Annotated in this window: 36 protein-coding genes and 2 pseudogenes; 2 read left to right on the top strand and 36 right to left on the bottom strand. The window is 39.9% G+C overall.

From position 1 onward, the window contains the following. Positions 1-140 precede the first annotated feature (140 nt). From pyk to PCY14_RS08415, 10 genes are all read right to left on the bottom strand, one after another. Positions 141-1,643, bottom strand: coding sequence for a pyruvate kinase (pyk, locus tag PCY14_RS08460; RefSeq protein ID WP_021145523.1), 1,503 nt, complete (start codon positions 1,641-1,643; stop codon positions 141-143). Positions 1,644-1,713: 70 nt separating this feature from the next. Next, positions 1,714-2,733 carry a 6-phosphofructokinase gene (gene pfkA / locus PCY14_RS08455; RefSeq protein ID WP_021145524.1) on the bottom strand — a complete coding sequence of 340 codons (1,020 nt, stop codon included), beginning with the start codon at positions 2,731-2,733 and terminating at the stop codon, positions 1,714-1,716. A 91-nt stretch (positions 2,734-2,824) separates the two neighbouring features. Further along, positions 2,825-5,935: a DNA polymerase III subunit alpha gene (locus tag PCY14_RS08450; protein WP_021151978.1), complete on the bottom strand. Its 3,111-nt coding sequence runs from the start codon at positions 5,933-5,935 to the stop codon at positions 2,825-2,827. A 151-nt stretch (positions 5,936-6,086) separates the two neighbouring features. Then, entirely contained in the window at positions 6,087-6,872 is a 786-nt protein-coding gene (locus PCY14_RS08445; RefSeq protein WP_021145527.1) for an L-threonylcarbamoyladenylate synthase, read from the bottom strand. Positions 6,873-6,968: 96 nt separating this feature from the next. Next, positions 6,969-7,559: a 3-isopropylmalate dehydratase small subunit gene (leuD, locus tag PCY14_RS08440; protein WP_021145528.1), complete on the bottom strand. Its 591-nt coding sequence runs from the start codon at positions 7,557-7,559 to the stop codon at positions 6,969-6,971. 9 nt (positions 7,560-7,568) lie between these two features. Then, entirely contained in the window at positions 7,569-8,951 is a 1,383-nt protein-coding gene (leuC, locus tag PCY14_RS08435; protein WP_021151979.1) for a 3-isopropylmalate dehydratase large subunit, read from the bottom strand. A 30-nt stretch (positions 8,952-8,981) separates the two neighbouring features. Further along, the gene (locus PCY14_RS08430; protein ID WP_301363415.1) at positions 8,982-9,263 is read right to left on the bottom strand and encodes a DUF1294 domain-containing protein; all 282 of its coding nucleotides are present in this window, start codon (positions 9,261-9,263) and stop codon (positions 8,982-8,984) included. A 4-nt stretch (positions 9,264-9,267) separates the two neighbouring features. Beyond that, entirely contained in the window at positions 9,268-10,305 is a 1,038-nt protein-coding gene (leuB, locus tag PCY14_RS08425; protein ID WP_021151981.1) for a 3-isopropylmalate dehydrogenase, read from the bottom strand. Between the two features lie 12 nt (positions 10,306-10,317). Beyond that, on the bottom strand, positions 10,318-11,880 hold the full coding sequence (locus PCY14_RS08420; protein ID WP_301363414.1) for a 2-isopropylmalate synthase: 1,563 nt from the start codon (positions 11,878-11,880) through the stop codon (positions 10,318-10,320). A 348-nt stretch (positions 11,881-12,228) separates the two neighbouring features. After that, positions 12,229-12,921 carry a phosphoglycerate mutase gene (locus PCY14_RS08415; protein ID WP_002884137.1) on the bottom strand — a complete coding sequence of 231 codons (693 nt, stop codon included), beginning with the start codon at positions 12,919-12,921 and terminating at the stop codon, positions 12,229-12,231. A 255-nt stretch (positions 12,922-13,176) separates the two neighbouring features. On the opposite strand from PCY14_RS08415, the gene PCY14_RS08410 reads away from it, so the two are divergent. After that, positions 13,177-14,112, top strand: coding sequence for a dihydroorotate oxidase (locus PCY14_RS08410; RefSeq protein WP_021145533.1), 936 nt, complete (start codon positions 13,177-13,179; stop codon positions 14,110-14,112). Between the two features lie 66 nt (positions 14,113-14,178). Here PCY14_RS08410 and PCY14_RS08405 read toward each other — a convergent pair whose 3' ends face one another. The 26 genes and pseudogenes from PCY14_RS08405 to PCY14_RS08280 form a co-directional block, all read right to left on the bottom strand. Next, a complete protein-coding gene (locus tag PCY14_RS08405; RefSeq protein ID WP_008534427.1) occupies positions 14,179-14,379 on the bottom strand; it encodes a hypothetical protein in 201 nt (66 codons plus the stop codon). Between the two features lie 58 nt (positions 14,380-14,437). Beyond that, positions 14,438-14,713 carry an HU family DNA-binding protein gene (locus tag PCY14_RS08400; RefSeq protein WP_002884048.1) on the bottom strand — a complete coding sequence of 92 codons (276 nt, stop codon included), beginning with the start codon at positions 14,711-14,713 and terminating at the stop codon, positions 14,438-14,440. A gap of 136 nt (positions 14,714-14,849) precedes the next feature. Further along, positions 14,850-15,419, bottom strand: coding sequence for a YpmS family protein (locus PCY14_RS08395; protein ID WP_004184064.1), 570 nt, complete (start codon positions 15,417-15,419; stop codon positions 14,850-14,852). Next, a complete protein-coding gene (locus tag PCY14_RS08390; protein ID WP_021151984.1) occupies positions 15,412-16,287 on the bottom strand; it encodes an SGNH/GDSL hydrolase family protein in 876 nt (291 codons plus the stop codon). The genes PCY14_RS08395 and PCY14_RS08390 overlap by 8 nt, the downstream gene beginning before the upstream one ends. Then, positions 16,280-17,116 (bottom strand): DegV family protein, encoded by an 837-nt coding sequence (locus tag PCY14_RS08385; RefSeq protein WP_301363412.1) that lies wholly within the window; start codon positions 17,114-17,116, stop codon positions 16,280-16,282. The genes PCY14_RS08390 and PCY14_RS08385 overlap by 8 nt, the downstream gene beginning before the upstream one ends. Positions 17,117-17,185: 69 nt before the next feature. After that, the gene (gene recN, locus PCY14_RS08380) at positions 17,186-18,856 is read right to left on the bottom strand and encodes a DNA repair protein RecN (protein ID WP_038675832.1); all 1,671 of its coding nucleotides are present in this window, start codon (positions 18,854-18,856) and stop codon (positions 17,186-17,188) included. A gap of 8 nt (positions 18,857-18,864) precedes the next feature. Continuing rightward, positions 18,865-19,311: an arginine repressor gene (locus PCY14_RS08375; protein WP_002884132.1), complete on the bottom strand. Its 447-nt coding sequence runs from the start codon at positions 19,309-19,311 to the stop codon at positions 18,865-18,867. Beyond that, on the bottom strand, positions 19,298-20,125 hold the full coding sequence (locus PCY14_RS08370; RefSeq protein ID WP_301363410.1) for a TlyA family RNA methyltransferase: 828 nt from the start codon (positions 20,123-20,125) through the stop codon (positions 19,298-19,300). Before PCY14_RS08370 ends, PCY14_RS08375 begins: the two co-directional genes overlap by 14 nt. Then, a complete protein-coding gene (locus PCY14_RS08365; protein WP_301363408.1) occupies positions 20,118-20,990 on the bottom strand; it encodes a polyprenyl synthetase family protein in 873 nt (290 codons plus the stop codon). The genes PCY14_RS08370 and PCY14_RS08365 overlap by 8 nt, the downstream gene beginning before the upstream one ends. Further along, a complete protein-coding gene (locus PCY14_RS08360; protein ID WP_060934310.1) occupies positions 20,990-21,205 on the bottom strand; it encodes an exodeoxyribonuclease VII small subunit in 216 nt (71 codons plus the stop codon). Before PCY14_RS08360 ends, PCY14_RS08365 begins: the two co-directional genes overlap by 1 nt. Then, positions 21,183-22,523 carry an exodeoxyribonuclease VII large subunit gene (gene xseA / locus PCY14_RS08355; protein WP_021151989.1) on the bottom strand — a complete coding sequence of 447 codons (1,341 nt, stop codon included), beginning with the start codon at positions 22,521-22,523 and terminating at the stop codon, positions 21,183-21,185. Before xseA ends, PCY14_RS08360 begins: the two co-directional genes overlap by 23 nt. A gap of 188 nt (positions 22,524-22,711) precedes the next feature. Beyond that, positions 22,712-23,473 carry a hypothetical protein gene (locus PCY14_RS08350; protein ID WP_021145541.1) on the bottom strand — a complete coding sequence of 254 codons (762 nt, stop codon included), beginning with the start codon at positions 23,471-23,473 and terminating at the stop codon, positions 22,712-22,714. 126 nt (positions 23,474-23,599) lie between these two features. Further along, complete coding sequence (gene nth, locus PCY14_RS08345; RefSeq protein WP_021145542.1) at positions 23,600-24,244, bottom strand: endonuclease III; 645 nt, start codon at positions 24,242-24,244, stop codon at positions 23,600-23,602. Further along, positions 24,244-24,942 carry a DnaD domain-containing protein gene (locus PCY14_RS08340; RefSeq protein ID WP_164376565.1) on the bottom strand — a complete coding sequence of 233 codons (699 nt, stop codon included), beginning with the start codon at positions 24,940-24,942 and terminating at the stop codon, positions 24,244-24,246. The genes nth and PCY14_RS08340 overlap by 1 nt, the downstream gene beginning before the upstream one ends. A 73-nt stretch (positions 24,943-25,015) precedes the next feature. Next, entirely contained in the window at positions 25,016-25,960 is a 945-nt protein-coding gene (gene metA, locus PCY14_RS08335; RefSeq protein WP_021145545.1) for a homoserine O-succinyltransferase, read from the bottom strand. A 170-nt stretch (positions 25,961-26,130) separates the two neighbouring features. Beyond that, positions 26,131-26,649, bottom strand: a complete 519-nt coding sequence (locus PCY14_RS08330; RefSeq protein ID WP_021145546.1) for an adenine phosphoribosyltransferase — start codon at positions 26,647-26,649, stop codon at positions 26,131-26,133. Between the two features lie 114 nt (positions 26,650-26,763). After that, entirely contained in the window at positions 26,764-28,974 is a 2,211-nt protein-coding gene (gene recJ, locus PCY14_RS08325) for a single-stranded-DNA-specific exonuclease RecJ (RefSeq protein WP_060934306.1), read from the bottom strand. Between the two features lie 299 nt (positions 28,975-29,273). Next, the gene (locus PCY14_RS08320) at positions 29,274-29,678 is read right to left on the bottom strand and encodes a GNAT family N-acetyltransferase (RefSeq protein ID WP_008534410.1); all 405 of its coding nucleotides are present in this window, start codon (positions 29,676-29,678) and stop codon (positions 29,274-29,276) included. Between the two features lie 76 nt (positions 29,679-29,754). After that, on the bottom strand, positions 29,755-30,522 hold the full coding sequence (locus tag PCY14_RS08315; protein WP_301363405.1) for an SDR family oxidoreductase: 768 nt from the start codon (positions 30,520-30,522) through the stop codon (positions 29,755-29,757). Then, the gene (gene rnz / locus PCY14_RS08310) at positions 30,522-31,451 is read right to left on the bottom strand and encodes a ribonuclease Z (RefSeq protein ID WP_301363404.1); all 930 of its coding nucleotides are present in this window, start codon (positions 31,449-31,451) and stop codon (positions 30,522-30,524) included. The genes PCY14_RS08315 and rnz overlap by 1 nt, the downstream gene beginning before the upstream one ends. Before the next feature lie 31 nt (positions 31,452-31,482). Beyond that, positions 31,483-32,124: a hypothetical protein gene (locus PCY14_RS08305; RefSeq protein ID WP_021151997.1), complete on the bottom strand. Its 642-nt coding sequence runs from the start codon at positions 32,122-32,124 to the stop codon at positions 31,483-31,485. Then, positions 32,117-33,355: a GTPase HflX gene (hflX, locus tag PCY14_RS08300; RefSeq protein ID WP_008534405.1), complete on the bottom strand. Its 1,239-nt coding sequence runs from the start codon at positions 33,353-33,355 to the stop codon at positions 32,117-32,119. The genes PCY14_RS08305 and hflX overlap by 8 nt, the downstream gene beginning before the upstream one ends. Before the next feature lie 119 nt (positions 33,356-33,474). Continuing rightward, positions 33,475-34,902 carry an FtsW/RodA/SpoVE family cell cycle protein gene (locus PCY14_RS08295; RefSeq protein ID WP_021145553.1) on the bottom strand — a complete coding sequence of 476 codons (1,428 nt, stop codon included), beginning with the start codon at positions 34,900-34,902 and terminating at the stop codon, positions 33,475-33,477. Positions 34,903-35,041: 139 nt separating this feature from the next. Then, entirely contained in the window at positions 35,042-39,841 is a 4,800-nt protein-coding gene (locus PCY14_RS08290) for a glycoside hydrolase family 70 protein (protein WP_301363402.1), read from the bottom strand. Between the two features lie 208 nt (positions 39,842-40,049). Beyond that, a pseudogene (locus PCY14_RS08285) lies at positions 40,050-40,175 on the bottom strand (IS256 family transposase); the annotation flags it as partial. Between the two features lie 170 nt (positions 40,176-40,345). Further along, a pseudogene (locus tag PCY14_RS08280) lies at positions 40,346-41,311 on the bottom strand (IS256 family transposase); the annotation flags it as partial. Between the two features lie 204 nt (positions 41,312-41,515). On the opposite strand from PCY14_RS08280, the gene PCY14_RS08275 reads away from it, so the two are divergent. Beyond that, entirely contained in the window at positions 41,516-41,779 is a 264-nt protein-coding gene (locus PCY14_RS08275; RefSeq protein ID WP_301363400.1) for a SemiSWEET family transporter, read from the top strand. Positions 41,780-41,941 lie beyond the last annotated feature (162 nt).

Genomic DNA, 41,941 nt, shown 5'->3' with positions numbered 1-41,941 from the left:
CGGTTTTAGAAACTTTATTAACTTTAGGAAGCGTGTTTTCATCACTCTGAACATACAAAAAGAGAAAACCTATCAGGTTCTCTCTAGATGTTAGCTTTTCGTCACCCACTACAGTTGACAAAGAGCCGTAGAAACTCAAATTATTTGACTGTGCGGATACGCATAGTGTTTGTTCCACCTGTACCTACTGGAACACCAGCAACGATAACAATGTTATCACCAGATTCTACAAGACCTGAATGCAATGCTACTTTTTCAGCAACATCAAACATGTCATCAGTTGAAGCAGGTTTTTCAGTAACTACTGGAATAACACCCCAGTTAAGCATCAATGATTTTTGAGTAATTTCATCGAATGTTACTGCCAAGATGTCAGCTTCTGGACGGTATTTAGAAATCAAACGAGCTGTGTTACCAGATTCAGTAAGTGCAACGACAAGTTTGATATCAATTGAGTTAGTAGCATCTTTAACTGCAGATGCAACAACTTCAGTCTTGCTTGAACGACCAAATGTTGATGAATCAAGACGACCATACTCTTTAAGAAGAGTTTGTGCATTTTTATCAATTGTAGCCATTGTACGAACTGATTCTACAGGATATTTACCATTAGCAGATTCACCTGAAAGCATTGTAGCATCAGTACCATCAATAACTGCGTTAAATACGTCAGATACTTCTGAACGAGTTGCACGAGGTTTGTCAGTCATTGTTTCAAGCATGTTAGTTGCTGTAACAGCAATCTTACCTGCAGCATTGACTTTTGTGATAATCATTTTTTGGTAAACTGGAACCATTTCAAATGGAACTTCGATACCCATGTCACCACGTGCAATCATGATACCATCAGCAGCTTCGATGATTGAATCAATGTTTTCAATACCTTGTTGGTTTTCGATTTTAGCCAACAATTTAACATGTCCATTACCAGTTTCTTCACAGATAGCACGAACTTCTTGTACGTCTTTTGCAGTACGTACGAATGAGATAGCGATGAAGTTAAGACCTTGTTCAAGACCGAAACGGATATCGTCATTATCTCTTTCAGCAAGTGCTGGGAATGGGATTTTAGTGTTAGGAATGTTAACACCTTTTTGTTTAGCGATGATTCCATCGTTTTCAACATCAACGACGAATTCACGTTTTTCAGCATCTTTTTCTACAACACGAAGACCAAGTTTACCATCGTCAACAAGAACTTGTTTACCAACTTCAACATCATCGAAAATGTCAAGTCCACCGGCAACGTTCAAAGCGATAACGTCGCGAGTTGATTTGATACCTTGTTTAGTAGCAACACGAATTTGTTCACCAGTTTTGTATGCATACTCTTTAGCATCACCTTCGAACAATTCAGTACGGATTTCAGGTCCTTTTGTATCAAGAAGGAAACCTACTTTTTGACCAGCAAGTTCTTCGGCCATACGTACGACTTCCATACGTTCACCTTGCTCAGCGTGGTCACCATGTGAGAAGTTGAAACGGAAAACGTTGGCACCTTCCTTGATCAATTGAGCAATGTTTTTAGCAGATGCTTCACGGTCAAGTTTTTCACCCCAGTAACCATCTTCACCAAATTTTTTACCGCCACGGATTTCAACCGCAGGACCAAGTGTTGCAACGATTTTTACACGTTTATTCATGATAAATAAAAACTCCCTTATATTTTTTGTCACATTAGCGACGGATTAACAATAATTAATAGAACCGCTATTATTTCAAGTTAGCTAAAGAACGATTGAGGTCTGCAAAGTCAAGACGTGCTTTGTGAGGATTGTTGACGATAATTTTACCGTCTTCAGTAAGACTGAACAAAGCTCCTTCTTCTGCTGTACCAAGGATTGGGCTTTCAACAAGCTCTTCATTGTGGATACCAACAGCTACACCACCAATACCTTGTTTAAGGAGGTCAACCGCATGTGCACCCATCCATGAAGCAAGAACACGGTCACGCGCAGTTGGTGAACCACCACGAACCACGTGTCCAATGTTTGTTGCACGAAGATCTGAAGTATCTCCAGCTTCTTTCATTTTAGCTGCAAATTCTTCAGCACCCATGACACCTTCAGCAAGTACGATAACGTGGTGAGTTTTAGCACCTGATTCGTAACCTTCTTTAACTTTACGTACCACTTCGTTGATATCATACTCTTCTTCAGGTACGATAATTTGGTCTGCACCTGCAGCAATACCAGCCCAAAGAGCGATATCACCAGCGTTACGTCCCATAACTTCAACGACAAAAGTACGTCCGTGACTGAAAGCAGTGTCTTGAATCTTATCGATAGCTTCTGTTGCTGTTGCAACAGCAGTATCAAAACCAATTGTGTAGTCTGTACCAACGATATCGTTATCGATAGTTCCTGGAAGACCAACAGCTGGGAAACCATGTTCAGTCAAGCGCATAGCACCATGGTAAGAACCATCTCCACCAATAACTACTACACCTTCGATTCCATGTTTTTTAAGTTGCTCAATACCTTTAAGTTGACCCTCAAGTTGGGCAAACTCAGGATAGCGAGCAGACTGAAGGAAAGTTCCACCACGGCTGAGGATGTTGTCTACGCCTTTGGCATCAAGTTGGAAGATATCTCCTTCAACCATACCAGCGTATCCACGGTTAATGCCGAAGACTTCAATTCCTTCAGAAATTGCTTTGAGAACAACTGCACGAGCGGCAGCGTTCATACCAGGGGCATCTCCACCACTAGTCAAAACAGCAATACGTTTCATTATTCCTGATACTCCTTTTATATATTTAACATTATCATTATAACACAAACAATTCTAAATAGCTTGAAATTTGAAAAGTTTTACCAGTTTTTTATCTTATAACTGTTTTTAGAGTATATTGGGCCAATTCTTTTTGCAATTCTACCTCATCAGACACCCTAAAACGTTGACTGGCTATTGTTTCCTTACTTTCCTGATAACGGATGATAACAGGAATGTTACCCGGATACTTGGCTAGAATTTTGGAAATCTCTAAGTCCTTTTCATGATTTTCAAGTAAAATCCAGAAACGTTCCGTACTAGCTTCTTCCATATTCGCCAAAACTAATTGGATTCTCCCATCACGCTCCTGAGTTCGTCCCTCAAGATAAAAGAGACCTCCTTCTTTTAACTTATCCTTATGATAAAAATAGGTTTCCGGAAAAAGCGTCACATCTAGCTTGTTTATACCATCAGAGACACTCAGAAAAGCCATTTGATCACCTTTTTTTGTTCTGATGATTCTAATTGATTCTAGTTGAACCAATACTGTGGCTTTACTATTTACTGTCAAATCTGAAATGGGCTGGTAAGGGTGCGTAGCCATTTTCTGAGCCAAATGTAAGGGATGAGGACTAAGACCAACACCCAGTAACTCCTGTTCCATATTATAACGGTCTATCTGACTATAATCGTCATAATCCACCCAGGAATAGGACGACTCTGCAAACAAGCTGCCTAACTCATTGACAAAAGTAAAGAGGTTACTTAAATTTCCAATGATTTTCTGACGATTCGTTTCAAAGATATCAAACAAGCCTATGTTGACTAAAGGTGTCAATACCTCTACTTTCTGATATTTCTTGGGAATACGTGTCAAAAAGTCTTCGATAGAGACGTATTTGCCATTTTCCTTTCGATCTTCAATAATCCAAAGAGCAAAATCTCTAGGAAAACCTTTAATGGTCTTTAGACCTAAAACAATTTTGCCATCTGAAATTTTGTCATGAAATGGAATTCTATTGATATCCAGTCTAGCCAAAGAAAAGCCATTTCCAATAGCATCCTTAATGTAATCACTAGACGAGTAATTCAGCATAACGTCATAGAAAACTTGAGGATAGTGGCTTTTGAAATAAGCCAATTGAAAAGCTAAAGCTGAATAAGCATAGGCATGACTCCTATTAAAACCATATCCGGCAAACTTAGCCATCATACTAAAGAGGCGCTCAGCAATTTGTGGGTTACGTCCTAATTGTTGACTGCCAGACATAAATGCCTCAGACATCTTAGACATTTCATTGGCATCTTTCTTAGACATGGCACGACGAAGCAGATCCGCTTTTCCTAGTGTAAAGCCAGCGAACACCTGAGCAATCTGCATAACCTGCTCCTGATAGAGCATAATACCATAAGTTGGCTCAAGGATAGGAGCAACAACAGGATCAATCAGATCTACTTTCTCCTTTCCATATTTACGAGCGATGAAATTGTCTATATAATCACTGGCTCCTGGACGGTTAAGAGAGGTTGTGGCAACCACTTCTTCAAATTGAGAGGGTTTTATACGTTTTAAGAGGTTTATGGCACCCGCTTGCTCAAACTGAAAAATCCCCTTGGTCTTACCACTGGCAAAAAGGGCGAGTGTCTGCGAATCTTCTAAATCAATCGACTTGATATCAATGACGACTCCTTGCTCTTCTTCCAACTTTTCCTTCATTTTTTGAACAAAGGTCAAATTGCGAAGCCCCAGGAAGTCCATCTTAAGAAGACCATTGGCTTCTACGGCAGAGGCATCGTATTGGGTAACCATCATGTCTTCACCGGCTTTTAGAGGGATGTGTTCTGTTAAGTCATCATCACTCATTACAATACCAGCAGCATGGATGGAAGTCTGTCTAGGCTGTCCTTCAATTGCCTTGGCAATTTCAAAAGCCCTCTGGAATTCCGGTCTCTGATTAATCAATTGCCTAAATGACATATTTTTCTTATAGACAGAGGTTAGATTATCACGAAAAGAAATCTTTTTGCTGAGTTGGGACAGTTCAAATTCCTTAGCTCCAAAACGTTTAAAAACATCTCGAATTGCCTGCTTGGCTCCAAAGGTAGAAAAAGTGACAATCTGAGCAGAGTGCATACTGCCATAACGGTCTCTCACATAATGTAGGAACTCACTTCGATAGATATCAGGCAAGTCAATATCAATATCTGGCATAGTATACCGTTCTTCATTTAGGAAACGCTCAAATAGCAAGTCATTTTTAACAGGATCAATACCTGTTATATCCAAAGCGTAGGCAACTAGGCTACCAGCTGCGGACCCACGCCCCATTCCCATATAGTAACCACGACTACGTCCAAAACGAAGGAGATCCCAAACGATTAAGAAATAGTCATCAAAGCCCATTTGATGGATGACTGCTAATTCTTTGTCTAAACGTTCCTGATAAACTGAGGCCGTTAACTCTTTAGTTTCCAAGCCATCTTGGGCTAATTGACGTAATTGATCAACTGCCAGCATGTCACGATTAAAACGGGGAAGCTTCAGTTCTGTGTCAAATTGATAAGTGATGTCTGAAACCAGTTGGTCCAAATTGTTTAAAGCATCTGGAATATCACTAAATGCACTTTCCATTTCTTGAGGCGAGAAAAGAAGCTGATTCATAGGACAAATAGAGGCCTCTGACAAGGAAACATTTTGTGAGATGGCATGCAACATCTGAATCGTCGAGCGATCTACATTATCAAAGTAACGTACTGTATGTAAAGGTAGGACAGGATAATCAAACTCTTTACCCGCATCTTCTGGTCTTACTCCAATAAAGACATCTGATTCAAACGCCATTCCTGGTTCCCACTCTTCACTGGGGAGGATAAGCGCAATCTCATTCAAATAGTTGGATAAAGCCGTAAACTCACCTTGTCCCGAGGAGAGCTCTGTTGCCAACTTCATCAAATTTTTATAGCCCTGATTATTTTTAGCTAAGAGACGAAATGCAATCATTCTTCCCTCGTAGACTAAATTTGCTTCCATACCAATCAAGGGACGTAATCCATTTTTAGTAGCCAGTTGCGCAAAATGATAGGCAGCATAGAGATTATCACGGTCCATCAAACCAAGGGCCTGGTATCCAAGCTCTTTGGCACGTTTGACATAGCTTGGTAAATCTACAACACTATCCATGAAACTATACACTGATTTTGTATCTAATTGGGCAAACATGAGAGCCTCCTTTCAAAATTATTTTTTGTCAAATAATAATTTAGTTTTCTAAAAAAATCAAAGAAACCTATTCAAATAGTATTATATCACAAGTTTTTAAGCATATTAAAAGCAGAACCAGAGGTCCTGCTTTCTTGAAGACATTATTTTCTTAATAATACTCACCTTGACGGTAGTTCCAAGAATTAAAGTGGTCTGAAAGGTGCATCATAATTTTATCTATATCAAGACCTTTACGGATAACTACTGGACATGGTTCTACTGAACGGCTTCCTTCACCTTGTTCAGGAATTAATTTACCGTCTGCATCAACCATTGATACCATAACACCTTGTTCATAACGTGTTTCAACAGTTTTATCAGGCTGAATTGACGCAACGTATTCATCAGCTTCGATGACAAGGTCAACAGCATTTTCAATACGTTCACCAATACCTTCAACCTTACCACGATTACCTTTACCTGAAGGGTTTGCTGATGAAGCGTAAACCATCTTACCTTCTTTTTCCCACATTTCTTTGGCAATTTGCTCACCAGCTTTACCAAATTTAATAACGAAACATGATGTTCCTCGTACATCAGTCATAAGCTCTTCACGTCCATCACCAAATGCTTGGAGTTTTGCGTAAGCATCCTCACGCCACGGAAGAATACATCCAAGAAGAATATCTTCATCCCAGTGCTTTTGATAGAAAGCATCAATTTCAGGAGTCAATTGTGACAATGCACGCAACTCATCCATGCTTCCGCAAAGAACAACACCTGGTTTGTTACGATTACGTTCTTTAGCTTCGAATTTACGTTCCAAACCAGCTTTATCGCTAGTCATAATAATGTAACCAACTTTAGTTGGTGTAACGATACATCCACCTTCACCTTTAAGAATTTCAAAACCTTCTTGGTTAAGGTTACCATCCCATTGGACATGTTTAGTCATAATGTGTGTTCTCCATCTAATTTATAATATATATATTTTATCATGTTCATAGCTATCAGGCAAGCAATTTTCGGAATATTCGAAAATATAAGACTATTACTGCCAATAGCTTGGACGATGTTTTTCGTACTCGGTGATCAAATCCTCATACTGCAGGGTAATCCCTATATCATCTAATCCATTTAAAAGTTTATGTTTCCATTCACCATCAATTTCAAAAGTGAACTCACCAACCGGTGAAATAATCTTTTGTTGTTCTAAGTCTACCGTCACTTCATCAGTAGGTTTTAATTGTTTCAATTTTTGACGTACTTCTATCGGTTGAACAATTGGTAACATCCCATTATTAAGTTCATTATTATAGTGAATGTCTCCGAAGGAACCTGCAATAACAACTTTAAATCCGTAGTCAGCTAGGGCCCACGCAGCATGTTCACGAGATGAACCTGCACCGAAATTATCACCTGTTATTAAAATAGTTGCTTTACGATATTCAGGTCGGTTAAAAACAAAATCAGGATCCTCAGTGTATTTGTTATCTTTATAACGCCAAGCATACATCAAATATTTTCCAAAACCTTTTTTGTCAATCAGTTTGAGAAACTGTTTGGGAAGAATCTGGTCGGTATCAATGTTATCATTCATCAATGGAACTGTCGTACCGGTATAAATGGTAAATTTTTCCATGTTTCCTCCTTATTGTACTTCTGGCATTTGGCGAACATCAACGAAACGTCCGGCGATAGCTGCTGCCGCTGCCATTGCAGGACTGCAAAGGTGTGTTTTTGCTCCAAACCCCTGTCGATCCTCAAAATTTCTATTACTTGTCGAAGCACAGTGGATCCCATCAGGCACTTTATCTGGATTCATTCCAAGACACATCGAGCATCCTGGGTCTCTCCATTCAAAACCAGCATCTTTAAATATCTTATCCAACCCAATTTTCTCTGCAGCTTGTTTAACAGGTCTAGAACCTGGAACCACAATAGCTGTCAAATTAGGGGCAATCTTCTTACCTTTAACAAATCTGGCTGCCAACTGCAAGTCACTCAAGCGAGCATTAGTACAAGACCCAATAAAGATATACCCAAGATCAATGTCTTCTGCTTTTTGACCCGGACGAAGATCCATATAATGGTATGCACGCTCATCATTCATATCTCGAACTTCAGGGAAAGGCGTATCAAAATCTACTCCCATAGATGGATTAGTTCCCCATGTGACCATTGGTGCCAACTCAGAAACATCCATACGAATGACTTTATCGTATTCTACATCATCATCACTAACTAGTGTCTTCCAGTCAGCTACTGCTGCATCAAAATCCTCAGGAACACATTCTCGACCACGCATATAATCATATGTTGTTTGGTCTGGATTCATAATTCCCATTTTCGAACCAAATTCAATTGACATATTACAGATTGTCATGCGTTCTTCCATAGTCAAATGGTCAATTGCCTCACCACGGTACTCTACAACATAACCCACTCCACAAGCAACCCCATATTTAGCAATCAAGGCGAGAATGTAATCTTTTGAATAAATGCCTTTCTGAGGCTTCCCAGTAAATTCTACCAACATCTTTTTAGGTTTGACTTGCCAAAGTGTCTGTGTAGCAAAGACATGCTCAACCTCGCTCGTTCCAATACCAAAGGCTATAGCTCCAAAGGCACCGTGGGTAGCTGTGTGGCTATCCCCACAAACAATAAACTTACCTGGTTGCGTACGTCCTGTTTCTGGACCAACCATATGTACGATTCCTTGCTTATCCGAACCATGTGGCGCATTGTCAATACCAAACTCAATGACATTTTCAGCAAGTTTATCAATTTGTGCCTTAGAAATAACATCTCTAATATCAAAGATATTTACAGTTGGAACATTATGGTCAAAGGTCCCAAAAGTCAAATCTGGACGCCTTACTTTACGTCCAGCATCACGAAGACCTTGAAAAGCTTGAGGACTAGTCACTTCATGAATATAATGTTGGTCCACGTACATAAGTTGAGGTTGCCCCTCATCACCTGTAATTACGTGGCGTTCCCAAAGTTTATCGAAAATTGATTTTCCGCTCATAAAATACTCCAATTATTATCTAAGGATAAACTAATCCGAAAGTTTTGTTAAGATGAGATATAACATAACAAAATCATTTAGCAGGCCCAAAAGCCAACAAAGCTTAAAGTACCATTTCTTAATCTTATGTCTAAACACAGCCCCACCGAGAGAAGCACCAATACCACCCAAAATAAGGGTTTGAAATAATAATGTCTTCTCAGAAATTCGCCGCCTATGTCGAATAGCCTTGTGTTTGTCAAGCCCATAAGCACATAAAACAACGATATTCCATACCAACGAAACAGAAAGTAACACTTGTTTTAGTGTCATGATGTTAGAGATTGCTAATGATAGCTGCTGTCATTTCGGCAGTAGATGCCTGACCACCCAAATCACGTGTCAAGATGCCTTGATTCAAGGTCTTATCAACAGCATTTTCAATCAATTCTGCCCCTTCAGTTTCATTGAAACTTTCACGAAGCATCATTGCTACTGACAAAATCATTGAAATCGGATTGGCAATACCTTGACCAGCAATGTCAGGTGCTGAACCATGAATTGGTTCATAAAGACTTGGACCATTTTCTGAATGACTGGCTGATGGCATAACACCAAGAGTACCTGGAAGGACACTTGATTCATCAGACAAGATATCCCCAAAAAGGTTTTCTGTCACAACCACATCAAAACGAGCTGGGTTGGTAATCATAATCATGGCAGCACTATCAACGAGTTGGTGTTCAAGGGTTACATCTGGAAATTCCAAAGAAACTTCATCGGCAACCTTACGCCACAATTTAGAAGTTGCCAAGACATTCTGTTTATCAATGCTAGTGACTTTCTTACCACGACCTTGGGCAATCTTGAAGGCACGACGCATGATGCGACGAATCTCATCGGCTGAGTAATCATTGATATCACGAGCCTTATCTTCTTTTAAAATATGTTCACCAAAGTAAATACCACCTGTAAGCTCACGTACAACGACAAAGTCAACACCTTCAATACGTTCAGGTTTAAGAGGTGACAAGTGTTTCAAAGCATCAAAGATGCGGACAGGACGGATATTAGCAAAGAGATTCAACTCCTTACGAATGGCCAAAAGTCCTTGTTCAGGACGAACTGGCGCATTGTCATATTTAGGTCCACCAATTGCAGCCAAGAGGATAGCATCTGCTGATTTAGCAGCATCCAAAGTTGACTTAGGAAGTGGATGACCCTCGGCATCAATACCAGCACCACCAAATGGTTTAGCATCAATATCGTAATCAAATCTGATTTTTGAAGCTATTTTATCCAGAACTTCAAGGCCTGCTGCCATGATTTCAGGTCCAATACCATCACCAGAAAGTGTTACAATTTTTTTTGTCATGTTTAACTCCTCTTAGGCTTGTGGAAGGTCACGGTAAGAAACTTTGCGTGCCATTTCACCAGAATTTTCTTTTTGAACAAGCGTATTTGCATTGATGTAGGCAATTGCTGAAGCTTTCAAAACATCAAAGTCCAAACCAGAAGCATTAAAGATAGTATCTGTATCTACATTTTCCACAGTTACGAGTACACGAGCTTGAGCGTCAATACCATCAGTTACAGCATCGATATTATAAGAAGTCAAGCGAACTGTTTGATTGAAGAATTTATCAATAGCATTGAAGATAGCTTCAACTGATCCTTGACCATTTGCCAAGAATTCCACAGACTCACCATCTTCATTAACTAGACTAACTGCTGCTGTGATTGTTTCATCAGCATTAGTTGTCAAACGGAGATCTTGGAAGTGGAAGCCTTCTGGATTCTCAACGTTAGTTCCAGCCACAAGTGCACGAATATCAGCATCAGTAATGTCATGTTTTTTATCAGCCAAGACTTTGAACTTCTTAAAGAGTGGTTTGATGTCTTCTTCCACAAAATCAAGATCAAGTTCTTTCAATTTTTCAATAAAGGCATGACGACCTGACAACTTACCAAGTGGAAGAGAGCTCTTCTTAACTCCCACAAGCTCTGGTGTAATGATTTCGTATGTAAGAGGATTTTTAAGGAAACCATCTTGGTGAATACCTGATTCATGAGAGAAGGCATTACCACCAACAACGGCTTTATTTTTAGGAATCGCAATTCCAGAATAACGAGACACAAGTTCAGCTGTGTTGACTGTCTCATTAAGCACAATATCACTTGTTGCTTGATAGTAGTCTTCACGGATATTAAGTGCTACAGCCACTTCTTCAAGTGCCGCATTCCCTGCACGTTCACCGATACCATTCACAGTTCCTTCAACACGACCAGCACCATTTTTAATAGCTGCAAGTGTGTTAGCTACAGCCATACCAAGGTCATTGTGGCAGTGAGGACTAAAGATGATTTCATGGTCTGATTTAACATTTTCAATGAGGTATTTGAAAATATGACCGAACTCTTCAGGAGTCGTAAAGCCAACTGTATCAGGAATATTAATATATGAGGCACCAGCATCAACTGCTGTTTGAACAACTTCAGTCAAGAAATCAAGCTCAGTACGAGTAGCATCTTCAGGAGAAAACTCAACAACTTCAAATTTTGAACGTGCATATGACACATGTTCTTTTACAGCTTCAAGAATTTCTTCTTTTGATTTCTTCAATTTAAACTCACGATGAATCGGACTTGTTGCGATAAAGACATGAATTTGTGGATACTTAGCATCTTTCAAAGCCTCATAACAAGCATCAATATCAGATTTTACTGAACGAGCCAAGCCAGAAACCGCAGTTGTCGTCATGGCAGCTGAAATTTGTTTCACTGCCTCAAATGAATCTGGACTAGCTGCTGGGAAACCAGCTTCAATTGAAGAAATCCCCCACTTCTCAAGTTGTTTAGCAATGGCAACCTTTTCTTTGATTGAAAAGTTAACACCCGGTGTTTGTTCACCATCACGAAGGCTCGTATCAAGAAATTCTACTTTACGCATAGACAATCCTCTTTCTAAAAATAAAAACGATAGTAGTAAAAAAACATCTCACTCGGAAACCCAAGCGAGATGTTTTTAACTCCCGCTTGGTAAGCCAAACAGGACTAATGCTTTTGCACTAGCCCTCATCACGCAATAGCAAAACAGTTGTAGTTGCGAATGTCATTTGACTCATTTCCTTTCGATGTATCTTGGTTAATATGATACATCTTTCCAACTTGAAAGTCAAGGAAAAATTACTGAATTGACTGACTTTTCTGACCATAATTTACATTTATTTTCAGTAAAAGAAAAAAAGCTGACCGAAGTCAACTTTTTTTATTGTTAATGATAACTACTTATCTCAGCTTATTTTCCGAGATAGTATTCGTTAACAACGTTCAATTTTTCGTCAAATTCGAATACCAATGGTGGGAAGTTTGGAATTTCAACATCCATGATTTCGTCGTCTGACAATTGTTTGATGTGTTTAACGAGGGCACGGATTGAGTTACCGTGTGCACCTACGAATACGTTTTTACCATCTTTAAGAGCTGGAGCGATTTTATCTTCCCAGAATGGAAGGGCACGTTCCAAAGTAACTTTCAAGTTTTCAGCATCTGGAATTACTGAGTCGTCAAGTGAAGCGTAACGACGGTCAGTGTGTGCTGAGTGCTCATCATCACGATCCATTGCTGGAGGCAATACATCGTATGAACGACGCCAAATGTGAACTTGCTCATCACCAAATTGTTCAGCAGCTTCTGCTTTGTTTTTACCAGTCAAACCACCGTAGTGACGTTCGTTCAAGCGCCATGATTTTTCAACTGGAACCCAAAGTTGGTCAGATGCTTCAAGAGCCAAGTTAGTTGTTTTGATCGCACGTTTCAATACTGAAGTGTATGCTTGGTCAAATTCGATACCAGCTTCTTTGATCAATTTACCAGCGTCGATAGCTTGTTGAGTACCTTTTTCAGAAAGATCTACGTCAGCCCAACCTGTGAAAAGGTTAGCTTTGTTCCATTCAGACTCACCGTGGCGAGCGAAAACCAATTTTACCATTAGTTATGTCTCCTTTTTATTTTGGGTTATACCCATTTACTCTATCTATTCTACCCAAAAAACCTTGAAAAAGCTAGCAAAATCCAAAAAATTCTGTAAAATTCTATCGCTTCTTGCCTGGGGTATTAAAAATGCCTAGGTGAATTCACTTTTAAGATTATTGCCCATCTATTCTTTCCTTGTTTTAGGCATCTTTTCATGCTAAAATGAGATAAAATAGTAACATTTTGCTTTGTGATCTTTAAGGAGGATCTTATGGTTTCTACTGCTACAAAAATTGGCCAGTTTTCATTCGATAACTGCCTCATGAATGCTGCTGGTGTTCATTGCATGACCAAGGAAGAATTGGCAGAGGTTGAAGCTTCAGCCGCAGGTTCATTTGTTACAAAAACAGGAACGCTTGAAGCTCGCCCTGGTAATCCTGAACCTCGATATGTTAATGTTCCTCTTGGCTCTATCAACTCTATGGGTTTGCCTAATAACGGTTTTGAATACTACCTTGACTATGTCATTGAATTACAAAAGCAACCCAATACAAAAAATCATTTTCTTTCATTAGTTGGCTTGTCACCTGAGGAAACACACACTATTCTAAAAAAAGTTCAAGAAAGTGACTATGAAGGGCTCGTTGAACTCAACCTTTCATGTCCTAACGTTCCAGGTAAACCTCAAATCGCCTACGATTTTGAAACAACAACCGAGATCCTAACTGAAGTCTTTTCTTACTTTACGAAACCACTTGGTGTCAAATTACCACCTTACTTTGATATTGTGCACTTTGATCAAGCAGCTGCTGTCTTCAACCAATTCCCACTTGTTTTTGTCAACTGTGTCAACTCAATTGGTAATGGACTTTATATTGAAGACGAATCTGTTGTCATCAAACCTAAAAATGGTTTTGGCGGTATCGGTGGAGACTATATCAAGCCAACTGCCTTGGCAAACGTTCATGCTTTCTACCAACGTCTGAAACCTGAAATCCAAATCATCGGTACTGGTGGTGTCAAATCTGGGCGTGATGCTTTTGAACATATCCTTTGTGGAGCAAGTATGGTCCAAATTGGTACTGCACTTCAAAAAGAAGGTGTGGCTGTCTTTGACCGAATTACTAAAGAACTGAAAGAAATCATGGAAGAAAAGGGCTATGAAAGCCTTGAAGACTTCCGTGGAAAACTTCACTATATTGATTAATTCACTAAAAAAGAGCTTGGAAAAATCTCCAAGCCCTTTTTGTATACTTTGATGAGGATTCTCTTGTTAGACAAGACCATCATCGTCATGTTCATCCCAGTCTTCAAAAGGGTCTTTGCCCTCTTTTTCAGCTTGAAGACGTTTTTGACGTGCTTCTTCAATCTGTTCTTCACTAGGCTTAATCAGCTTACTTATAGCAACAATACCTGATAGTTTTATAACTGTGAAAACCAGAAGAAAAATCATTACCACGGTTAAGGTTGTCATAGTTTCCCTCTATCATTTCATGTAAAGCAAAACCCCTAAAAGCTTAGGGGTTTTAACATTATTTAACTGCGTCTTTAAGAGCTTTACCAGCTTTAAATGCAGGAACTTTAGAAGCTGCGATTGAGATAGCTTCACCAGTTTGTGGGTTACGACCTTGACGAGCAGCACGTTCGCGTACTTCAAAGTTACCGAAACCAATCAATTGTACTTTTTCACCTGCAGCAAGGAATTCTTCGATAGAAGCAAAAACTGCGTCTACTGCTGCTGCTGAATCTTTTTTAGTAAGTTCTGTTGCTTCCGCAACTTTAGCGATCAAATCTTGTTTGTTAGCCATTGTAACAATCCTCCAATATATTTCTAAGCGTAAAGTTTTTCTAGCGCTTGGACAAGTATTATCTTATCCTAAAAGACCTATCAGGTCAAGCAATAAACGCTAATTTCATTGCTTTTTTGCAAAAAGTAAAGGCTTTTTAATTTATTGTCTTGTAGATGTCAAATTCGATACGGTCATTGACCAAATCAAGACTCTTTGCACGTGCCGTTATTCCTTTTTCATTTTTCATTGATTGAATATTTAGGGTAACCTTTTCCTTCTTGTTATCAATGGAAATATAATCAGGTAACTTTGTCGAACGCTTAATCATCTTAAGAGCATCTGAAACAGGGAGGCTTAAAGAGCCAGCTGAAAGATCAGAAACTTTTAAAACGATTGCACCTGATTCACTGACAACCGGGGTGAAATAAACATAGAGGGGGACGGCATACCCTAAAACCTTATAACTACTCTCAAAAACAATTTTAGAATTAGTGACATTAACCTTGAAATGCATTTTATCAGTGGAATAATCTTGAGCAAAACCGGTTAGAGCTGCATCAAGTTCTTCTTTTGTCATGCTATAACGTCCAATTTTGGTAGCACCCTTAGGTAAGGACACTGAACTTGTTTCTACTGGGGTCATGACTCTATATGTCACAACACTTACTAGCGCTAAGTTCAAGGCTAGTAGCCCTAAAAATAGCCATTTCCATACCTTACTCACCTGACCACTCCTTCTTTGTTTGCGTAATACGTTTCAAAATAGCATCTGACATAATTTGATAACCTGTGTTGTTGGGATGAAAATGATCATCCTCAAAAAGGGCATCGTTAAGGTTCTTTGATGATGATTTAGAGGACTGGGATGTTTCATCCGAACTGGTCACGCCCCCTTTACCATCAATTCCCTTATAGAGTAAATCATTGACTGGAACAAAATAAACGTTTTGATATTCCTTGGAAACTTCTTCTGTAGCTTTGTTCCAATTATCAACAATCGTTTGCATCTCTGTCATATCTGGAAAGTTCAGATAGTAGGGATTGTAAATACCAACGATATAAATTGGCAATGTTTTATTGTCCTTACGAGCCAGCTCAACAATTTGTCGCAACCTCTTTTGATAAGCCACAGCAGGTTTGTTGAAGGTATCAACACTAAGATTAGTGATATTATCCTTAACAACATGCATGACATCGTTACCGCCAACAGTTAAAGTCATTAGTTTGGCTTTTTTAAGGTCCCTCTGAATGTCTGCTTTTTCCTTCATCCGTTTGAGAATTTGGTTACTGGTATTTCCCGCAATGCCATAATTATTTGAGGTCACCTGCCAGTTAAAATCTGCCCCCATTGCCTGAGACAAAATAGGAACAAAGCCGCCTTGATTCGTGGTATCCCCTACACCTTGAGTAAGGGAGTCCCCGATAGCAACATAGGTGACCGTATCCTTTTTATCAGACTTCAGTTTTCCGACAGTTTTTAATGACTGATGATTACTTGGCACGATGAAGACAAAGAGCACGACGAATACGAAAAAAAGCAAGAAGAAGCCCAGAAGGCTTCTAAATAATACAGATTCTTTCAACTTATTCATAGCGAACCATTACGGCAAAGGCGCCTTCACCAGTGTGTGTTTGAATGATTGACCCTGTTTCAAGAATTGAAATTGGAGCATCCAATACCTCAAGTTTAGAAGCAAGTTCATGCGCCAAATCCGGTTTTCCTGCATAAGAAATACCAATCTCTGCCACTTTGCGGTCCTTGATACCATTAATATAAGAATCTAACCATTTTGTGAATGTCTTAGCACCACGACCCTTAACAATAGTATTCAACTGATAATCTTTCAACTCCATAATGACACGGATGTTGAGTAATGATGATAAGAGTCCTGTAACACGTCCAATACGACCACCTTTGACTAGGTTTTCAAGGGTAGAGACGCCGATATGAAGCTCAGATTTGCTTTTTACTTCTTCAACACGTGCTACAATTTCTTCCAAACTAGCACCTGCTTGAGCTAATTTAGCCGCTTCGACCACTTGAAACTTAAGGCATTGATCTGTAAAACCTGAGTCCATAACAGTCACATCAGCACCTGAAAGACTAGCACCTTGACGTGAGGCTTCACATGTCCCAGAGAGGGTGTGCATGATGTGGATAGCCACAATCTGTTCTGCACCTTCTTTGACAAGCTTTTCATATGTCTCAGCAAACAAACCTACTGGTGGTTGGCTTGTCTTTGGTAACTCTTTACTATGCTTCATCATATCCAAGAAACGACCTTCTTCTCGAAGATCACTATCTGAATAGATGACACCGTCCACCATAACCGACAATGGAACAACAGTGATATTATATTTTTCAACCAATTCTGGTTCAATCGTAATTGACGAATCGGTTACAATTCTGATTTTACTCATATTTTTCTCGCTTAACACAAATTTTTATTCTATTATAGCATGACTGGAAAGCTTTTCCCAAGTCTTTTTCTAAAGAGAGTCATCCACCTTTAACAAGGCTCTTGCCTGGCTCAAGGCAGCCTCCGTCACATTATCACCTGCTAACATCTTAGCGATTTCTTGCACCCTTTCCTCAGGTGTCAAGAGACGAACACGAGAGACAGTTGTCTCATTATCACTTTCCTTAGAAATAAAGAACTGATAATCAGCAATGGCAATAACTTGTGGAAGGTGACTGATGGCCAAAACCTGACCATGACTCCCAATCTTATGAATTTTCTGAGCGATGGCTTGGGCAACACGACCTGAAACGCCAGTATCAACCTCATCAAAGACAATACTTGTTTTGTCTTCTTTGCGGGCAAAGGCTGACTTAATCGCTAACATGAGTCGAGATAATTCTCCTCCTGAAGCAACCTTAACAAGCGGTTTAAAGCCTTCACCTGGATTGGTTGAAATGTAAAACTCAACCTGCTCATTGCCATCACGGTTAAATTTCCCTTTAGTAAAGGTAACTTTAAAATCAGCCTTATCCATGTAAAGGTCGCATAACTCGTTCTTAATTTCAGCTTCAAGAGCCTTAGCTATTTGATGGCGTGCCGTTTGTAGTGTCTCTGCAGACGCTAGCAGATCTTTTTCAAGTTGCTTAAGCTCTTGTTCCATGGCATCTGACGAACTGGAATTGCCAGTCAGAAGATTGTACTCTTTACTTGAATTTTCCAGATAATCCAAGACGTCATCAACAGTTCCACCATATTTACGAGTAATTGCATTAATCGTATCTAAGCGGTGTTCAATCTCTTGCAAACGCCCAGCATCAAAGTCCAAATTATCCAAAAGGTCACCTAGTTGCTTAGTGACATCTTCTAAAACATAATAGGCTTCTGATAGATTTCCAGAAAGTTCTTTGTAATCAGAGTCATATTCTTCAAGAGATTGGAGGTCGTTCATGGCAGAACGGACATTTGAAAGGCTTGAAAAATCTTCATTATCCAGCATGACATAGGCATTGGTTAAGGTATCAGCAATCTGCTTATGGTTAAGAAGCTTGTCTCGTTCCTTCATCAAAGCCAAATCTTCTCCTGATTTTAGAGAGACTGCTTCAATTTCTGCAATCTGAAAAGCTAGCATTTCAATTCGTGCCTTATGCTCCTGCTCATTTTTCTGCTTTTCAAGAACAGCTTTTCTTAACTCACGATAGCGGTCAAAATACTCTTGGTATTCTTTCTTTGTTTGGAAAAATTCCTTATCCCCAAAGGCATCAAGCATGGTAATATGCAGAGCAGGCTTCATAAGTTCTTCCTGGTCATGCTGTCCATGGATATCTACCAAGAAGTGCCCAACAGCTTTAAGCGTCGTTAAATTGACCATCTGTCCATTGATGCGACTAACACTTCTACCATTTTGGAAGATTTCACGACGGATAATCAATTCATCCTCGACAGGAATCCCATTATCTTCCAAGATACTAACCAAGGCAGGATTTTGTTCGATTGAAAAGAAGCCCTGAATTTCAGCCTTAGATGCTGAATGACGGACGACTTCGCTAGAAGCACGTGCGCCCAACATAAGATTCATGGCATCTATAATAATGGACTTACCAGCACCTGTTTCACCAGTAAGGACGGTCATACCATTCTCAAAGTTTAGAGAAATCTCTTCAATAATTGCGAAATTCTTTATCGTAATTTCGAGAAGCATAGGCCCTCCTATTCTTCAACCCACTTAATGATTTGCCCCTGTAGTTCGATAGCTGCTAACTCTGACTGAGCCACTAAAAAGAGGGTATCATCGTCAGCAATGACACTAAAAATCAAATGTTTGTACTCATCCAAAAGAATCTTCTTGATGAGGCGGCTTGTCCCAGGTTGAACAACGATATTCATTAAGGCATGTTGACGATCAACACGCAACAATCGACGAGTCACAACAGAGGTTCCACCCACTCGTCTAGGAGCAGTTGAGAGCCCATAAATGTAAGAACCGTCTTCCGTTGGTACCTTGGTAATACCAATTTCATTGATATCACGCGATACTGTCGCCTGAGTAGCCTTCAATCCCTCATTTTGGAGTAATTTTACCAATTCTCCCTGAGTCGTAATTTTATTTTCTTGGACAATCTTTCGGATTAGCTCCAAACGATCATTCTTCTTCATTTTTCTTAAACTCCTTATGTGCTTGTGCTACAACTTCCTTGATAGCGGATATAACCTCATTCTTAGGCGAAGTTGTTTTCTCCAAGTGGGCCAGAAACTCAATATTACCATGGCCACCTTGAATAGGGGAAAAATCCAACCCTTTAACCGAAAAGCCATAATCAACTGCAAAAGCAGTGACTGTTTCTAGCACCTTCTCATGGACACTGCTCTCACGAACAATCCCGTTTTTCCCAATTTGTTCACGGCCCGCCTCAAATTGCGGTTTCACAAGAGCAACAACTTGCCCTCCATCAACCAATATCTTAGCCAAGGCCGGCAGAATCAAATTTAGCGAGATGAAACTGACATCGATTGATGCAAAAGACGGTAGACCTTCTGTAAAATCAATAGGTTCAGCATAACGGAAATTATATTGCTCCATGGAACGAACACGCTCATCTTGACGTAATTTCCAAACCAACTGATTGGTGCCGACATCCACAGCATAAACCAGTTTGGCCCCATTTTGAAGCATAACATCGGTAAATCCACCTGTTGAAGCTCCAATATCGATGGTCGTCATGTCTTCAACTGACAGATTGAATACTTCCAAAGCTTTTTCAAGTTTGAGTCCTCCACGGCTCACATACTTGAGTTTTTCTCCTTTAAGCTTCAACTCTGTACCGTCATCAATTTTTTCACCGGGTTTATCGTAACGTTCACCATTGATAACATTAACAACTAAACCAGCCATAACGCCACGTTTAGCTTGTTCTCGTGTTTCAAAAAGGCCTTGTTTATAAGCCAAGACGTCTACTCTTTCCTTAGGCATGGAGTCGTAACCTTTCTATGATTTCTATAATACTGTCTTTCTTGAAACCTTGAGTCTCAGCTAGATTTTGGAAAATAGCCTCCGCTTTATTAAGTGATTCCTCGAGGATAGCATGTGATTTTTCAAGACCAAGCAGAGCCGGATAGGTTGATTTTCCAGCAACTACATCTTTTCCAGGTGTTTTTCCCAAGGCTTCAAAATCAGCTGTCACATCCAAGATGTCATCACGCACTTGAAAGGCTAGACCAATCAGCTGACCGGCTTCCTGAAGATTGTCCAAAACCTCTAGTCCTTGTTGAGCAACAATACCTGCTGCCACAAAAGGAAAGGTTAAGAGCTTACCTGTCTTATGTTCATGAATCTGAGCCAGTTGTGATAAATCAAGTTCTTGACCTTCACCCTTCATATCCAGCATCTGACCACCTACCATACCAAAGGTTCCCGAAGCATGAGAGAGAGCTTGAATCAATTCAACACGAATTTCTGCTGATAGCTCTGTTTGGGCAAGTAAATCAAAGGGGTCTAAAAAGAGAGAATCACCAGCCAAAATCGCCGTTGCTTCGTCAAATTTTTTATGGTTTGTCAAACATCCTCGACGGTAATCATCATTATCCATGGCCGGCAAATCATCGTGAATCAGACTTCCTGTATGAATCATTTCAAGACTCGCTGCGACATCAAAATGACTATCAGTTAACTCTAAACCAAATCCTTCAAGCAAATCCAAGAAAATGAGAGGACGAATACGCTTACCGCCACCATCAACTGAATAAAGAATAGCTGTAATCAGTTCATTTGATACTGGAAGATTCTTCTTTTGGTAGTAATCACGGATAGCAGCATCAATTTTTTCACGCTTAGTCATTAGGCATCCATTTCCTTTTCTGTACCGTCTGCTTGCATAACCTTAACCAATGTCTTTTCAGCATCTTCCAAGGTCTTCTGCAAATCTTTAGACAGGGCCATACCCTTTTGGAACTCCGCAATAGCATCTTCAAGAGCAACATCGCCTGTCTCAAGTTTAGTAACGATGGCTTCTAGGTCCTGTAAATTTTCCTCAAATGTTTTTTTCGTTGACATTTTTTACCTCTACTTCTAGTTCTCCATCCCTCATTTGGATAGTTAATTGATCACCTTCAGTAATATCCTTGATAGTGGTTAGGGGCTTATCGTCTTTATTGACAATAGCATAGCCCCTTGCAACAATACGACTAGTGTCCAGTGATAATAGAGCCTCTTGTGCCTTCTCTAGTCTGACACGATAGCCGTTAAGGGTGTTCTTGGTTGTAGTAACTAACAAACGCTGTAAGGACTCCCGACGGTCCTGATAATTCTCTACACTAGCAAAGAGATTCAAACCTTGCAGTCTCTGACTTAAAAGAGCCGTTTCTTTTTGTTTACGTTCAAACTCCTGCTTTATCAAGGTTTCAAGTCGGGTTGTCAATTGGTCAAGCTTTTGCAAATAGCCGTCATAAAGGCGCTCAGGCTGCCTAAAGACAATAGACTGTGACAATTTGGCTAAACGCTCTTGGTTATACTGTATACGTCTCAAACAAGCTTGATAACCCCTGTTTTGTCTTTCCCGAATCCAAACCAAGGTATCCGCCTTAGATACTGGCGTTGCAAGCTCTGCCGCTGCTGTAGGGGTAGCTGCCCTACGATCTGCTACAAAGTCAGCCAAAGTCGTATCGGTTTCATGACCAACACTAGAAATCACAGGCAAACGACTCTCAAAAATCGATTGCACCACAATTTCTTCGTTAAAGGCCCAAAGATCTTCGATTGAACCTCCACCACGACCGACGATTAAAAGATCCAGATTATCCCTTTGATTGGCTCTTTGGATATTTTCAGCAATTTCTTGTGCAGCTCCTTCTCCTTGAACCTTGGTAGGAAAGAGTAAAATCTCCACTCCGGGAAAACGACGACTAACTGTTGTAATGATGTCTCGAATAACCGCACCACTAGGACTCGTGACAACCCCAATCTTTTTGACAAAATTAGGAAGAGCCTGTTTATGACGCTCGTCAAAATAACCTTGAGCAGTTAGTTTCTTACGAAGCTGTTCAAATTGGAGAGCCAAGGCACCCACACCATCTGGCTCAGCTTTCTCAATAATAATGGAATAAGAGCCACTAGGCTCATAAATCTGGACACGACCAACAACATTGATTTTCATCCCTTCTTCGAGGTCAAAACCAAGTTTTTTGAAGACTCCTGCCCAAATTGTTGCTTGGATAACAGCTCCCTCATCCTTAAGAGAAAAATACTGATGACTTGGCCGACGACGAAAATTGGAAACCTGACCTGTCAAATATACCCTCTCTAAATAAGGATCACGGTCAAATTTCATTTTCAAATATTTGGTTAAAGAGGTGACCGATAAATAGTCTGACACGACAACTCTCCTTTTTAAAACTGATTAGTGAAAAATCCGAGGAGACTAAAAAAGTTCCGTCGAACTGATAATCTCAAATCTCCATAATCAACTTTTTAATTGTATACACGATTACCTTAAATTATACCAAAAAAGACTGTCAAAAGACAGTCTCAGACACCCTAGTCAGGCGTTTTATAACGGTTTAATTAGCTTGTTGAATATTTTTTGGAAACGACGTCCCAAGATCCACTTGAACCATCAAGACCACCATAGGCTTCTAACTGACCTTTTTTGTCAACTCGGAAAAGAAGGACATTATTACCATAACTATCAGAGAGTTGGGCATAGACTAGATTATCGTCATCGTCAGTCCATGAATAAACATTCCAACCCAGATTTTTATAACTTTCGCCTGTTGAGCCTTGTTCCTTGGCATAGGTAGAAACTACCCAGTCTTCTAACTGCTGATCAGACAATGATGACGTATCAACATTAGAGGACTGATTATCTGAAGATGCTGCAGCTGCTTCCTTACTTTTGGCTAACTGGCCATTTTTCCAAGGATTGGTTACGTTTTCGTTTTGGTTATTACTATACCACATTAGAGTGACAACAGGAATCACAACAGCAGCTACTGCCACAACGCCAATCACCCATCTAATCACTTTAGGGTCTCTTAGCCTATCAAAACTCGAAACCTTCCTACTTCTAGTAGGTTCATTCTTACGACGTCTAAATTCGCTCACAGCTTTTTCCTCTTTTTCTTGAAAGTAGTCCCTTTTTTTCTTTTCCTCTTGTTCCAAGAGTTTTTGCACTTCCTTACGGCCCTGCGGATCACTCGTTTGAGCCAAAGAAATTTGCAACTGAAAGATACGATTATCCAAAGCCTGCTCATATTCTTTGGCTGCTTCTCTATCACCATTATCTGCTAAGGCTCTGAGATACTCTTCATTACTGAATTCAGCCATACTATACCGCTCCTGCTTCTAAATCGTTTCTTCTATTTTCTTAAAGCCTGAGACTTTTGTCAAGTTACTAGTTTGTAACAAAATCTTACAGCTATAAAAAAGTTGAAGAAACTCACATTCTCCAACTTATTTCTTAATCATTTCCTTATAATACTTACAATAGCTTTGAAGGGGGCAGGACTGACATTTAGGATTCTTAGCTAAACAATGATAACGTCCAAAGAAAATCATGCGATGATGACTAATAATCCAGTCTCTTTTGGGGATTTTCTTCATCAACTCTGCTTCAATTTCCTCTACAGTTGCATCTTCTGCAACAATATTTAGGCGTTTCGAAACACGTGAGACATGTGTGTCAACAGCAATGGACGGAATCCCATAAACTTCGGCTAAAACAACATTAGCTGTTTTCCTTCCCACACCAGGTAAACTCTCTAATTCTTTGTGTGTTTTGGGAACTTGCCCATCAAAATTCATTAGAATAGCTCTTGCCGTTTTAATGATATTCTTAGCTTTATTCTTGTAGAGGCCGATGGTCCGTAAGCACATTTCAACGTCATCAAGATTGGCAGATGCTAAATCTTCAATTTCTGGATAACGCGCCCATAAGCCTGGTGTAATCTTATTAACAGCCTTGTCTGTTGTCTGGGCTGATAAAATAACAGCAACTAATAGCTGGAAAGGAGTTTCCCACTCCAACTCTCCATGAGCATTGGGAAACATCTCTCCCATCAAGGCTAGAGCTTCATTAACACGCTTTCTTCCCAACATTATTGGCCCCCCCATAATTGACGGGCTGCATCCATTCCTGTTTTGAAGTCTTCCGAAACCTGATGAGCCTGTTTCTTTCCTTGATGCTCCAGACGACGCTGTTCAACTTGAAGTTTAGTAGTGATGCCACTCAATTTCCAGTTGCGAAGAACGCCTTTAACGTAATTCCAATTTGTTTTTTGGTTAAAGACAGCTTCTCTCAAAGCCTCACGAATAAGTTCAGGATCAGTATGTTCTTCTTGAATTTCCTTGTTTAAATCTTCAATAACCATAGGATTCAAGATTCCCAAAGCCTGTTCCAACTCATCCGTCAGTTGTTTGATGAGTTGTGTATTGGTTGGTTGACCAACGACAGGGCCTGACACTGTCTTTTCCTTACTCATTAGCTTATCTAAAATAGCTAAAGCAGGTGAAGCATCAACAACCATCTCAATTTCATTATTAACCTTAATTGTTGTGAAATCAAGGAGTCCGGCCTCAGTCAATGTCGTAATACTCTTATTAACCTCAGTTGGTGTCTTGCCAGTTGCTTGCGCAATCTGACTAGAAGCCACTTCTCCAATCTGAGTTGTCGTTTGCAGATAGAGAAATTGCCAGACTAAAAAGTCATCCGCCGACGGAAAAATATCCTTAAAATGGAAAAACAAGGCGTTTGGAAGGACCAGATTTCCTGATCGATACTGTTCAAAAAAACTCATAATAACCTTTCAGAGTTGCTAGACTGACGCCAAAAGTCTAAATAATCACATATAAGACTCTTGAATCTGTCTGCTACAAATAACCGTAGAATGAAAAATCATCTTCCAACTCTTCTAAACGATATGGTGTTTCTTGATAGACCGCGTAGTTAATCCAATTACTAAAGAAAGCTGATGCTGCAAGGTTCCAACGCAGTTGAGGTTCCTGATTAGGATCATCCTCTGGAAAATAATTCGCTGGTACATCTGGGTTAATGCCCACAGCCAAGTCCCTTCGATATTCTCTAGCCAATGTATCTCTGTCATATTCAAAGTGGCCGAAACTATAAACCTCACGAAGATTCTTACTGGCTAAAATAGACAGTCCTACTTCAGGCCCTGAAACAACAACATCTAAATCTGTCTTGTTTTTGATATCTTCAAGAGTGACTTCTGTATAGCGTGAGTGAGGTGATACAAAGCTGTCATCAAAGCCATTCATGAGGAAATTTTCTGGCATATCAACGGTTTGTTTATAGATTCCAGATAATTTCTCTGGCAAGGCAACCTTGTCAACCCCATGTTTGTAGTAAAGGCCTGCTTGAGCCCCCCAACACAAATGAAGGGTTGAATAAACATGCTTTTTAGACCAGTCAAAAACTCGTGTCAATTCCTGCCAATAATCAACTTCCTCAAAAGGCATTTGTTCAACAGGAGCCCCCGTCACGATAAGACCATCGTAATACTTGTCCTTGATTTCATCAAATGTCTTATAAAAATTCTTCATATGTTCGGCATGGGTGTTTTTCGATTTATGGCTAGCCATATAAAGAAACTCAACGTTAATCTGTAGTGGCGTATTTGCCAAAAGACGTAGCAACTGGGTTTCTGTCACTTCTTTAGTTGGCATTAGGTTAAGGATTAGGACCTCCATTGGTCGTATATCCTGACTACTAGCCCTATTCTCATCCATGATGAAGACATTTTCCGAACGCAATACATCAAGAGCTGGTAACTTATTATCAAGTTTTATAGGCATAACAACATCTCCATCCTTGTCTATTCTATCTTCATATTATAAACCGGGGAGGTATTGTTATCAAATATATATTTTCTCTAGTTAGCTATAGCTTAAAACTATATAAGAAAGCATATTCTGTTTAAAAGAGTTAAAAAGGCCCTAAGGCCTTTTGTAAAATCAGGAATAAATTATCCTGGGAAGTTCATCAATACTTTAGTGTCATAGCCTTCAATAGCTTGACGTCCATTAAGACCGTCAAGTTCAATCAAGAAGGCACAACCAGCAACAACACCGCCAAGGCGTTCTACCATTTCAATTGTGGCTTTCACAGTTCCGCCAGTCGCCAAGAGATCATCAACGATAAGGACACGTTGGCCAGGTTTAATGGCATCAGCGTGCATACAAAGCGTATCAACACCGTACTCTTTTTCGTAATCTGCTGAAATGACTTCACGTGGCAATTTACCAGGTTTACGAACTGGCGCAAAGCCAATTCCAAGTTGATAAGCAACTGGACATCCAACAATGAAACCACGTGCTTCTGGACCAACAATCATATCAATCTTCATATCCGTAGCATACTGAACGATTTCACGAATAGCATAGCCATAAGCTTTTCCATCAGCCATCAATGGGCTAATATCACGGAAAGTAACCCCTTCTTTAGGGTAGTTTTCAATAGATGCAATATAGTCTTCTAATTTCATTTGTTCTTCCTATAGGCATTTTGCCAAAAAATATTTACATATTATTATAGCATGAAACCGTGGATTTAGAAAATACTAACCCCTAGATTCTAAACCAATCATCTTAGTTGGTCACTACTGCTCTGGCTTATAGAGCCAATCATAAATTTCCCGTGGTGTTCCCAAAGCCATGAGTTCTTGGAACTTAACTAAATGTTTAAGGTCTTGGAAAATCTGACTGTCTTCAATGTCACGTTTTTCAGCTTCTTTATTGACTGTCATAACACCATTATCAATGGTCACAAAGTCCAATTCATCAAAAATCTGAATCATCTTGATAAGGAGAATTTTATCAATTTTAAGGTAATGACTGAGGTCATCCAGTTTATAGCGGACATCAAACTCTGGAAATTGGTAGATGGTCTTATAGAGCCTTGCGAACTGCTCTCTGGTTCCATAGCCGGTCAGATAATAAGCCTGTTTGATGCTATTCTTAAAGTATATCGCTTGGAAATCCTTACCTTCAAACCACTCTTTCAATTCTGTCGCAGATTCAGGCAACTTATTAAGGACTACCTCAGGTGCTGTGTCTGATGCTTCTTCTACCATCGGTACGCCTTCTGGTAGAGTCATATTTTTAGCACGAATATCAAATAATTGGATGCCTTCTACACGCGCATCCTCAAGCATAAGCTGGAGTGTTGTCTGACCATTCCAAACATTTACAGATAAGGTCACGGCTAATTCCAAACCTTGAGCTTGTTGGAATTCTTGAAGCAAATGACCTTTATTAAAGGCGACAACATCAAAACTAGCCTTGCCTTGTTTAACCTTAAACTTAAGATGAGCTCCATTTTGTCCCATAGTCCTGGCTTGAGTCACTGTAATATCATGTAGCCAAAAGACTGGCTTTTTATTATCCATGCCAAAAGGAGCTAATTTCCCCAGGCTCTTTATAGTATCCAAGCTAAGCTCACTGAGCTTGAGTTCCTCGTCTAGATTGAGTGTATTTTTAGCGCTTGTATCAATGTCATTGTCATAGACATAATGGCACAAAATACCGGAGAGTTGACCAAGATTTTCCTCTGGGAGGGTCATCCCAGCTGCTCCAGCATGCCCTCCAAAAGCAGTAAAAATATCTCGATGATTATCTAGGGCATGGAAGATATTGATAGATTCCAGACTACGGGCTGAACCCTTAGCCAGACCATCTTTGATATTTAAAACTACCACTGTCTGACTGATTTGTTCCATGATGCGACCAGCAACAATGCCGAGAACACCCGGATGCCAGCCTTCCTTAGCTAAAACCTGAACAGGTTTATCCAAGTCTACCATAGTCATGGCTTCATCAAAGATTTTTTGAACAACTTCCTTGCGTTCTTCATTTTTGGCATTTATATTCAGAGCAATGGCTTGAGCTTCTTCATCGTCAAATCCGGTCAGCAGTTCAATAGCTGGATTTGGATCGTCTAAGCGCCCCAAGGCATTGAGTTGAGGGGCCAGTTTAAAACCTACTATTTCTTCAGAAATCGTTGTTGGGTCTACATCTGAAATACGGAGTAACTCTTGCAGTCCAATACGCTCAGTAGTCTTTAGAATTTCCAGACCCACCTTGACCATAATACGATTTTCATCCGTTAGACTAACCATATCGGCAATGGTCCCAATGGCTACCAAGTCCAGCATCTCTGTAGGAATGGTCTCAAGGAGAGCCGTTGCCAATTTGAAAGCTACTCCACAACCTGCCAGATACTTAAAGGGATAATCGGCATCTGGATGTTCTGGGTGGACAATGGCGTAGGCATCTGGAAGCTGAGCTGGCATGCTATGGTGGTCAGTAACGATAACATCCACACCTTGCTCTTGCGCATAAGCAATAGCTTCATTTCCCGCTACCCCATTATCAACTGTGACAATAAGCGAGACACCTTCCTGCTCAATGAAATATTTGTAGACACTTTCGTTAGGCCCATAACCATCTGTAAAGCGGTTAGGCAAATAAACTCGAGCTTCAGCGCCCATCATTTCAAGGGCTTCCTTGACAATCGATGCTGATGTCATACCATCTGCATCATAGTCTCCATAGACTAAGATTTGTTCATAATTTTCAATGGCCTGACGAATTCTAGCCACTGCCTTATCCATATCATGCAGAAGATAAGGATCATGAAGGTGTGATAAATCAGCCTTGAGAAAGTCTTCAAGAGCATCTTCTGTCGTAATGCCACGTTCATAAGCAATCTTGGTTGCTGTTTCTGCCAGCCCATGTTCTTTGGCAAGTTTAAAAAAGCCAGCATCTGGCTCTTTTGTATTTATTTTCCAATCATACGTTGATGTAATCATGTTTTTATATTTTCTCCCTGTCATCTAGTCTACTTATTATAACATGAATAAATTTATCAGACTGGATAGAAGTCTGAGTTTTCCAAAAAGAGAACGGAAAAAATCGGAAGATGCATAGACTCGTAGTACATTTATAATCAAGACCTGCTTTTCTAAGCAAAATAATAGTCTGGATATTTCTCCCTTATTTGTCTTGTCTTTTCTCCTCTTCCTTTTATCTAGCTCTATTCTACTATCGTTTTCAAGCAATGTAGGGTAAAACAAGAAGAAAAGGATTCCCTGTCCGGAAATCCTCTACATCAATTTTTATAAATCATCCCTGTACAGGCTTGCTCTGAAAGTTCGACAAAGCCCAGAGATTGGTAAAAGGCTAGATTTTTCTCGCTACGTTCAGTGGCAAGGAGCCGTTGATAGACATTGGGGAAAGTTGCTAAAGCCTCTTCTAAGAGTTTCTTTCCGATACCTTGGCGCTGATGATCTGGTTGCACCAAGAGGTCCTGCACAAAAATGACAGAGTGACCATCTCCTACCAAGCGAATGTAGGCTACTAGCTCCTCCTTATCATAGACTGACAACTGCCAGAGACTGGCTTTGACAGCTTCTTCTAGCATAGATGGGTTGTTAGTATAATTGGTCCAGCCAACCGAGCTGTACAATGCGAGTAGGTCTTCCATCGCTGGAATTTCTTGTTTGTATTCTAACATCTTAACTCCTTTTTTAACCTATAGTGCTGGAGGTTTTCTAAATAAGATTGGATATTTGATGCCGTCTAGAACCCCCCTATTTGTAGTTAAATATATTGGTAGCTAGCTTGTCCGAGATGCGTGGAAATAGCGTATAGCCTTTGTGAGCAACTGCTAAGAGTCGTGGCAGATTGACTTCTCGTTTGTTTTTGCCCAGAATACGGACAATCTTTTTAGCAACGTACTTAGGACTGAGGACAAACTTTTTAACACTCTCAAGATAAGCTCCAGAGGGGTCAGCTTGATCAAAGAAGCTTGTCTCAATTGGACCTGGATTGACGGTTGTCACATAAACGCCCTTATCAGCTAGTTCCAGACGCAGGGCATCTGAGAAGCCAATTACCGCAAACTTTGTCGCTGCATAGACACTTGAGTTGGCTGTCGCAATTTTCCCCGCCATACTGGCGATATTGATGATATGGCCATGGCCTTGCTCCACCATTTTCTCAGCCATCAGACGTGAAAAGGTCATGGTCGCAAAGGTATTGATATCAAACATATCACGGACTTCTTGGCTAGTGTAACAATCATAAGATTTAAATTCGCCGAAGCCAGCATTATTGATAAAAACATCAATACGGCCAAAACGTTGATAGAGATAATCTACCATTTCTTTAATGGCATTGTCGTCTCTAAGGTCAATGGCAAGACAGGTTTTATTTTCCACATGACGATAGCATTTCTCCAGCTTGTCCTTGCCTCGTCCTAAGAGGATAATGCCATCACTTGGGGAGAGCTGCTTGACAATTTCTTGAGCAAGACCTCCTGAGGCACCCGTAATAGCGATAATACGTTGTTTAGCCATTAGATTTCTACCTCTTCCATGTCTCGTACAATGTAGGTATTTTTGAAAATCGTTTGGGCATCTGCCGCCATCCTACCGATGTCTCGGCCCAAGAAACGAGCTGACACATGATTGAGTAACAAACGCTTGGCTGAAGCATCTTTAGCGACCTGGGCTGCTTGTATATTGGTTGAATGTCCATGACTTTTGGCAATGTTTTCATCACCCTTACCATAAGTTGACTCATGAACCAAGACATCAGCACCCAATCCCAGACGAACACTAGCATTCGTCTTCCGGGTATCACCCAAGATAGTAATCACTTTGCCTTTCTTAGGCGCAGAAATATAGTCCTTGGCAATGATTTTTGTACCATTTTCAAGAACCACATCTTGACCATTCTTGATTTGACCAAAGAGTGGTCCAAATGGGACACCAGCTGCTTTGAGAGCCTCAGCATCCAGAGTACCCTCTAGGTCTTTTTGAACCACACGGTAGCCAACACAAAAAATAGTATGATCCAACTTGTCAGCGTAAACAGCAAATTTGTCATTTTCCATAACCAAGCCTAACTTATGCTCATCAATCTCAGTAAAATGCACTCGGTAAGGAAGACGTGTCCCCGAGGTACGAAGACTGGTCATAACATATTGCTTGATACCTACTGGACCATAAACCTCCAAATCTGTTTGTTCTTCACTGGATTGGAAGGAACGACTCGCCAAGAAGCCAGGCAAGCCGAAGATATGGTCTCCATGCATATGCGTGATGAAGATTTTCTTAACTTTACGAGGCTTTATCGTTGTTTCTAAAATCTGACGCTGGGTTCCTTCCCCACAATCGAACATCCAGACTTCATTGATTTCATCGAGTAGCTTCAAAACCAAGCTCGATACATTCCGAGCCTTGGATGGTTGTCCAGCTCCTGTCCCTAAAAATTGTAATTCCATAACGTTCTATACTTTCTATCTATTGTTCTTCTTATTTCTGGACAATATAAGCCAGGCATTCACGTTGTGCAAAGCCATAATAAATCACTTGCCCTTTATACTGAGCCAAAAGTTCGACTAATTCATCCTGATTGAAACTAGCCAACTTAATGACATTTCCCTTAAGCTTAGACACACGACTAAGAAGCTGACCTTCTGGAGTTAGTTCTTCTAGCACCTCTTCATCAAAGTCAACCTTAGCCATCTTAATTTTGCTTCCTTCAAGATAAACTTTATACTGTGGAAAAACTTGAGCAAGTTCAAACAAAATAGTCGTTGTTGGAACCTCTAATTGCTCTGAAAAGACATGGGCAACCTCATCATCTGTTTCATAGCAAAAACCGTATGATTTTCCCGAAAGATTGAGACGAATAAAGGGCTTACGCTCATCAAAAGATGGTGCCAAATTAAACAAATCCAATGCTTTTGACAACTCCAAGTAGTAATCCGTTGCTGCTTCTGGAGATTGTTTCTGGTAGATCTCTGCAAAATAAGCATTAATGACACTTGGTGGAGGGGTAATAAAGGCCAATTTTTGACTGTCCGAAAGATCAGACAGGGCATTTTTCAAATAAACCTTATCCAAACTTGTAAAACCACCATATTTCAAAGCTAAATCCATATAATCAGTCATAAAATTCTTCCAATTTCCATTTATTTTTTGGGGAAATAAATCCTGTAATTTCTTCCACTTCTGTCTCAAAGTTGTAACTATCTAGTAAGGCCAATTGACTCAACTGATAGAGTTTATAAGCTTGGTCTTGATGAACCTTAATACTAAAAGGCTCAAACAGTTGCTGAATCTCATCAATCAAGAGTCTTCTAAGTGTTTCTCTGCTCCCCTTGTCACGCGCTGAGAGGCGAACATTAGGAAAGACGGTTGCCACCAAGTTATCAGCTACATCCATCTTATTGTAGATAGCAAGGCGTGGAATATCACTCATATCCAAGTCTTTGAGAATGTCCAAGACCACCTTTTCATGCTCTTCATGATTGGGGTCACTGGCATCAATGACATGCAAAAGTAGGTCAACATTACGGCTTTCTTCCAACGTTGATTTAAAAGCTGCAACCAATTCTGTTGGCAAATCCTGAATAAATCCAACCGTATCCGTCAGGGTCACTTGAAATTGGTCCTTAAGATAAATTTTCTTCGTTGTGGCATCAAGAGTCGCAAAGAGTTCATTGGCCTCATATTGTTTATCATCCGTCATAAGATTCATGATAGTTGACTTTCCAGCATTGGTATAACCAATCAAGCCAATTTTAAAGGTACTTGAATCAACACGCTTTTCACGAATGGTTTCTCGGTTCTTCTCCACAATCTTTAATTGACGTTCAATATCAGCAATCTGATTACGAATGGAACGACGATTGAGCTCCAACTGACTTTCACCAGGTCCACGGCTACCAATGCCCCCCGCTTGACGACTGAGCATAATCCCTTGACCAGCTAGACGTGGTAACATGTATTTGAGCTGGGCTAGATGTACCTGAAGTTTCCCTTCATGGCTTCTGGCTCTCATGGCGAAAATATCCAAAATCAATTGCATACGATCAATGACTTTTACGCCAAAGGCTGCTTCAAGATTGGTATTTTGACGAGGCGTTAAACGGTTATTAACAATGACAGTGCTAATCTCATCCGCATCTACCATGGCCTTGATTTCCTCTAATTTTCCTGAACCTACGAAGGACTTACTATCATAGCGTTCACGTTTTTGGGTATAGCTAGCTACAACCTCTGCTCCTGCTGTTTTGGCAAGACTGGCAAGCTCCTCCATGGACATGTCAAAATGCTCTGTTTCTTGCAATTCAACACCTACTAAAATAGCACGTTCTTGCTGCTTGGCTGTCTCTATCATAGCAAACCCCTTTTCGAAATAGTCGCCTTCTATTATACCACAGGCAGGGGCAAAGAGGAGGACACGGGCCTTAATTTTTTACAAAGAAAAACAAGTTGAACTTGTCAACTTGCTTCTGCTTAGTGTTTGCGTGTCGGTTTATTTTTCGAACCCTTACGACGCTTACCTTGATGAAGGCTTGGCGTATTTTGAGAAATGGTTTGACGCATTTTCTCTGTTGCCTTATCCACCTTATCTTTAGCCTTAACCAACTCTTGAGTGGCCTTATTAGCACTCTTAGAGGGTTTATTTTTTTTAGGATGAGTCTTGGTAACAGGCTTCACATGACTAGTCCCTGAGACACGCATGCGACGAGACATAGCTAGGAGAATTTTATTTTCCTCATTAAGATTGGTTTGATAAGCCATTGAAAGCACCAAACCAACTCCAATTAGGTTCGAGATGAGTGAAGATCCCCCTTGAGAAATAAATGGCAAAGGAATACCTGTCAAAGGAAGGATGCCTACTGCTGCCCCAATATTTTCAAAAATATGGAAGACAATCATCATAATAAAACCAGTAGAGATAAAGGTATAAAAACGATTGTTAGACCTAAAAGTCACTCGTAACATACGGTAAATGAGGAAGAGATAGGTCAGAAGGACCAAGCCACTACCAACCAAACCAAAATCCTCTGCAATTACTGTGAAAATCATATCACTCTCACGAACTGGGACATTTAACTCTAGATGGTTAAATCCTTTACCATAGATACCACCAGTACCAATAGAAATCATGCCTTGAGTCTGTTGAAAAGCAATGCCATCCGCATAAGTGAAAGGATCCAACCAAGCTGAGATACGGTTAATCTGATAAGTTTGAACCCCCATCTTAATCAGAGCTTCCTTACCCCAATCTGTGATAAAGACCATGACAAACAGGGCTACACCAGCCACAAAGGCTAGAACCACTGGCAAGATGATACGCCAGGATATTCCTGAAACAACGACTATACCCGCTAAAATTGCCAGGAAGACCAAGGCTGTCCCCATATCACCCTGGAGAACCAAAAGGCCCAAAACAGGGAGGGTAACTGCTGTATACTGGAAGAGGAGAAGCCAGTCATCCTTAAGGTCGGTCACTTCTCGTCCTTGCTTAGCCCAGACACCTATCCTCGAAAGAAAGAGGATATAGGAAATCTTCATAAATTCAGACGGTTGAAACAAGGTAACCGATCCAATACTGACCCAGTTTTTGGCACCCGTAGATTCCACCACAGCAGGTGAATAGAAAACAAGGGGCAGGACCATCAACCCCAAGCCAAATACATACAGCCAAGGAGTTATCTTCCAAAGAAACTCAGTGTTAAATAACATGACAACAAAAGCAAGTACTGAACCTAGGAAAATCCATAGTACTTGCTGGGACATGACTTGCACGAGATTCTTGGGGTAATCAAAGTTTGTCGCAATAAATATCGAGACTAGGCCAACCAGTAACAGGATTAGAACTGGTAAGAGAATCGAGTAATCTATCCGACTTTCAATAGTGTTTTTTGACTTAGTCATGTGCACTCCAAAATAAAGATTTAGTAAGAGTTATTATACCACTTTTTCGTCCAGACAAATGACCTAAATGTATAAAAAATTAACATTTTTTTAACGAAAAAAGCAACCACACAAATGTGATTGACTTCTTTCTTTAGTCTTAATTTGACATGTAGCCTTTTCCTTCAGAATTGAAGTATACCCATTGGCCTGAAGGAATCTTAATCCAGCGATTAACAGCCTTATCCCCTGTATGAACATCATAGTAAGAGATTGAACCATCAGGATTTGAAGCCGTTGCTCCTTTCACCTGTCTTCCAGTTTGGTCAAAGTAAAGGTGTTGTCCGTTGATAGTCTGTTCACCGACAACGACTTCTCCCTTAGCATCAGCATAGTACCAGTTATTGTCTCCACTAGTGAAGAAAGTTGAAACTAACTTATCTCCAGTAGCACCGTGGTAGAATGAACGAGTACCATTTGCATTTGGTGCAAAACCACCTTTAACTTGTTTACCATCAGCTCCAAAGTAAAGTTTTTGACCGTTGATGACTTGAGCACCTGTCACCACATGACCTTTAGCATCGGCATAGTACCACTTGTCATTTCCAGTTGTAAAGAAGGTAGAAACTAACTTATCACCAGTATTCCAATGGTAGAATGAGCGAGTGCCATCAGTATTGGTCACAAAGTCACCCTTAACTTGTTTACCCGTTGATTCAAAGTATAGATCTTGACCATTGATGAATTGAGCACCTGTGACATTATGTCCATGTGAATCTGCATAGAACCAGTTATTGTCACCAGTCGTATAGAAACCTGATGTATGAGCCTTAGTTGCAACCCCTTTTTCATCCACATTATAGGTCTCGCCATTGACGACAACTGTCGTATCCACAAGTTTCACACCTGTAATGGCATCGTAGTATGAAGTCGTACCATCAGGATTGTTCACAAACTCACCTTTAACTTGTTTACCTGACTCATCAAAGTAGAGCTCGTCACCATTGATGGTTTGCGCACCACGAAGAACATCACCTTCGTTATTTGCATAGTAAGTGGCATCACCAACTTGGAAGAAGCGATTCTTAACTTGAACACCTTTTTCATTGAAGTAAAGGTTTTGTTTACCTACCTTAGTAAATCCAGTGGCAACATAGCCCTTATCATTAGCGTAGTACCAGTTACCATCTTGTTCAAAGAAGCCTGAGTACTTACGTTCACCTGAATCGCCACAGAAGAACATCAAGTGGCCGTCTTTTGTAGGAATGAAGATGCCTTTAGCTTGGTAACCATTGTCATAGAAGTATTTTTCCTTACCTTCTACTTCAGTCAAACCAGTAGCCATGATGCCACCTTTGAAGAAGTATTGGTAGAATTTCTCTTCCTTACCACTATCATCTTTAACAGTAACTTCTTTCCAACCTGTTTGAGTCGTCAATTTACCTGACTTACCATAAACCAATGATTGACCTTTGGCATTTTTAATAACACCATCAGTAAACATAACACCATTTGGCAAGAAGAAATAGTTTGAACCGTCGATAGCTTGTTCACCAGTTACAAGGTAACCCTTATCGTTAAAGTAGTACTGTTTGCCATTATATGTCACAAATTGACTCTTAGCTTGAGTACCAGATGTTGTATAATAAGTTACCCCTGTACCATCATAAGCAAATCCAGTTTTAGCTTTTGTATCACCAGTCAAGGCAGCTGGAAGGAAGGTACCTTTATCGTTAACGGTGAAGTACAATTTACCATCGCTGAGAACGTAGTCTGAACCACGTTTTTGGATGTTTGTACCGTTAAAGTACTTAGCTTCCCATTGTTTAATCTTCACAGATGGATCAATTGTCTTACCTGACGCTTCCATAACTTCTTTGAAGATTTCTGGATAAAGTTTTTGAAGTTTGTCGAGGAAGGCCCCACCATACTGTGCTTGGAAATCATTTCCTGATGACTTGGTATTTGTCACATAGAGCTTATTAACCAAGCTAGTATCATCAAGCACCTTACCATGCGTATCTGTACGAGTAGCTGTCACTACTTCTTTACCTGGGAGAGTATACAATTGGTCTGGAACCCAGTCAGCAATGACTTGAATACCTTGTTTGTGAAGAGCCTTGAGGGCATCACGAAGATCTTCTTTTGAACCATATTTATTGTTTTTGCTCATGGCAAAGTCGTAACGGTCTGTGAAGGCATAACCATTTTCAATAATAGAATCAAGGAAAGTGCCATCCTTAGATGAGACATATTGAGGTGCAATCTCAAATGACGTAATACCCCATGACTTGAAGAAGTCTGCGTTAGCTGCAATCAATTTGTTAGTATATTGACTATCCTCTTTGACAAAGTCTTGGAAGTTTGAGAAACCTTCGTAAATCACTTGTGCTTCAAGTGCTGCAGAAGAGCTATAAACCTTATCCCCTTCTTTGTAGGCTTTTGTTGATGGTTTGGCAAGAACGTTTTGATCGTCAGTCGCACCTACTGGTACCCAAACTGAAAGGTAACCACTCATATCAACAGTCTTAAAGCCTTTGATTTCATCAGCTGTGAAGACAAGATTTCCTTGTGCATCTGTGTATTTAACAACCTTAGTATCTGAATCATTCAATGAGGACACGATACCTTTATCCGTACCAAGCAAGAGTGGACGGTAGGCTTGGTTCTTGTGGGCTGCACCCATATTTACAGTAATTGTTTCACCATCTGCTAATTTCAAATCTGGGTTATTAGCAATGAGGGTCAACATACCAGAATTACGACCGTATTTTCCACCTTCTGTATCAGTCTTAGACATCAAATCTTGACCATAACGGACAGAAACCAAAACTTCTTTATTGTCTTTAGCAGACGATACGCCATCTCCAGCAAGATTGTGGATATAAGATGTTTGTCCACCAGCTACATATTTAGGACGCGCTTTAAGAAGAGTTGTGATTTGATCAAAGTATGGTGATTTCTTAGCCATGTACTGACCATTATCAGTATACAAGTCTCCATAATAAACACGTGTTGCTGCACCCATTGTTTGAAGCATCAAAGCATAAGCTCCAGGAATATTTGAATGCGTATATTCCTTAGCCACTTTCAACATATCAGCATTATAAATGTCAAAAGCTTGTTTCAATTGATCTAATGTAAAAGTAAATCCATCTGTTGTAGGATCAATTTTTTTGCTGATAATGTCTGCGATAACCGTTTGAACTTCTGAGTCGTGTGCACGAACAAAGAGATAGGTTGCAAAACCAAGTTGATCATATGATGTAACTTCCGCACGGTTTGAAAGACCGAAATAACCACCGTTAATAAGGTCCTTCATTGATGCATTACGAGCACCTGTACCTTTATTAGTTACTGGACGAGTCAATCCATGAACAATAGACAAACGGAGACCATTATCCATAGAAAGGGCAGCTGTATTATGTTCGTCCACATAATATGGGTCGTTTTGAGACCAAGCTTCAAGAATTGAGATATTAGCAAGGGCACGTGCTTCAGACTCATTGACCTTGTAAGCAGCCTTCATGTATGAAGACACTAATTGAAGCATATCGATGCTGACATTGTCCACAGCATCAACACGGATACCATCAAAGTGAGCATCTTTGTCCTTGTCACCAAAGACGATTTGTCCCCAGTTCATGAAGTAATACAATTGGTTAAGCATTTCAGCTTGCACAATTGGGTTTGAGTTGTCGATATCGCTTGATAGCAAGAACTCATAACCAGCATCACTACCACTCTTGATCTTATCGTTTGCCAAACGACTTGTTGCCGTTTGGTCAAGTTTACGGTAGTCTGAGTTAGCCCACTTCGTTAAATCACTATTAACAAAGAGGAGAGCCCCTTTTTGGAAGTGTTCTTTACCTGGAGATTCAGAGTTAATGTCCCATTTATCTTGGTCTTTAACAAAGGCCTCGATTGACTGACGCAACCAGTCTGTTGACTTATTAGCAGCAATCTTAACCTCAATCTTACGTTGAATGATTTGAGCAGCGGCATTCAAGCTAGCTTGAGAATTTTCAATCGTAAAGACATCTTTTGTTTCTTCACCATTGCTAAGAGCCTTAGTCATGTAGTTCAAGTAAGCTACTTGAGTATCCTTATCAGGCCACCAAGACATCAAAAGTGGGCGAAAATCTTTTTCAGTTGACGCTTTCCAAGTTGTTCCTGCTTCAAGGATTTCTTTTGGACGGTACCAACTATCAGCTGTCAAATAACCATCAACAAGTTCAAAGCTTGCTTTTGTTGAATCGTAAGCAGCATTGTTTTTAGTAAAATCAGTGACAAGATTTGTTGTTTCTTGTGTGAATGAATAAGTTGATGTGCTTGAAAGGACACCATTCTCATCAAAATAAAGGACCTGACCATTTACAGTAATGGCAAAGTTTTTCTTATGTGATCCATCTTCTAAAAGATAGTAATATTTACCATCTTTTTCTTTTTTAATATTATCGAGTGAGACTGCAGCTTTAATTTCAGCTTCAGAAAGCTCTTTAGACTTCTCAGTCGTTGGAGCGGCTACTCCAGCATTTGCAGCTACTTCAGATGTTGTAGCTGTTTCTGGTTTAGCGGCTACTTCTGGCTTAGCAGTCGTTTCAGGTTTGGCTTCAACCTCTACTGCTGCAGCTCTATCACTAGTTGCTCCTGAATTTGGTTGAACTGTCGTTTCAGCTGGTTTATCAGCAGTAACTGCTGCTCGGTCTGTTGTTGTGGCATTTGAAGTATTTGCCACCTCTGTTGTTGTGCCTACCTCTTTTTCAACCACAGGATTTGTATTTTCCCCGACTGTAGTTGTTGAAGGTGATCCATTAGTATTATTTATTTCTTCTGCCGAAACAAGTGAAGACGTGGTAACACTAGCACCAACAATGGTAGCCAAGGCTACTGAAGCAACCGCTAAAGTAACCCATTGCTTCTTCACTTTGTGCAGTTTATAGCGTACTTTATTTTCCATATTCAATTTTTCCCCAATATATTTTTTGTCTAAAAATCTACACCTTAAAGACTCATTCATTATATCATTTTTTAGCGCCAAAAAAACTTGATAAATCTTATTTTAACGAGTTTTTTACTATCTTAATGAAAGATTAAATAATTGTCATGTAATCGAATTGGATACTGTCAATAATTTTGTGTAAACACTCAAGTAGAGTTGAAGAATGTTAATCAAATAAGCTTTCAAGTGTGTCAGCACATTGGCCAAACCCTTTGTGGATACGTTGACTTTGCTTGAAATTATAATTTTCAAACAAAGTAACTAAATAACGTTCCAGAGCCTCCTCGTTAGGAGAGTGGGACAGAAATCGGTAATTCGTTAGAAGTCGATTTCGTCGTCACACCTCCGCACAGTTGAGTAGGGCTGTAAAAACTGATGAAATCAGCGTAGTAGAGCCCACTCAACCACTGCGTCTTGCTCGACAATCCAAAGACAATTAAGAGGCTAGGACTATTGTCCCAGCCTCGTTTGACGTTTGATTTCTTTGTTAAGAGACTCAATGAGGTTTGTCGAATAAATGCTGTGCCAAATCTGGTAGGGAAACTGATAAAAAGTTAAAAGATTATCCGTATTCTCCAGACTTTCCATGACTTTCCTATACTTTGGTTTCCATTCAGCGATAAAGTCCTCCAAAGCTAGGACTGCTATTTCTAAATTTTCAGTACGATAAATCGTTTTAAATTGCTTCAAAATAACCGCTCTATCTGCTCGTTTCACTTTACTAGCTAGATTTCGACTAATATGAATTAAGCAACGTTGTTGTTTAGCTAATGGGTAAGCCTGACTGATCATCTGCTCAAGCCCCTTGAAGCAATCGGTCGCTACATGAGAAACCTGTTGAATGCCTTGTTTTTGAAGCTTATCTAACAGGGTGGACCATGAATCATTGTTTTCATTTGGGGCGATTTCATATCCAAGAACAACCTTCTGTCCTTCTGGTGTAATGCCAAGTGCGATATGAATACATTCTTTATTAACGGCTCCACGTCTTAATGGAAGATAGGTTCCATCAAGAAATAAAACAGAGTAATTGGCTTCTAAGCTTCTCTCATGAAAAGCAGAGACATTCTCCTGAGTTGTTTTTGAGATATTAGAAATTGTGGCAGGACTATAGTGATGACCATCCATTCGCTCGATGATGTCGCTAATTTCTCGAGTCGTTACGCCGGTTTGATAGAGTTTGATAACCATCTCTTCCAAGTGGTCATCTCGACGTCCATAAGAGGGGATCAAAGCTGGACTAAAGTTTCCATTACGACTATTACCAGAATTATAGCCTACTTTATCGTAAGGCTCATACCCTAAAAGGGCTGACAATTCTGCTTGAAGCGGATCATTCATCGCCGTTTCAAGAGAAGTACGGAAAAATTCATCAATATCTTGCTTTTGGGCTAAGAAGTTAAGTAGTTCTGTGCTAAACTGAGTCATAGGAATAAATCTCTTTCTAGTAATGTTTCGCAACTCTACTATAACGGATTTATTCCTTTTTGTGTTTACACAACATATTGTATACTATCCTCTGCAAAATATAGATATAAACATTTTATTCTATTTTGTACAGAAAATAACAACAAATGACCATATTCCTTGCCTATTTTCAATCATTTTGATACTCTATAATTGGAGGTATATATGACTAAACAAAAAATAAATCAAATTGTCGGTTCCATTGGGGCCTTTATCGGGATTATTGTATTTATCGCCTACATCCCACAAATTTTTGCCAATTTACAAGGCAACAAAGCTCAACCATTCCAGCCTTTATCCGCAGCAGTATCTTGTTTAATTTGGGTTCTTTATGGATGGACAAAAGAACCCAAGAAAGATTGGGTACTAATTATTCCAAACTCAGCTGGTGTGATTTTGGGTGGACTCACTTTTTTGACTTCACTTTAACAAATTTAATAGTATGTATAAAAAGCTGAGATGAGTGATACGTACCGTGTCAAGTAGACAATTGAAATAAATAAAATGTGAGGAACCAGGTTGCTTTGGGTTAAGCAGTCTGGTTTTTCTTATCGGCAATAGTTTTCCAGTAATCTCTATATTTTTTAGATT

It is taken from the genome of Streptococcus sp. SV2, assembly GCF_030440175.1.
Classification (GTDB): Bacteria; Bacillota; Bacilli; order Lactobacillales; family Streptococcaceae; genus Streptococcus; species Streptococcus raffinosi.
This window is presented reverse-complemented; position numbering and strand designations above follow the sequence as displayed.

Excerpts from the sequence above, each read along its gene's own strand:
- pyk (WP_021145523.1), bottom strand. The coding sequence starts at position 1,643 with ATGAATAAACGTGTAAAAATCGTTGCAACACTTGGTCCTGCGGTTGAA.
- pfkA (WP_021145524.1), bottom strand. The coding sequence starts at position 2,733 with ATGAAACGTATTGCTGTTTTGACTAGTGGTGGAGATGCCCCTGGTATG.
- PCY14_RS08450 (WP_021151978.1), bottom strand. The coding sequence starts at position 5,935 with ATGTTTGCCCAATTAGATACAAAATCAGTGTATAGTTTCATGGATAGT.
- PCY14_RS08445 (WP_021145527.1), bottom strand. The coding sequence starts at position 6,872 with ATGACTAAACATGTCCAATGGGATGGTAACCTTAACCAAGAAGGTTTT.
- leuD (WP_021145528.1), bottom strand. The coding sequence starts at position 7,559 with ATGGAAAAATTTACCATTTATACCGGTACGACAGTTCCATTGATGAAT.
- leuC (WP_021151979.1), bottom strand. The coding sequence starts at position 8,951 with ATGAGCGGAAAATCAATTTTCGATAAACTTTGGGAACGCCACGTAATT.
- PCY14_RS08430 (WP_301363415.1), bottom strand. The coding sequence starts at position 9,263 with ATGACACTAAAACAAGTGTTACTTTCTGTTTCGTTGGTATGGAATATC.
- leuB (WP_021151981.1), bottom strand. The coding sequence starts at position 10,305 with ATGACAAAAAAAATTGTAACACTTTCTGGTGATGGTATTGGACCTGAA.
- PCY14_RS08420 (WP_301363414.1), bottom strand. The coding sequence starts at position 11,880 with ATGCGTAAAGTAGAATTTCTTGATACGAGCCTTCGTGATGGTGAACAA.
- PCY14_RS08415 (WP_002884137.1), bottom strand. The coding sequence starts at position 12,921 with ATGGTAAAATTGGTTTTCGCTCGCCACGGTGAGTCTGAATGGAACAAA.
- PCY14_RS08410 (WP_021145533.1), top strand. The coding sequence starts at position 13,177 with ATGGTTTCTACTGCTACAAAAATTGGCCAGTTTTCATTCGATAACTGC.
- PCY14_RS08405 (WP_008534427.1), bottom strand. The coding sequence starts at position 14,379 with ATGACAACCTTAACCGTGGTAATGATTTTTCTTCTGGTTTTCACAGTT.
- PCY14_RS08400 (WP_002884048.1), bottom strand. The coding sequence starts at position 14,713 with ATGGCTAACAAACAAGATTTGATCGCTAAAGTTGCGGAAGCAACAGAA.
- PCY14_RS08390 (WP_021151984.1), bottom strand. The coding sequence starts at position 16,287 with ATGAATAAGTTGAAAGAATCTGTATTATTTAGAAGCCTTCTGGGCTTC.
- PCY14_RS08385 (WP_301363412.1), bottom strand. The coding sequence starts at position 17,116 with ATGAGTAAAATCAGAATTGTAACCGATTCGTCAATTACGATTGAACCA.
- recN (WP_038675832.1), bottom strand. The coding sequence starts at position 18,856 with ATGCTTCTCGAAATTACGATAAAGAATTTCGCAATTATTGAAGAGATT.
- PCY14_RS08375 (WP_002884132.1), bottom strand. The coding sequence starts at position 19,311 with ATGAAGAAGAATGATCGTTTGGAGCTAATCCGAAAGATTGTCCAAGAA.
- PCY14_RS08370 (WP_301363410.1), bottom strand. The coding sequence starts at position 20,125 with ATGCCTAAGGAAAGAGTAGACGTCTTGGCTTATAAACAAGGCCTTTTT.
- PCY14_RS08365 (WP_301363408.1), bottom strand. The coding sequence starts at position 20,990 with ATGACTAAGCGTGAAAAAATTGATGCTGCTATCCGTGATTACTACCAA.
- PCY14_RS08360 (WP_060934310.1), bottom strand. The coding sequence starts at position 21,205 with ATGTCAACGAAAAAAACATTTGAGGAAAATTTACAGGACCTAGAAGCC.
- PCY14_RS08350 (WP_021145541.1), bottom strand. The coding sequence starts at position 23,473 with ATGGCTGAATTCAGTAATGAAGAGTATCTCAGAGCCTTAGCAGATAAT.
- nth (WP_021145542.1), bottom strand. The coding sequence starts at position 24,244 with ATGTTGGGAAGAAAGCGTGTTAATGAAGCTCTAGCCTTGATGGGAGAG.
- PCY14_RS08340 (WP_164376565.1), bottom strand. The coding sequence starts at position 24,942 with ATGAGTTTTTTTGAACAGTATCGATCAGGAAATCTGGTCCTTCCAAAC.
- metA (WP_021145545.1), bottom strand. The coding sequence starts at position 25,960 with ATGCCTATAAAACTTGATAATAAGTTACCAGCTCTTGATGTATTGCGT.
- PCY14_RS08330 (WP_021145546.1), bottom strand. The coding sequence starts at position 26,649 with ATGAAATTAGAAGACTATATTGCATCTATTGAAAACTACCCTAAAGAA.
- recJ (WP_060934306.1), bottom strand. The coding sequence starts at position 28,974 with ATGATTACATCAACGTATGATTGGAAAATAAATACAAAAGAGCCAGAT.
- PCY14_RS08320 (WP_008534410.1), bottom strand. The coding sequence starts at position 29,678 with ATGTTAGAATACAAACAAGAAATTCCAGCGATGGAAGACCTACTCGCA.
- PCY14_RS08315 (WP_301363405.1), bottom strand. The coding sequence starts at position 30,522 with ATGGCTAAACAACGTATTATCGCTATTACGGGTGCCTCAGGAGGTCTT.
- rnz (WP_301363404.1), bottom strand. The coding sequence starts at position 31,451 with ATGGAATTACAATTTTTAGGGACAGGAGCTGGACAACCATCCAAGGCT.
- PCY14_RS08305 (WP_021151997.1), bottom strand. The coding sequence starts at position 32,124 with ATGACTGATTATATGGATTTAGCTTTGAAATATGGTGGTTTTACAAGT.
- hflX (WP_008534405.1), bottom strand. The coding sequence starts at position 33,355 with ATGATAGAGACAGCCAAGCAGCAAGAACGTGCTATTTTAGTAGGTGTT.
- PCY14_RS08295 (WP_021145553.1), bottom strand. The coding sequence starts at position 34,902 with ATGACTAAGTCAAAAAACACTATTGAAAGTCGGATAGATTACTCGATT.
- PCY14_RS08290 (WP_301363402.1), bottom strand. The coding sequence starts at position 39,841 with ATGGAAAATAAAGTACGCTATAAACTGCACAAAGTGAAGAAGCAATGG.
- PCY14_RS08275 (WP_301363400.1), top strand. The coding sequence starts at position 41,516 with ATGACTAAACAAAAAATAAATCAAATTGTCGGTTCCATTGGGGCCTTT.